We start from the raw sequence: 56,607 nt of genomic DNA, 5'->3' as shown, positions 1-56,607 counted from the left end.
CGGTCATCACGTAGACGCTCTCCATCACTCCGAGCAGGATCGAAAGTCCGAGCGTCAGGGGAACGAAAAGGAAATGATACAGCGCGGTCAGGCCGAATTGCAGCCGTGAAAGCGACACGACGTCCAGCGATGTCATTGCGTGCGTCCTTGATTGGCGGAGTTCGTGGGGTCGAGAAACTGGCGGTCGAGTGCGCTGGCGTCGACCCGAGGGCGCTTGCTCGGCGCGAACACGAAAATCGCGGCTCCAAGGATGACTGCGATCTTGATCGTGAGTACGATCGTAAGGCTACGTCTCAGACCGGATGCGGCCATGAGTCATTCGTCCAGCTTGAAGTACGCATGGCTTTGGTCCATGCGGCCGACCACGGTGGAAGATCCAAGCGGGGTCCATTTCAAAGAGACCGATAGATCTCCTGAGGTGGGCGTCGCTTGATCGAGCGCAAAACGCTTCTTCACGTCGGTGTGAGACACTCGTGCGAGGAGATGCGCGGCTCAACAGGACAAATTGTCCAACTAAAGCGCGATGCGATTAGGATGAATCGTCATCGCGCTTCAGGTTGTTGTTTAAGCATGATCTTTTCGGAAAACCGCTGTGCACTTTTCCGGATCATGCTTTAGCGCTTGCGATTCGATTTGCGGCCGGCCTTCTTGGCTGGCGGAGGCCGAGAGCCGGCCGCGCGCGCCTTGGTCTTGGCACTGGGCTGCATCCGCAGACCGTCGACGAACACGTCGAGCATCCGCAGCACCGAGGATTGCCAGCCGGGCTGGTCGTGCATGTAGCACATGCCGACGAGCGCCCGCAGCAGGTCCTCGGGGCTGATATCTCCGCGCATCTGGCCCGCCGCGACCGCGCGGTCGAGCAACGAGCCGATCGCCTTGGTCAGCCGGTCCATGGAGAAAGCCGCGAGCTCGGACGAGCTCTGGAACGTCAGCGCCAGCGCGGCCGACATGCCTTTCTTGGTGGCGACGAATTCGACATTGGAGCGCAGCCAGCGACGCAGCGCGTCCACCGGGTCCTTGGCGTACTTCAACTGCTCGGCAAGCTCGCTGAGCTGCTCGACTTCGCGCCGATAGACTGCCTCGAACAGATCCTCGCGCGTCGGAAAATGCCGGTAGAGCGTACCGATGCCGACGCCGGCGCGTTTGGCCACGGCCTCCAGGCTTGCCTCGGGACCGCCCGCGCTGAACACCACCTTGGCCGCTTCGAGCACGCGCTCGCGATTGCGCACGGCATCGGCGCGGGGCTTGCGGGTGTGGTCGGTGTGGTCGTCCATGCCGGCAATGTAGATCACGAATTGGTTAGATTGAACCCTTGTTGAACCTTAACGGGCTGCATCGCGTTGGTGGCGCAGGGGCTTTTGACAGATTCCAAATATTTGCGGCGACCCTTGTTAAACGGAGGGTGCCTCCGTATCTTCGCTCAAGCGTCGGCCTGCATCCGTGTTCGGGCGACGCGGTATCGACGGCGGCCACGGAGGTGGCGCGCTGCACGATGATTCATGTCCATATCTGATCGGAGCCTTGTATGAACCACTCCATCAGCCTCACCGTGAACGGTGCGCGGCGCGAATTCGTCCTCGACGATCCGCGCGTCACGCTGCTCGATCTCCTGCGTGAGCGCCTCCATCTGACCGGAACCAAGAAGGGATGCGACCGCGGCCAGTGCGGCGCCTGCACCATCCTCGTTGACGGCAAGCGCATCAATTCCTGCCTCGCGCTCGCCATCAGCCACGACGGCGCCGACATCCTCACCATCGAAGGCGTCGCGCGCGGCGACCAGCTTCATCCCGTGCAGGCCGCCTTCATCGCCCATGACGGTTTTCAATGCGGCTTCTGCACGCCCGGCCAGATCATGAGCGCCATCGGCATGATGAGCGAGGCGCAGGCCGGCAACGATCCCGAACGCATCCGCGAATGCATGAGCGGCAATCTCTGCCGCTGTGGCGCCTATGCCGGCATCGTCGATGCGGTGCTGGAGGCGCAAGGACATATGGACGAATCCAATCAGAGGCGCTCCGCATGAAGCCGTTCGATTATGTCAGGCCCGCCACGGTCGCAGAGGCCGTTGCCGCCGCCGCTCTGCCGGGCGCTGTTTTTCTTGCCGCCGGCACCAACCTGCTCGACCTCATGAAAGGCGGCGTCAGCCGTCCGGACCGGTTGGTCGACGTCACGCATCTCGACGGGCTCGATCAAATCGAGACCCTCGCCGACGGGTCATTGCGCATCGGTGCGCTGGTGAGCAACGCCGATCTCGCGCACTATGCGGACTTTGCAAGATCCTATCCCGCCGTCGCCGAGGCCCTGCTCTCCGGCGCGTCGGCTCAGTTGCGCAATGCCGCAACCGTCGGCGGCAATCTGCTGCAGCGGACACGCTGCGCGTATTTCTACGACACCGCCAGCCGCTGCAACAAGCGCGAGGCCGGTAGCGGCTGCGACGCCCGCGGCGGCGAGAACCGCAGCCATGCCGTGCTCGGCTGGAGCGAGAACTGCATCGCCACGCATCCGTCCGACTTCGGCGTGCCGCTGGTCGCGCTCGACGCCGTCCTCGAGATCGAGGGCAGGGGCGGCCGGCGTGAGATCGCGCTGGATCAACTGCATCGCCTGCCCGACGATACGCCCGAGCGTGACTCCGTGCTTGAACCCGGAGACCTCATCGTCGCCGTGCGTCTGCCGCCCGCCGCGCGCGGCTTTGCCGCGCACGCGCGCTATCTCAAGGTCCGCGAGCGCACGTCCTATGCTTTCGCCGTGGTATCGGCCGCAGCTGCGCTGCGGATCGAGAACGGCAAGATCGCGGAGGCGCGGCTTGCGCTCGGCGGCGTCGCCGCAAAACCCTGGCGTGCTCGTGCCGCGGAGGACGTGCTCAGGAACGTTGCGCCCACGGCAGACGCGTTCCAGGAGGCGGCCTGGCGGGCGCTCGCCGACGCAAAACCGTCCGGCGACAATGCCTTCAAGATCGAGCTCGCGCGCCGCATCGTCGTGCGCGCGCTGCTGCTCGCCGCCGCCGGTACGCCTGCGCGTATCCCCGCGCTGCCGGCCTCTCCCTTTGCCGCGACTTCCGGAGCCATCCATGCCTGAGCTCAACCTGACCAGCGCGCCCGCCCATCTGCGGCACGGCTCGAATATCGGCCAGCCGCTGACCCGTCGTGACGGCGTCCTCAAGGTCACGGGGCGGGCGACCTATGCCGCCGACAACCATCCGCCCGGGATGCTGTTCGCGGTGGTGGCCGTCTCGAGTGTTGCGCGGGGCCGCGTGGCCTCGCTCGACGTCGCCGCCGCAAAGCGCCATCCCGGCGTCGTCGACGTCATGACGCCGGACCACAAGCCGGAGCTCGCGATCGATCCGGAGATCAAGACCAATCCGTTCGTGTTCCGGATGGAAGCGTTGCAGAGCAACGAAGTCCGTTACGCCAACCAGCCCATCGCGGTCGTGATCGCGGAAACGCTGGAGGCCGCAACGGAAGGCGCGGCGCTGCTGGCGCCTCGCTACGAGACCCTGCCTCCGCTGGTCGGCCTCGATGCCGGCGAGAGCTTCGTGCCGCCGGTCGTTGGTGTCGGTAACCCCGCGGAGCATCACCACGGCGATATCGAGGCGGGGCTCGCCTCAGCCGCGAAGCTGATCGACGCGACTTACGAGACGCCGCCGCAATATCACAACGCGATGGAGCCGCATGCGATCGTGGTTCAATGGGATGGCGACAGGCTGTCCGTGGACATGCCGACTCAAGGTCTGATGCTGTCGCTGGCGCGCATTGCCGAACTGTTCGGCATCGCGCACGACAAGATCCACATTCGCAGTCCCTTCCTCGGGGGCGGCTTCGGCTCCAAGGGGCTGATGGGCGGTCCGCCGGTTCTCGGTATCATGGCGGCGAAGCTGGTGGGCAAGCCGGTCAAGCTCGTGCTGCGCCGCGAGCAGATGTACGGCCCGGTCGGCCATCGCGCGCCGACGCGCCAGCGCCTGCGCATCGGCGCCGATGGCGAGGGGCGTCTGACCGCGCTCGATCACCATGCGCGGACCGTGTCGAGCACCTTCGACGATTTCTACGAGCCCGCCGCCGATGCGTCGCACACGCTCTATGCGGCGCCCGCGATTCGCACCTCGCATGACGCCGTGCGCGTCAACACCGGCACGCCGCTGTTCATGCGCGCGCCGGGCGAAGCGACGGGTTCGATCGCGCTCGAGAGCGCGATCGACGAGATGGCCTGGGCCTGCGGCATGGATCCGCTGGCCTTCCGCCTGAAGAACTACGCCGAGGTCGAGCCGATCACCGGCAAGCCGTTCTCTTCAAAAGCGCTGCGGGCCTGTTACGAGCAGGGCGCGGCGCGCTTCGGATGGGCGAAGCGGTCGCTCCAGCCGCGGCAGATGCGCGACGATGCCGGCCTGCTGGTCGGCTGGGGCATGGGCACGGCGACTTTCCCGGCGCTGATGTTCCAGGCCGAAGCGCGGGCGGCGATCCGCCGCGACGGTTCCGGCGTGATGGAGATCGGCGCGCACGACATGGGGCAGGGCGCCTGGACGGCGCTCGCCCAGATCGCGGCCGACGGTCTCGGCCTCGATGTCGACCGCGTCGAGTTCAAGGCGGGGACATCCGACCTGCCGGATGCCGGCATCGCCGGTGGCTCAGCGCACACGGCCACCGCCGGTGCCGCGATCCACAGTGCCGGAGCGGCCGTGATTGCCAGGCTTGCCGATCTCGCCACCAATGACGAACGCTCGCCGCTGTTCGGCGCCGGCAATGCCGGCGTGATCGCGCGCGATGGCAGGCTGATCCGGCGCGACGACGAGAGCCGCGGCGAGAGCTATTCCGAGATCCTCGCGCGCGCCGGCGTCGCCGAGGTCGAGGCGCGCGGCACCGGCGCGCCGAACCCTGCCGCGATGGAGGAATATGCGATGCACGCCCACGGCGCGGTGTTCGCGGAAGTGAAGGTCGATCCCGATCTCGGCCAGGTCCGCATCACCCGCATGGTCGGCGCGTTCGCGGCCGGGCGCATCGTCAATCCTCGCATGGTTCAGAGCCAGCTGTTCGGCGGCATGATCTGGGGCATGTCGTTCGCGCTGCACGAGGAGGCCATCACCGACCGGCGCAGCGGACGGATCATGAACGCCAATCTCGGCGAGTACCACATCCCGGTGAATGCCGACGTGCCGCCACTCGACGTGATCACGGTCGAGGAGCACGATCCGCATGTGAATGCGCTCGGCATCAAGGGCGTCGGCGAGATCGGTATCACCGGCAGCGCCGGCGCGGTCGCCAACGCGGTCTGGCACGCGACCGGCGTGCGCGTTCGCCGCTTTCCGATCCGGATCGAGGAGTTGCTGACGCAGCGTTGAGACAAAAGGCGGGGCGAGATCCTCTCGCTCCGCCGCGTCTCGTTAATGCAGCTTTTTCCGGAGCGCCTTGAGCGCCTCTCGCTGCTCCTCGATGTATTCGGCGATGGCCTTGCGCAGCTCGCGCGAATGGAGCTTGTCGGCGTCGCGCTGGACTTCGTCGAGCGCGGCTTCTGCATTGGCGAGCGTGATCTTCATCTGCGAGCCTTGTTACGAAGCGGCCCCGGTGTGCCTGGGACTCCGGGCGATAACCTCAGCACCTCTTGCGCCAGGCTGCTCGGCTATGGTTCGCAATATATAGCGGTGCGGCTCCGGGAAATTGAGATGGCTCAAGCTCCGTAAGAAACCGGTGACCCCGTAGGAGTCCGGATATTTTACCGCGCTTCAAAACGTCGGCGGCGTGCAGGCCGAGATCACTTCGCAGGGCTTGCCGCCGACGCAGCGGAAGCGATGCGGCCGGCGGCTCTCGAAATAATAGGCATCGCCCGGGTTGAGGATGCGGCGCTCGTCCTCGACGGTGACCTCGAGCTTGCCCGAGATCACGATGCCGCCTTCCTCGCCCTCATGGACGAGGTGGACGCGGCCGGTGTCGCTGCCCGGTTCGTAGCGTTCCTTCAGGATCTGCAGGCTGCGGCCGAACAGATTGTCGCCGACCTGCCGATAGGAGATCGGCTTCTTGCCGACCTCAGTCAGTTCTTCGGCACGGTAGAAGATCTTGCGCCTCGATTCCGGCTCCAGCGCGAAGAACTCGGCGAGCCCCATCGGGATGCCGTCGAGGATGCGCTTGAGCGCCCCGACCGAGGGGTTCATCTGGTTGGATTCGATCAGCGAGATCGTCGAATTGGTGACGCCGGCGCGCTTGGCGAGTTCGCGCTGCGACAGCTTGTGGCGCGCCCGGATGAATCGCAGTCGTCCACCGATGTCGACGCTCATGCCCCTGGCCCCTGTTGCAGGTGTTGCGGATCGCGTAAATATGGACCGGAGGGACCAGTCAAATCAATGGCTTGCAGGTTGCCAGAAAAGGACTTGTTGCGGTTCCGAAACCGTGGCTCAGCTATGGGGTCAGCAAAGGAGCGCGGCCGTGACCCTTCATCAGATTCCGAACACCATCAAGACCGATTCGTACTGGATGCCGTTCACGGCCAACCGGCAGTTCAAGAAATCGCCGCGTCTGTTCTCCTCGGCCGAGGGCATGTACTACACCAGCGTCGACGGCCGCCAGGTGATCGACGGCTCCGCCGGCCTCTGGTGCGTCAATGCCGGCCACGGCCGCAAGCAGATCGCCGCCGCCGTCGAGCGCCAGCTGATGACGCTGGACTTCGCGCCGTCGTTCCAGATGGGCCATCCGCTGGCGTTCGACTTCGCCGAGCGGCTCGCCGAGATCGCGCCGAAGGGCCTCGACCGCGTCTTCTTCACCAACTCCGGTTCCGAGTCGGTCGACACCGCGCTCAAGATCGCGCTCGCCTATCACCGCGCCAACGGCCAGGCGAGCCGCACCCGCCTGATCGGCCGCGAGCGCGGCTATCACGGCGTCGGCTTCGGCGGCACCTCGGTCGGGGGCATGGTCGCCAACCGCCGTGCCTTTACCACCCTCCTGCCGGGCGTCGATCACATCCGCCACACCCATGATCTCACCCGCAACGCCTTCGCCAAGGACCTGCCCGAGCATGGCGCCGAGCTCGCCGACGATCTCGAGCGTCTGGTCGCCCTGCACGGCGCGGAGACGATCGCCGCCGTCATCGTCGAGCCGGTGCCGGGTTCGACCGCGGTGCTGCCGCCGCCGAAGAACTATCTGCAGCGCCTGCGCGCGATCTGCGACAAGCACGGCATCCTGCTGATCTTCGATGAGGTCATCACCGGCTTCGGCCGCCTCGGCACGCCGTTCGCCGCCAACTTCTTCGGCGTCACGCCGGACCTGATGACGACCGCCAAGGGTATCACCAACGGGACCGTGCCCTGCGGCGCGGTGTTCGCCAGCCGCAAGATCTACGACGGCATGATGAACGGCCCGGAGAACCAGATCGAGCTGTTCCACGGCTATACCTATTCGGCGCATCCGGTGGCGTGCGCCGCGGGCATCGCGACCCTCGACATCTACAAGAACGAAGGCCTGCTCACGCGCGGTGCTTCGCTCGCCGAATACTGGCGCGATGCGCTGCATTCGCTGAAGGGCCTGCCGAACGTCGTCGACATCCGCAACTGCGGCCTGATGGGTGCGGTCGAGCTCGCACCGCGTGACGGCGTGGTCGGCGCACGCGGTTACGACATGCTGGTCGACTGCTTCAACAACGGCCTCTACCTTCGCACCGGCGGCGACTCCGTTGCGATGTCGCCCCCGCTCATCGTCGAGAAGAGCCACATCGACCAGATGGTCTCGATCCTCGGCGACGCCATCAAGAAGGTGGCCTGATAATTGCTCTCGCCGTTGCGAGTTGTTTCCTTGCAGCGGCGAGCGTGATGCCGCGGGAGTTTGACGAAGCGTGAAAGTTCTGATCCTCGGCAGTGGTGTCATCGGTGTCACCTCTGCCTACTACCTCGCACGTGCCGGCCATGACGTGACGGTCGTCGACCGTCAGCCGGAGCCGGCACTGGAGACCTCTTTCGCCAACGCCGGCGAGGTGTCGCCCGGCTATTCCTCGCCCTGGGCCGGTCCCGGCGTGCCGGTGAAGGCGGTCAAGTGGCTCTTGATGAAGCACGGCCCGCTGGTGATCCGGCCGAAGCTCGATCCCGTGATGTGGGTCTGGCTGCTCAAGATGCTGCGCAACTGCACCAGCGCGCGCTACGCGGTCAACAAGAGCCGGATGATTCCGATCGCGGAATACAGCCGCGATTGCCTGCGCGACCTGCGCCGCGACATCGGCATCCAATATGACGATCGCGCGCAGGGCACGCTGCAGCTGTTCCGCTACCAGGCGCAGCTCGACGGCACGGCTGAGGACATTGCTGTGCTCAAGCAATATGGCGTTCCCTTCGAGGTGCTGAGCCGCGAGGGCTGCATTGCGGTCGAGCCGGCGCTCGGCGGTGTGAAGGAGAAGTTCGTCGGCGGCCTTCGCCTGCCGCAGGACGAGACCGGCGACTGCCACATGTTCACGCAGTCGCTCGCCAAGCACGCCCAGGCGCTCGGCGTGCGCTTCATGTTCAACACCGGCATCGATCGCATCGTCACCGAGGGCGCCCGCGTCAGCGGCGTCGCGACCAGCGCCGGCCTGTTGCAGGCGGACGCTTACGTGCTCGCGCTCGGCAGCTGGTCGTCGCGGCTCGTCGCGCCGCTCGGCATCTCGCTGCCGGTCTATCCCGTGAAGGGCTATTCGATCACGGTGCCGATCAAGGACGCCTCCCGCGCGCCGGAATCGACCGTGATGGACGAGAGCTACAAGGTCGCGATCACGCGCCTCGGCGATCGCATCCGCGTCGGCGGCACCGCCGAAATCTCGGGCTTCTCGGACAAGCTCTACGATGCGCGCCGCGCCACGCTCGATCATTCGCTGACAGACCTGTTCCCGCGCGGCGGCGATCTCGCCAAGGCGACGTTCTGGAGCGGCCTGCGCCCGATGACGCCGGACGGCCCGCCGGTGATCGGCCCGACCCAATACGCCAATCTCCACCTCAACACCGGCCACGGCACGCTGGGCTGGACCATGTCCTGCGGTTCGGGCCGCGTGCTCGCCGACATGCTGTCGGGCAAGAAGCCCGACATCGACGTCAGCGCGCTGACGGTGGATCGGTACAATCATCGGTTCGGGTGATTGACGCTGTCATTCCGGGGCGATGCGAAGCATCGAACCCGGAATCTCGAGATTCTCAGGTGCGCAATTGCGCACCATAGTTCGCCTTCGGCGCCCCGGAATGACGGAAAATCAGGCGCTATCCCGCTCCCGTCACGCAATTCACCCACAGCACCACGGACTTCGCGTCGTTCGCCGGATTTGAAAACCGGTGCGGCCTTCGGCTCGCGAAGCGAAAACTGTCACCCGTCTTCAGCGACCACGTCTCGCTGTCGACCGTCAGCATCATCTCGCCTTCGAGCACGAGGCCGGCTTCCTCGCCGTCATGGGTGTAGAGCTCGTCCCCGGTGGAGCCGCCGGGCTCCAGATGCACCAGGAACAGGTTGAGCTTGTTGTCGGCGCTGGCCGGGCTCAGCAGCTGTTTTGATACGCCGGTGCGCCAGAGCTTCAACTCCGGCCGTTGCAGGCCGCGCGTCACCACCTGGTCGGATGCGCCGTCGGCGCGCGGGCTCGCGCCGAACAGAGCGGCGATGCCGACGCCGAGCACGTCGGCGAGCGTTGCCAGCACGCGCAGCGACGGCGACGACAGCCCGCGTTCGATCTGGCTGAGAAAGCCGATCGACAGGTCCGTGCGCGCAGCAACCGTTTCCAGCGAGAATTGCCTGACCCGCCGCAGATCCCTGATGCGGCGGCCGACGGCGACGTCCATCGCCGGCTCGGCCGGCTTGGCGACGGCTTTCACCTTCCTGGCCGGCTTTGCGGCGGTCGGTTTGCGCATTCTTTTGCCACCGCTCACGTCAAACCGCTTCCTTCATGTGCATGAAAACCGCTTGCATCGTCCGTGAAAGTATGACCAAATTTTCATATTGGTGAAAATAGGCCGAAATGGCTTGGCTCGCAACGTCTGATCACGACATGCGCGAGCGCCGCCACCGGCCGGACCCAAAGGGGGATGCGATGAAGCGTTTTGGTCTGGCCGCGATAGCGGCACTCGCAATTGCAACCGTAGTGCCGACTTCGGCGCAACAGGTGCTGAAGGTCGGCTCGACGCCGACGGGCATTCCCTTCACCTTCCTCGACACCAAGACCAACACCATCCAGGGCATCATGGTCGATCTCATCACCGAGGTCGGCAAGGATGCCGGCTTCAACGTGCAGATCGAACCGATGCAGTTCTCGGCCCTGATCCCGTCGCTGACCTCGAGCAAGATCGACATCATCGCGGCTGCGATGTTCATCACGCCGCCGCGCAAGGAGGTTGTCGACTTCTCCGACCCGATCTACAGCTACGGCGAGGGCCTCGTGGTGCCGAAGACCGACACCAAGGCCTATGCCACGCAGGACGATCTGAAAGGCGCGACGGTCGGCGCCCAGGTCGGCACCGCCTTCGTCGACGCGCTGAAGAAATCCGGCCTGTTCGCCGACGTAAAGGCCTACGACACCATTCCCGACATCCTGCGTGACGTGAACACCGGCCGCCTCAAGGCCGGCTACGCCGACTATCCGATCCTCGCCTACAATCTGAAGCAGGGCGGCTTCCCCGAGGTGCGCCTGGTCGACGGCTACAAGCCGGTCACGGTCGGCTCGGTCGGCATCGGCGTGCGCAAGGGCGAGACCGCGCTGCTCGGCAAGATCAATGCCTCGCTCGCGAAGCTGAAGGCCAACGGCACCATCGACAAGATCCTGGATAAATGGGGCCTGAAGGCCCAGGGCTGATAACGGCTCACCGAAGGCTGCCCGATGAAAGGCTTCTGGCACGACGCCGTCGAGTTCTTCCCGATCCTGATGAACGGCGTGGCGCTGACGATCGTCGTCACGATCGGCTCGCTGCTGCTCTCGACGGTGCTCGGCCTCGTCTGGGCGATGATGCGGGTCTCCGGCATCAAGGCGCTGTCGATGCTCAGCGCCAGCCTGATCAACGTGATCCGCGGCATCCCGATCATCGTGCTGTTGTTCTACCTTTATTTCGTGATGCCCGATCTCGGCGTCACGCTATCTGCCTTGCAGGCCGCGATCCTCGGGCTCGGCATCGCCTATTCGGCCTACCAGGCCGAGAATTTCCGCGCCGGCATCGAGGCGATCGACAAGGGCCAGATCGAGGCGGCGCAGTCGATCGGCATGGGCTGGTGGCTCACCATGCGCCGCGTGGTGCTGCCGCAGGCCGTGCGCATCGTGCTGCCGCCCTACGGCAACGTCATGATCATGATGCTGAAGGACTCTTCGCAGGCCTCGACCATCACGGTCGCCGAGCTCGCGCTGCAAGGCAAGCTGATCGCGTCCTCGACCTTCAAGAACACCAGCGTATTCACGCTCGTGGCGCTGATGTATCTCACCATGAGCATCCCGCTGATCCTGCTGGTCCGTCACTTCGAGAAGCGGGCCGGCAAGCGATGATCGAGCTGAGCGACGTCCACAAGAGCTTTGGCAAGGTCGAGGTGCTCAAGGGCATCACGGCCTCCGTCCAGAAGGGCGAGGTGGTCTGCATCATCGGCCCCTCCGGCTCCGGCAAGTCCACCATCCTGCGCTGCATCAACGGACTGGAGAGCTATGACCGCGGCGAGATCAGCGTCGAAGGGCTGAAGGTCGACCGCGACGCGCCGTCGATCGTGGACATCCGCACCCAGGTCTCGATGGTGTTTCAGCGCTTCAATCTGTTCCCACACCGCACGGCGCTGGAGAACGTGGTCGAGGGACCGCTCTATGTGAAGAAAGAGCAGCGCGCGCAGGCGCTCGAGCGCGGCCGAACGCTGCTCGCCCAGGTCGGGCTCGCGGAAAAGGCCGATGCGCATCCGCCGCAGCTCTCCGGCGGCCAGCAGCAGCGCGTTGCGATCGCGCGGGCGCTCGCGATGCAGCCCAAGGCCATCCTGTTCGACGAGCCGACCTCGGCGCTCGATCCCGAGCTCGTCGGCGACGTGCTCGGCGTCATGCGCAAGCTCGCCGACGACGGCATGACCATGGTCGTCGTCACCCACGAGATGGGCTTTGCCCGCGACGTCGCCGACCGCGTGCTGTTCATCGACGGCGGCGTCATCGTCGAGCAGGGGCCGGCCAAGGCGCTGCTCAACCAACCCCAGCACCCGCGCACGCAGGATTTCCTGCGCCGCGTGCTGCATCCGCTCTGATCGGTCTTCGCCATGACGCGTCTGCCTTTGCCGCCCTCGCTCTATGCCGACACCGCCGTCGCACCGGTGGCCACGCCGCCGCTCGACGTCGACAAGAGCGTCTCGGTCGCGATCATCGGCGGCGGCTACACCGGCCTCTCCACCGCGTTGCATCTCGCCGAGCAGGGCGTCGAGGCGCTGGTGCTGGAGGCGCAGGAGCCGGGCTGGGGCGCGTCCGGCAACAATGGCGGCCACACCAATCCCGGGCTGAAGCACGACCCCGATCAGATCGAAGCCGATTTCGGCGCGGACCTCGGTCGCCGCATGATCGAGTTCGCCTACGGCACCACGAACTTCACGCATGAGCTGATCCGCCGTTATCAAATTCCTTGCGAGGCGCGGCAGAACGGGACGCTGCGCGCGGCCTATCACGAGGCGAGCGCTGCGGCGATCGAGAGGACCGCGCAGCAATGCATCCGCCGTGGCATGCCGGTTCAATATCTGAACCGCGAGCAGCTCCGCGAGATGACCGGCACCGACCGCTACATTGGCGCCATGCTGGACGCGCGCGGCGGCGATCTGCATCCCCTCAGTTACGCGCGCGGCCTCGCGCGCGCGGCCATCTCCGCCGGCGCAAAGGTCTTTGGCGAGACACCGGCATTGTCGCTGCGCCGCGACGGCACGCGCTGGCGCATCGAGACGCCGCGCGCGGTGGTGCACGCGGAAAAGGTGCTGCTCGCCACCAACGGCTTCACCGACGATCTCTGGCCGGCGCTCCGCCGCACCATCGTGCCGGTGTTCTCCTCGATCGCCGCCACCGCGCCGCTCTCCGACGAGGTCGCCCGTTCGATCATGCCGACGCGTCCCGTCCTCTACGAGAGCGGCCACATCACCGTCTACTACCGCATCGACCAGCAGAACCGTCTCTTGATGGGCGGCCGCGGCCCGATGCGCTGGATCAAGTCGCCGTATGACGTCGCCTATCTCATCCGTTATGCCGAGCGGCTTTGGCCGCAGCTCAAGGGCGCTTCCTGGACCCATGGCTGGAACAGCCGGCTCGCCATCACCAAGGATCATTATCCGCACGTGCACGAGCCCGCGGAGAGCGTGCTGATCTCGCTCGGCTGCAACGGTCGTGGCGTCGCGCTCTCGACCGCGATGGGCGCGCAGCTCGCGCGCCGGCTGATCGGCGGGCCGAAGGTGGAAATCGACATGCCGATCACCGGCATCAAGCCGATCCCGATGTACGCATTCTGGCCGGTCGGCGTGACGACCGCAGTGATTGCGGGCCGCGTGCGGGACCGGCTCGGCATTTGAAGAAAGGCGCCGCCCGGTTTCGGGCGACGCCTTGCAGGAGTTGCAGAGCGGGCGTCAGCAGCGGCCCTGTTTCCATAGGCCGGGCGGACACCCCATGCCGCGCCAGCCAACCTTGCGCCCGTGGTGCCATCCAGGCGGCGTGCTATGATAATGATGGCCCATTGCTCGGCCGTGGCCGTGACCATGTCCATGGCCGTGTCCACCCTTTGCAGCCGCGGGGCCGGCAAACGTAAGGCCGGCCGCAACGATCAGCGACGCGGCGAGCGCAAGTTTCTTCATTGTGTCCTCCAGTGGGGCGAGCGCATTTGTCCGTTCAGCGAACGAACCGCGCGCAGCTAGGTTGCCTGCAAATGCGGAGGAGTCGTGACGCTCGCGGAGATACGCAATCGTGCGAGCGCACAACGCGCGCTGGCACAATCTTGCATCGATCCGCGCGTTCAGCCCTCCGTCACCGCGTCGGCCCAGGGCTGAAAGATATCGACCGCGCCAAAATTCGTGTCGCCCTCGCGCATCACAACGCTCGGGCAGGCGAATTTCTGCGGCAACGTCTGCACGCGACTCTCTTCATAGTCGAAGCGCGCGGCGAGCGTCTTGCGTACGTCCGCCGACAGACGGGCGTCGCCGATCACGATCGCACCCTCGCTGGCGTCAATGCGCGGCTGATGGATGGCAGCGTCGAGGTCCATGCCGTAATCCATCGCAAAGGACACGAGCTGCATCACCGACGGCAGGATGCGGCGGCCGCCGGAGGCACCGACGGCGAGGCGCTTGCCATCCTTCGTCTCGGCGATGACGGGCGTGTAGTTGCAAAGGCAGCGCTTGCCGGGTGCCAGCGAGTTGGTGGTGCCCGGCGTCGGATCGAACCACATGATGCCGTTGTTCATGGTGATGCCGGTATGCGGTGTCACATATCGCGAGCCGAACGACGAGAGCAGCGTCTGCGTCACTGCGGCGATGTTGCCGTGTCGGTCGACCACCGAGAAATGCGTGGTGCAGGCCGGCGCCAGATATTCGGCGCCGAGCGAGCGCTTGCCGTCGGCATCGCCCATGTCCTTGAGCCGCTCGCGGAAGGCTGCTTGCAAGGCGAGTACATATTCGACATAGGCGGCCGCATCCGGCGCGCTTGCCGGCTTCAGGCTCTGCTGCAACAGGCGCAGCGCGTGCGCCATGGTGGGCCCGGCCGTGAGCTCAGGCGTCGCGTACACCTTGCCGTCGCGATAGGGGATCGCCAGCGGCGCGCGCGGGTGGGCACGGAAGGCGGCGAGATCCTCCACGGACAGCGAACCGCCGTCGGCCTTGATGTCGGAAGCGATGCTCCTGGCGAGATCGCCCTGGTAGAAGTCGCGCGGTCCGGCTTCGGCGAGATGCGACAGCGTCGCCTTCAGCGAGTCCTGCGGCAGCCGCGTCTCGGACTTGATGCCCCATGGCGCGCTCGGCGGCAGGCCGTTCTTCAGGTACGCCGCTGCGCTGGCCGGATAGCGCCTGAGATCGGCGGCCGAGCCCGCGATCGTCACCGTGGTCCACCAATCGACCAGCAGGCCTTCGCCGGCGAGAGCGGCAGCCGGCGCGACCAGATCCTTCCACGGCATTTTTGCGTAGCGCCGATGCGCCTCTTCCATTCCGGCAACGACGCCGGGGACGGCAATCGAGCCGGGACCATGGATGTTGCGATCATCCTTCACCCGCGACCAGGGAAACAGGTCGGACGCCGCGCCTTCGCCACTGAGTGGATAGTCGGCGGCGTGCAGGCTCTGTGGCGCGCACATGCCGTAGTCGATCACCTCGGTGCGATTTTCCTTGGCCCGGTAGAGCACCATCGCACCACCGCCGCCGATACCGCTATTCCAGGGCTCCAGCACATTCAGGGCAAAAGTGGTCGCGACGATCGCGTCGACGCAGTCGCCACCCGCGGCCAGCACCTGCGCCCCGACTTCAGCTGCCCGTCGCGATTGCGAGGCGACGATGCCGCCCTTGGATGTGACGGCAGGTTTGCGGACGGTTTGGTTGAGGCTGAACTGATGAGGCATGATGTCGTCTTGATCTCTGGATTCGGTGGTCTTGCGTCAGCCGTCTTGTGTGGCTGCGTTGAATGCGAGGCTCCGCAATTGGCGGAGCGCGCGGACCATGGCACATTGCGGCCAACGAGAACATCAAAAGGGAGGAGCGACATGGCTGGTGTGAAACAGGCGCGGGATGGCGCGGTCGGGATCGTGACCCTCGACGAGCCGGCGAGCCTGAACGCAATGACGCCGGACCTGCTCGGCGCGCTCGCCGCCGCCCTCGCCGAGATGACGAAGGACGAGGACGTCCGCGCCCTCATCCTGACCGGGGCCGGGCGCGGCTTCTGCTCGGGCCAGAACCTGAAGGCTTCAGAGGCGCTCGGCGAGGATATCGCCGCCGGCGTCATGCGCTTCTACTGGCCGGCCTTCAAGGCCTTGCGCGAGTGCCGCGTGCCCGTCGTGGTCGCCGTCAATGGCGTGGCGGCCGGCGGCGGCTTCAGTCTGGCGATGGCCGGCGACATGATCGTCGCCGCGCGGTCGGCGAGCTTTATCCAGGTGTTCAGCCGCATCGCGCTGGTGCCCGATCTCGGCTCGACCTGGCTGCTGCCGCGGCTGGTCGGCCGGCAGCGCGCGCTCGAGCTGATGCTGCTGAACGAGCCGCTGACGGCGGAACGTGCGCAGGAGATCGGCCTGGTGCGGCAGGTCGTCGACGATGCCAAGCTGATGGAGGAGGCGCTGACGCTGGCACGCCGTCTGGCTGATGGTCCGACGCGCGCCTTGGTGGCAACGCGCGCGCTCGTCGAGGAGAGCGAGCATGCGACCTACGAGGCGCAGTTCCGCCGCGAGATCGAGCTTCAGGCCACGATCCGCAAAAGCGCGGACGCCATCGAAGGCCGCAATGCCTTCATCGAGAAGCGCAAGGCGAAGTTTACGGGGCGGTGAGGTAGGGAAGCGCTTCCCCGGGGCTCATCATGGCCGGGCTTGTCCCGGCCATCCACGTTCCTTCGTGGTGGCCAAGACGTGGATACCCGGGACAAGCCCGGGCATGACGAGTGGAGAGAACGATCTGTTCTAGGAAAGCAGTGGACGGTGCTCACAGCGAGCGGTCCAGCCGGCTCGCCTGATGCTTGGCGTGCCATTTCGGGCCGGGCCCGCGCATGTAGTGCAGCTCGGGGCGGTAGGGGTTGCCCGCGACGCGGATCAGCGTCTGCCATTTGGTGGTGACGAAGGTCAGAGGCTGGCGGAGCAGGTTCAGTGACGACAGCAACATGGCATCACCTCAATGCGGCTTGCCGAGAATGGCGGTGAACGGGAGATCGAAAATCTCCTCGCCGTCATCGTCGCTGATATGGATGACCCAGTCGCGCCAGTCTTCGGCACCGGGCGTCTGGATCATCGAGTTCATGATCTGGGCGGCGCGGTCGCGCGCCTCGGTCAGATTGGCGACGACGGCCCCGTAGCGGTCGATCAGCGTGCCCTCGGTGTTGGAGCAGTGAAAATAGACCTGGACCATGAACGCCTCCTGTAGAAAGCGATTGGGATGGCATATCGATACCACCCCAGGCATTCGCGAAACATTCGGGCCGAGCCCGGTAAGGGAATCTACGGAGGTTGGTCGCCGCGGAAGCCGCTACAGGTTTCATCACAGGCGGGTGATGATCAACTGGACGGCGTTCCGGCGACATGGAACAAGTTTTCCGGGAAAGTCGGGGCACCGTGAACCAGTTCACATTCCTGAGCGAACGCCGAAGCTTGCGCGTGTTTGCGGCGGCCGTCGCCGGAGCGCTGCTCGCCTTCGCCCCGGCTTCTTCCGAACCGATCAGGAAGAGCGGCTATGCGATCGGCACGGACATTTGTGGCAGCGGCGATCTCGCTTTTTCCAGAATCCAGATCGACATGAAGGCGGGATTCTGCGCCGGGCTCGTCGCCAGCGAAGAGGATCATCTCAAATTTCCGCGTTCGATCGTCCAGGTGCCCGGACGCGACCTGTTCGTCGTGGCCGACATGGGCGGCTGGGGTCATGCCGATGGACGGCTGCTGCTGCTCGACCCGCACGCGCGACAGGACCAGCGTTTCAAGGAGCTGCTGACCGGAATCGAGTATCCGTTCGGCCTCGTCATCGGCCCGCAGAAGAAGCTCTACGCCTCGACCGCGGAGGCGATTTTCCGGTTCGATCCGCTTGCGGATAATCCACGGAGCACGGTGGAGACCATCATCCGTCACATGCCCGGCCGGCGAATCACGCTGCCGGATGGCACCAGGCTCGACGAGAGCGCGCACCCGCTCAAGCAGTTCGTGTTCGACAGGACCGGCCGGCTGTTCGTCAATGTCGGCTCGCACAGCGACGACTGCGTCACACCCTCGCCGATCATAAAGCCCTGTGCGCCCGCCGAAGGCGCCTCCGCGCTGGCATCGATCTGGCTGTTTACGCCGCCGGCAGGCGGCGTCTTTCCGGCATTGAAGCCGAACGATCCCGACCCGCCGCACACCGTCTATGCGCGCGGCCTGCGCAATTCGATGGCGCTGGTGCTGCACCCGATGTTTCCGGACGCCGGCTACGCCTTCCTGCAGGGCGAGAATGGTCGCGATCTGCCTGACATCTTCAAGCCGAACGAGGAGATCAACGCGATCGAGCAGGGCCGGCACTATGGCTGGCCCTATTGCTACGACCTGGCGACGCCGAGTCCCGAATTCAGGCTCGTGCTGCAATCGGGGATTTATAAATCGCTCTGCACGGCCAATGCGCTCTACAAGGCGCCGTTCTCACTCCTGCCGCCGCACGGCGCGCCGCTCGCGATGCTGTACTATCACGGCGGCAAATTCCCGGAACTCGAAGGCAAGCTGCTGGTCGGCCTGCACGGCTATCGCCCGACCGGCAGCCGCCTGCTCGTCTATGACGTCGACGATCACGGCTTCCCCAAACCTGCCCCGGCGCCGGTGCGCTATCAGGTGAGTTGCGCAGCCGACCCGACCCGCAGCTTCCAGACCGATGCCGGCGAGGTCGCCGCTGCGCCGTTCCAGGAGCTGATTGCAGGTTGGCACCGCGTCAATGGCGCGCGGCCGCAAGGTGCGCCGGTCGGCATGACGGTTGCCGAGGACGGCGCGATCTGGCTGGTCGAAGACAAGAACAAGACCGTGATCCGCATTGATCGCGCCACGGGCGATGCGCCTCAGCCGCTGCCCTGCGACATGCGCAGCCAGGCCATGATCGACCGGCTCGCGGCCTTCGTCGCCAGGGACACGCAGAACAGCGCCCGGCTCACCACGCTGCGCAAGGGCCTCGTCGAGAAGCATTGTGTCGGCTGTCACTCCGATTTCGGTCTGGCGCCGGGTCAAGCGGAGACGGAGAGGGACGGGGCCGTGCTGCGCTTCATGCTGTCGCAAGACGGCTGGATCTATCCGGGCGATCCCGACGCCGGCAAGCTGCGCACGCGCCTGCGCGGCCTGGGCGCGGAGAAGCTGATGCCGCCGGGCGGCGAGAGCCTGCCGAAGACCGAGCCCGGCTACAAACGTCTGCTGGATGCGGCGGATTTTCTCGTCGCGAACATGGTTCCGGGCGCGCGGATGCGGATCAAGTCGGGTCCGCCGCAGCGCAAGTTCTACGGCAGGACGAACAAGGAATGCGGCGAAATACCGGCCGCCAAGGTCGTCGTCGTGACACAAAGGAGCGCTGTAGACAAACCCGGCTTCAGCCGATTCTTCCGGCCGGCCGATCCCTATCCGAACGGCGAGTGCACCGACGGCGATGGCTATTACATCCGGCAGGAATTTCTGGTGCCTGTGCGGTAGCGTTCTTCTCGTCATTGCGACCGCGTCCGCCCGGGCCGAGACCAGGCTGTTCGAAAGCGTGCAGGCGACGCCTGCGGGAGAATACACGTTCGGCATCGAAGGGCCCGCCGCCGACATCGACGGCAACCTCTTCGTGGTCAATCTCGGCAAGCCCGGCACCATCGGCAGGCTGCCGGCCGGCGGCGCGGCGTCGGAGCTGTTCAGCGTGCTTCCCGAAGGCAGTGTCGGCAACGCCATCCGTTTCGATCGGAACGGCACCATGTTCATTGCCGACTACAAGAAACACAATATCTTCGCGATCCCGAAGGGCGCGACCAAGCCGGCCGTCTGGTTTCACTCCGAGGAGATGAACCAGCCCAACGACATCACCATCGCCCGCGACGGCACGATTTATGCGAGCGATCCGAACTGGAAGGGCCGCCAAGGATACGTCTGGCGCATCGCGAAGGGAGCCGACGGTACGGTGCAGGGCCAGGTCATGGTTGCGCCGCGCGCGATGGGCACCACCAACGGCATCGATCTCAGCCCGGACGGCAAGACGCTTTATGTCGGCGAATCCAGCAGCGGCCAGATCTGGTCCTATGCGATCAGCGGCAACGAGCTCACCGGCGCAAAACTCGTCAAGTCGTTTCAGCCTGACACCGTCGACGGTCTGCGCACCGACGTTGCCGGCCGTCTCTACGTCGCGCGCATTCTCAAGGGCACGATCGCGCTGATGAAACCCAGTGGCGCCGTCGAGCGGGAGATCGCGCTGAAGGGCAAGGAGCCGACCAACCTCGCCTTCGGCGGCAGCGACGGCAAGACCGTCTTCGTCACCCAGCGCCAGGGTGGCTATATCGAGTCCTTTCGCACCGACCAGCAGGGGCGCGAGCACTGCCTCCAGCGCGGGCGTTGCTGAGCGTCACGGGCGATCTGCTTCCGGCGCAGAGCCGTGCGATGGGTGCGGCATTCTTCTTGCTTGCATCGGGCGGTCGCAGGCATCAAGACATCTGTGGCACCCCTTAAGAGCATGCGACCACGGAGTTTTCGAGTGAAAGCCGTCCATACCGAGCTGCACCGCAGCCACGATCCGCAATTCTTCCTGGTTCGCGGTGTCGTCAAGCGCACCACCGAGCAGCCCGAGCGCGCCGACCGCCTGCTCAAGGGATTGAAGGACGGCAAGCATCAGCTGGTTGAGCCGACCAGGTTCGGGCAGGGGCCGCGCGCGCGCATTCACAGCCCGGAATATCTGTCGTTCCTGAGCGAAGCCTGGGACGCCTGGACGGCGCTCGGCGATTCCGGCCCGGAGATGATCGGCAACATCCATCCGGTGCGCCATGCCGCGACCTATCCCACACACATCGTCGGCAAGCTCGGCTGGCACACCGCCGACACCGCGGCGCCGATCGGGCCGGGCACATGGGCGGCCGCCTGTGCCGCGACCGATGTCGCAGTCACGGCGGCGCAGATGGTGATGGACGGCGAGGACACGACCTACGCGCTGTGCCGTCCGCCCGGCCATCACGCCTATCGCGACATGGCCGGCGGCTTCTGCTTCCTCAACAACAGCGCGATCGCTGCCGCGCATCTGCGGCAGAAGCACGAGCGTGTCGTGATCCTCGACGTCGATGTCCATCACGGCAACGGCACGCAAGGCATTTTTTACGCCCGGCCCGACGTCTACACGATCTCGATCCATGCCGACCCCGTCGCGTATTATCCCTACGTGTGGGGCTACGCGCATGAGCGTGGGGAAGGCCCCGGTCTCGGCACCAATCTCAACATTCCCCTCGCCATCGGCACCGGCGATGACGGCTACATCCAGGCGCTGGACCTCGCGCGCAAGGCGATCGAGTCGTTTGCGCCGGGCGCCCTCGTCATCGCGCTCGGTCTCGATGCCTCCGAGCACGATCCACTGAAGGGACTGGCCGTCACCACGCCCGGCTTCCGCCGCATCGGCCAGGCCATCGCGAGGATGGGCCTGCCGACCGTGTTCGTGCAGGAGGGCGGTTATCTCTCGGATATCCTCGGCGCGAATCTGACTTCGGTGCTGGCAGGATTCGAAGAGGCGCGGTAAGGCGTCCGCCTCTCCCCGTGCATGCGGTCGGGAAATCACGCCGCCGCCCTCAATGAAGGTCGTCATGCCCGGGCTCGTCCCGGGCATCCACGTTCTCTGGTCAATGCGGCGATGCGTGGATGGCCGGGACGAGCCCGGCCATGACGATGCGCAGGATTCGGGAGGTGGAGCGAGAGCTCAGAACATCCCGCTCGCCGCGAGCGCCTTGCAGACGTGCTGCATCTCGGACTCGTCGGCGACCATGTCCAGCATGATCGTGGTCAGGCCCTTCGCCGAAAACTGCTTCAGCTTCGCGCCGATCTCTTCGTAGCTGCCGACGAGATACGGGCAGTCGGCCTGGAAGGTCAGGAACGGCAGCAGCCAGTAGCCGTTGTCCTGAAGCTCGCCGCTTTGCCGCTCATAGAGCTGCCGCTTCCACACGGAGTCGCTGTTCTCCACCGTGAGCGCGAGCAGCTCGCGATCATCTTGATTGTCGCGGAAGCGCGCCTTTGCGGCCTGCCGAGCCTCGTCGCGCCGCTCGCGCGCGAAAATTCCAAAGTTCGCGCCTGCCGCGTCGAGCCCGCGGTCGAGGTCGGGCGGCAGCATCTGCATCTTGATGCAGCCGGTCTCCTTCGCGACGCGCTGGGCCGCCTCGGATTGGCCCGCGATCAAGAACTCCGGCATCAACTCCGCGGGCAGGCGCGGACGAAGTTGCAGATTGCTGGCGCGGTAGAACCGGCCCGCGAAATTGACAGGTCGCGGGCTTGCCAGCAACTGGCGCATCAGCGCGACGAATTCGCCGAGCCGAACGTAACGGTCGGCATGCGACTGGTCGTCGCCCAGTCCCTGCAAGTCGCTGATCGCCGTCCCCGTGATCATGTTGAGGTAGACCTTGCGGCCGTAGAGCTGCGCGAAGGACGAGACGAATTTCGCGACCGTGAACGGGTGCATGTAGACCGGATTGACGGCGATCAGGGGCGAGCTTCGCGTCGTCCCTGCCATGATATGCTGGGCCATCGCCCAGGGCTCGACGAACACGTCATTGCCTTCGAACAGCAGGATGCCTTCGAAGCCGTTGCGGTCGGCGAACCGGGCCACGCGCATCAACTCGCCGACATAGGCCTTGGGATCGCGGTTGCGTGAAATCGCTGGAAAGACGCGCAGCCGCGGCGGCATCATTCAGCCGCTTGCTGGAGCGGCCAGGCATGGCGGCTGATGGGAAGGCCGCCGTCCGCACGGGAGCCGTCGGCGATCGCGAGGCGATGCGAGGGCGATGGGGAGCACAGCGAGAAGCGCCAGCCGTCCGGATCGTCGGCGATGTCGGGCTTGAAGCTGATCTCGATGGCCTCGCCCGACACCTGCATCGCGAAGGCGTCGAGCGGCAAATTGAGCCCAAAGCCCTTGGCCTTCAGATAGGCCTCCTTGAGCGTCCAATAGTCGAAGAAGCGCTCGATGGCCGCGGGCTCGGGCAGGCCGCGCAGCGTTTCGACTTCCTCCGGCGCAAAGAAGCGGAGCGCGGTGGACAGCGGGGCGACGCGCCGCGACACGGCTTCGACGTCGACGCCGACGGCCTCATGCCGCGAGACCACGCAGGCAACGCATCCGTCGGCATGCGACAGGCTGAAATGCAGCGCGGCCGAGCTGACCGGCGCTGCGACAAACGGCCGCCCATAGCGGCCCGCGGCAAAGGACCAGTCGGAGGGCGCGACGTTGCGCGCGACCTGCGATAGCGCGAGGCGCAACATGGCGTGTGCGAAGATGTATTGCCGCCGGTGCCGCTCGAACATGAATCGATCGGCCCGGGCCCGCTCGTCGACCGAGAGCAGACGCCGGCACGCCTCGACCGCGCCCGGCGTGTCAATGGACTCGATCAGCCCGACAAAGAGTTCAATTCTGTCGTCCGCCATCAATTGGGCCCATGACGTCAGGCGAGGCCAAATCCCCGGTCCTGACGGAAGATTCAACTGAGCAAGAATCACCAAGAGGACCGTTCCTAACGGTCCACCCAGGCGAATTCTTGTCGATTTGCAGGCCGGTCTACAGGCGCAAGCTTGTGCGAGACCCCAACTCGACCAGCGAGCGGCCCATGGACCGAAAACTAAAGACCGAAAACTAAAGGCCGAAAGTCAAAGACTGAAATCCAAAGTCCGAAAACTGAAGCTCGAACGTTGAAGTCTGAAGATTGCTGCGGCGTCCCGGCCGGCGAACTTTACTTCTTTTTCTTCTTGGCCTTCTTCGACCCACCGAGCATCGAAAGGCTGGCGTCGACGTCCTTCAGCGCGGATTGCAGCTTCTTTTTCTCGTTGGTCAGCAGCTTCTGGAGGGCCTTGCGGTCCTTGTCGCTCAACGAGGTGCCCTTGGTAAATTTGATGAAACCCATAACACTCCCCCGGTTGAAAATAATCGTCCAAATCAAACCGCGGGAATAATCTTGCGCGGCGACGCCAAATAATCAAGACGCAACTTGATCATTCACAGCCTTGGCCGTGAATCCGTACTCGTTCGCGATGCAGCCCGCTCAGGCTGCCCTGCGGGCGGGCAACCGGCCGAGCGGTGTGTTGGGCTGGGCGACGGCCGCCGTCAGCAGCGCGACGAGATCCTCCATCCACTCGCCGACCATTCGGCCCTCGATCAACTCGCGCTTGTAGTTGCATGAGCCGGTGATGCCGGTCGGCCGCTCCTTGAGCATCAGCGACAGCCAGGTCTGGTCGATCGGCAGCACCGGCTGGCCTTCGCGCGCGATGTTGCCGATCGATCCTGTCGCGAGATCCGGGAGATCGAGCGGCTGGCGCAGTGGATTCTGCAGCGTGAAATAGACCTGGAGCAGCGAGGCCGGATCGATCCCCTCCTGCTCCAGATGGTCGGCCAGCATGCTGAACGGCAGCTCCTGCCGTCCATGCGCGTCGAGCACGCTCTGGCGCACCCGCACCAGGGCCTGCGCGAACGACAGCTCCGGCGTGATTGTCGTGCGGACGATCACCGTGTTCTCGAACGGGCCGATGATGCGGTCGGTGTCCGGCTGGGCACGATTGGCCATGGCGGTCGCGATCACGATGTCGGTGCGGCCCGTCCGCGCCAGCAGCATGCCCTTCAGGCCGGTGAGCAGGCACATGAACAGCGTGCAATTGTGCCGGCCGGCGAACGCCGTGAGTCGGCCGACCAGTTCATGCTCGAGGCTGACCGGATGGTGCCCGGTGGGTGCGCCCGGGCTCGATCCGCCGTCGAAGACGGGGCCCGCTCCGCGCAAACTCTCCGTCCAGTCTGACGCCTGGCGGCGGGCGGCGTCGGTATCGCACCACCAGCGCTGCCAGCGTGCGACAGCCGAAAAAGCCGGTGGCGGCTTCGGTAACGGCACCGACGGATATCCGGCCAGCGCCGCATACCGGCTCGACAATTCCTCGAACAGCACGCCGATTGACCAGCCATCGACAATGGCGTGATGCAGCGTCAGCAAGAGCACGTGGTCGTCGTCGTGGAGCCGCAACAGCCGGGCGCGCAGCAGCGGCGCACGCGTGGCGTCGATCGGGGTATAGGTCTCCTGCTCGATCAGGAGATTGATCTTCCTGAGTTCGAGCGCCTTGCGCCGCTTGTTGTTGTGGGGCTGACCGTCGCCGATCGTCTCGACGGTCATGACAGGGCCAAGGGCGCGAGGCGCGACGATGCGGCTTTCGGGCTCCTCGCCATTCCAGGCAAACGCGGTCCGCAGCGATTCGTGCCGGCGCACGACATCATCGATCGCCTTTGCCAGAGCGGCCGAATCGAGTGGGCCCTGCAGACGGAAGGCGAAGGGCAGGTTGAACAACGGCAGCTCCGGCAGATTCCGCTCGATCCGCAGCATCTGGTCCTGCGCGATGGAAAGCGCAGGAGGCCCGCTCGCAGCCAATCGCGGCACGCTTGCGGCTGGCTTGTGCGGCTTTGCCGCCACGGCCTCGTCGACTCGCCGAGCGAGCTCTTCGATCGTCGGTGCCTCGAAGATGGTCTTGATCGGCAGCGACACGCCGAGCGCGCGGGCAACGCGCGCCATCGCCTGGCCGGCCAGCAGCGAATGGCCACCGAGATCGAAGAAATTGTCGGTCACACCGATGCTCTCGACCTTCAGCAGGTCGATCCAGATGTCGGAGAGCACCTTTTCGGTGAAGCGCCGCGCCGGCACGGCCGCGTCCGGCCCGGACGTTTCCGGCTGGGTGGGCGCCAGCAGCGCGGAGCGGTCGATCTTGCCATGGGCGTTGAGCGGCACCTGATCCAGGAACAGGAAGGCGGACGGGATGGCGTGGGCCGACAGCCTGGCTTTCAGGAATTCGCGCAGCTCGCTGGCGCTGCTCCGGCTGCCGGGCTTCGCGACGATATGGGCGATCAGCCTGATATCGCCGCTCGCCTCGCGGCGCGGCTCGACGATGCCGGCGCGCACGCCCGGATGATCGGCAAGCGCGTTCTCGATCTCCTTGAGCTCGATACGATGGCCACGGATCTTGACCTGATGGTCGGCACGGCCGAGGCATTCGATCGTCCCGTCGGCGCGGCGCCGGGCAAGATCGCCAGTCCGGTAGAGCCGGCTGCCGTGCTGGCGCGAGAACGGATCGGGGATGAAGCGCTGCCGGCTTTGCGCGGGATCGTTGACATAGCCGCGGCCTACGCCGGCACCGCCGATGCAGAGCTCGCCGGTCACGCCGATCGGCTGCGGCTGGAGGTTTGCGTCGAGCACGTAGAGCTGGGTGTTCGGCAGCGGCACGCCGACCGGAACGTTGCCCGTCGCGATCGCCGGGGCCTTGGTCAGGCGATGCAGGGAGGCGTCATCGGAGCATTCCGACGCGCCATAGGCGTTGATCAACGGCACTCCTGGACAGCGGGCGAACCAGGCGCGGCAGAGCTCGACGGGCAATGGCTCTCCGGTCGAGATCAGGAGACGCAACCTGGAGAAGGCGCGCAGCACCGGCACTTCGTCCAAGCGATCGAGAATGACGCGCAGCAGCGAAGGCACGATCTCGAGCACCGTGATGCCCTCACGCTCGATCTCCCGCGCCAGCAGGATCGGGTCCCGCACGATCGCATTGCCGCAGACATGCACGCGCGCGCCGACCATCGGCCCGGCGAGGAACTGCCAGACCGAGATGACGAAGCTCTGCGGCGCGGTCTGCGCGATCACGTCCCTGGCGGAGAGGTCGAGCTCGGAGATGAGCGAAGCGAGGTGGTTCGACAGGCCGCGCTGCTCGATCATCACGCCCTTCGGCGCGCCGGAGGAGCCGGACGTATAGACGAGATAGGCGAGGCTGGAGGCGGCCCGCGGTGCGGCGCGTGCGGGCTTGGTCACTCCCGAGGCGATCGCGTCTTCGAGCGCGGCCACCTGCATGCGTTCGACCAGCGGCTCGAGCAGTGCCTCGACCATGGCGGACTGAGCCCGTCCGGTCAGCAACACGCGGGCACAGCTCGATCCGAGGATGGTCGTGAGCTGGGCCGTCGGCTGGTCGGGATCGAGATTGAGAAAGGCCGCGCCGACGCGCTGCACTGCGATCATCGCGGCGAGCAGGTCGGGCCCGCGCTCCGCGAGCAAGGCGACGACGCTCTCGGCGCCGACGCCCTCACGGGCCAGCCAGCGCGCGGCCGCCAGGCTGCGGTGCACCAGCTCGCGATAGCTCAGAGACGTACGGCCGTCCGACACCGCAACAGCGTTCGGCGTCTTCCTCGCCTGGCGCTCGAAGCGTTCGCTCAAATTGCCGCGCGTCGTGAAATTGGCCGGCACGCCACGGCCTTTCGCCAGCAACAGCCGGCGTTCGGCCTCGGTCAGGAGCGGCAGGCGCGAGATGCGCTGTTCCGGATTGGCGATGACGGCCTTGAGCAGCGTCCTGAACTGGGCGGCCATGCCTGCGATCGTCGCGGCGTCGAACAGATCGGTGGCGTATTCGAAGAACCCGCTGAAGCGGCCATCGGCCTCGACCAGTTCGAGCGTGATGTCGAAGCGCGCCACTTTCGGATCGATTTCCAGCCGCCGTGTCGACAGGCCGGGAATACGTGCCGCCTCGATCGAGGCGTTCTGGAGGATGAACATGATCCGGAACAGCGGGTTGCCGTCGCTGCGGCGCGCGATCTGGAGCGTGCGCAACACCTCCTCGATCGGGAGGTCCTGGTTGCGATAGGCGTCCAACGTGACCTGCCGCACCCGCCGCAACATCTCGCCGAAGCTCGGATCGCCGCTGAAATCGTTGCGCAGGATGAGGGTGTTGGCGAACAGCCCGATCAGGCGCTCGCTCTCGATCTGGTTGCGGTTGGCGATCAGCGAGCCGGTCGCGACATCCTCATGCGAGGTGTGGCGGAACAACAGGCACTGGAAGGCCGCCAGCAGCGTCATGAACGGTGTGACGCCCTGGCTCTGGCTCAGCGCGCGCAACTCGCCCGACAGCGTCCTGGAGAATTCGAGATAGTGGCGCGCGCCGTGACCGCTCCAGACCTCCGGCCTGGGCCTGTCGGTTCGCAGCGGCAGCGTGGTGACGCCGTTGAGCTGGGCTCTCCAATAATCGAGCTGCTCCTTCGCCGCCGGCGTCTGCGCCCAGCTCTGCTGCCAGAGCGCGAAGTCGCGATATTGGAACGCAGGCGGAGGCAGCGCGGCCGGGTGCGTCTTGCGCGCCGCGGCGTAGTGGACGGCGAGTTCCTCCCAGAACAGCCGCTGCGACCAACCGTCGGTGACGAGATGATGGACGTTGACCAATAGCGCATGGCTGTTCCCGTCGAACGACAGCAACGTGACCTTCAGCGGGGGCTCGTCAGCCAGGTCGAACGGATGTTGCGCGAGCTTAAGCGCCTCGCGCCGGACCACCGCGAGCCGCTTGCCCGCAGGGCAGGGCTTGAGCTTGATGCGCTCGAGTTGCGGCGGCGATGACAGCACAAGCTGCACCGGCTCGCCCTGACGTTCGATGAAGATTGTGCGCAGCGCCTCATGGCGTGTGCAGATCGTGGTGAGGCTCGCAGAAAGCGCGGCGACGTCGACCGGGCCGTCGAGGAGCGCAACTTCGACGACATTGTAATTGTAGCGGGTCGGATCGAGCCGCGAGAGGACGTACATGCGCTGCTGCTGGAACGACAGCGGTGCGTCTGCGTCCGCAGCGTGGTGCCAGGCCGGCAGCGCCGCCTCGCACCGGCTTGCCGCGGCTTCGATCCGCGCCGCGAGTGCCGCAACCGTGGTGCAATCGAAGATGTCCTCGAACGAGAACTCGACATTGAAGCGTTCGCGCAGGCGCGAGCGCATCTGCGTCACCGCGAGCGAGTCCGCGCCGAGCGCGAAGACGTCCTGGTCGGCGCCGACCTGCGGCAGCTCCAACAGACCAGCCCAGATTTCGGCGAGCTGGGTCTCCATCGCATTGCGCGGCAGCCGGGTCTCGTCGCTGCCGTCCACTGCTGCAACCAGTCCGGCCAGCGCACCGCGTTTGACCTTGCCGCTGGCGCCTTTCGGCAGTGCCGCGACGCTGCGGATCAGGCTCGGTACCTTGTAGGCTGCTAGCCGCTTTCGTGCGAACTGGCGCAACTGGTCGGAAGTGGCCTCGGCGTTCGGCCGCAGCACCACGACGGCGGCGACGTTCTCGCCGAGCTTCGGGTGCGGCACGGAAAACACGCCGGCCTCCAGCACCGCCGGGTGGCTGAGCAGAATTTCTTCCACCTCCAGCGGCGAAATTTTCTGACCACCGCGGTTGATGACGTCCTTGATGCGGCCGACTATGAAAAGATAGCCGTCGGCATCGAGATAGCCGAGGTCGCCGGTCCGGAACCAGCCATTGCGGAACGCAGCCTGCGTCGCCGCCTCGTCATTATAATAGCCGCGGCTCATGTTGGGACCGCGCAGCATGATCTCGCCGCGCGCGCCGCTCGCAAGCGTGCGGCCCGTCTCGTCCATGATCGCGATCTCGGGGCCGGCGGCTCGGCCGACCGATCCGACCTTGCGCAGCTCGAACGGATTGGCCGCGATCTGCGAGGCCGCTTCCGTCATCCCGTAGGTCTCTAGCACGGGAACGCCGAACGTCGCCTCCAGCCCTCGAAGAATCGCAGGCGCGAGCGAGGCCGAGGCCGAGCGGATCACGCGCAGCGACGACGACCGGGCGCGGTCCGGGTTCGCCTCCGCCGCCGTCAGCAATGCGCGATGAATGGTCGGCACCGCCGTGTACCAGGTCGGTTGCAGCTCCCGCATCCAGCCGAAGAAGGATGATGCGTCGAAGCCGTCGGTGCAGATCACGCTGGAGCCCGCGGCCAGCGCCGTGAGAAGGCCGGAGATCAGGCCATGGGCATGAAACAGCGGGAGGACGTTGAGCAGGCGATCGCGCGACGTGAGCGATAGCACATGGCCGGCATTGTAAGCGGACAGGCAGACATTGCGATGCGTCAGCGGCACCATCTTCGGCCGCGCCGCCGTGCCTGACGTCAACAGGATGAACGCGTCGTCGTCCCCGCGCGAGGGGCCGCTCGTGCTCGCCGGCCCGACCGACGGGCCGATGAACGCGCAACCGCCGAGATCGTCTTTCGGCCCCGGCACGAAATCGATCACCGCGATATCGAGCGCCCTGGCGACGTCGCGGCTCGCCGAGTTCATGTCGGCCCGGGTCACGAGCGCCGCCAACTTCAATTCGCTGAAATAGCGTTGCAGCTCGTCGGCCGTCAGATCCGGACTGACGGGGATGCATACGGCTGCCGACGCGACCGCGATCAATGCCAACGCGCTGTCGGCGCCGCGCGGCAGTGCAACTGCAATGCGGTCCGCAGGCGCGATGCCGAGCCCGCGCAGCGTGCGGATCAGATCCTGCGTCCGGTCGCCCAAGGCGCGGTAGTTGAGAACCGGCCGGTCAGGAGCGAGGAGTGCGGGCGCCGCCGGTGTCCTGCGCGCGTAGAATTCGAGAAGGCCGCTGATATGCGCGAATATCTTCGTTTCGGCCGTGGCACCGGCTGATCCTTCGTCTGCTCCGGGTGCAATGTCCGACAACGCCATTCCCTTTTGATCCGATTGAGCTATTCTTCCAAGAAGTTGGGGAACGCGTCCAGTCTGAGGTGAAGTTTGAGCCCCAAAATCTGTGGTTGAGGGGCCCCAGAGCCCTTCGACGGAGTGATGGTCGGGCAGAATCACCATGCTGGAGAATGAGCCGGGCACGGGGACGGAAGGCGAGCTGAAGCGCTGGCTCGAAGGTATCGGCCTCGGTCACTACACCGATCTCTTCGCGCAGCACCGTCTCGATCTCGATGTGATCGGGGACCTGACCGAATCCGATCTGGTCGGGCTCGGATTGCCGCTCGGCGATCGCAAGCGGCTCCAGCGGGCGATGGCGGCGCTGTTTCAAGCGGAAACGGCGGAGGCGCCAACCGAGGCGGTGCGTCCGCAAGCACGGGCGGAGGTCGGAGCCGAACGGCGCCAGCTCACCACGATGTTCTGCGACATGGTGGATTCCACCTCGCTTTCCGCGCAGTTCGATCCCGAAGACGTCCGCGACATGATTGCGGGCTTCCGCGAAACCTGCGTCCGCGTGGTCAAGCATTACGAGGGCTTTGCCGCCCGTTTCGTCGGCGACGGTATCCTGGTCTATTTCGGCTATCCGACCGCACATGAGGACGATGCTGAGCGCGCGGTGCGCGCTGGGCTCGAGATCGTGCGGGTGCTGTCGACGGCGCGCGCGGTCGAGCAGCGCGGTGCGCTCAGCCATTCACCCGCCGTCCGCATCGGGATCGCGACCGGCCTCGTCGTGGTCGGCGACCTCGTCGGGCAGGGCACCGAAGAACGCGACTCCGCGGTCGGCGAAACCGTCAATCTCGCTGCGCGCCTGCAGGCCCTGGCGCCGCCCAATGGCGTGGTGATCTCGGCTTCGACGCAGTCGCTGCTGAAGGGGAAGTTCGACTACCGCAATCTCGGCGTCCATGTCCTGAAGGGGATCTCCGAGAAGGCACAGGCCTGGCACGTGGTGCGCGCCTCGCGGGTGGAGACCCGCTTCGCCGCCGCCAGGGGCTCGCGGTTGACGCCGCTCGTCAACCGCGAGGAGGAGATCGCGCTGTTGATGGGGCGCTGGCAGCAGGCCAAGGACGGCGACGGTCAGGTCGTGGTCAAGTTCGGCGAGCCCGGCATCGGCAAGTCGCGCATCATCCAGGAAATCTTCGAGCGGATATCGGGCGACCGCCATGGACAAGTCTCGCTCCAATGCTCGCCTTACTACACCTCCACGGCGTTCCATCCGTTCGTCGACCAGCTCAAATTCTCCCTCGGCCTCGATCGCGAGGAGTCGTCCGCGCTGTCGCTAGCGAGCCTCGAGACCGCGATCGCCGCCGCTCATGGCGACATCGAGCAGGTCACGCCGCTGTTTGCTGCGCTGCTGTCGATACCGACCGGAGACCGCTATCCGCCGCTCGAACTGTCGCCGCGGCAGCAGAAGGATGCGACCGTCGTGGCGCTGGTCAACCATTTCCTCGGCCTTGCGCGCGAGATGCCGCTGGTGATCGCGTTCGAGGACTTGCACTGGATCGACCCGACGTCCCGCGAGGTGATCGACCTTCTGGTCGACCGGCTGCAGAACCGGCCGATCCTGGTCATCATCACCGCGCGCACCGAATTCCAGCCGAGCTGGAACGCGCATTCGCACATCACCACCGTGGTCCTGAACCGCCTGAGCCGGCAATTGCGCACGACGCTGGTCGAGCGCGTGGCGGGACGCGAGCTGCCCAAGGAGGTCGTCGAGGAGATCATCGTCAAGACCGACGGCGTGCCGCTGTTTTTGGAAGAGCTGACCAAGACGGTTCTCGAATCCGACCTCTTGACCGAGCGGCACGGGCGCTATGTGCTGTCCGGGCCGTGGCGGCAGCTCGCAATCCCGGCAACCCTGACCGACTCGCTGATGGCGCGGCTCGACCGGATGGGACCGTTCAAGCGGATCGCGCAGATCGGCGCCACGATAGGTCGCGAGTTCTCCTACGAGACGCTGCATGCCGTCGCCAACACGCCGGCCGAGCAGATCGTGGCGGCACTCAATCATCTGGAGGAGGCAGGGCTGATCATGCGCCGCGGCCATCCACCGGACGCGCTCTACTCCTTCAAGCACGTGATGATCCAGAACGCCGCGCATGCGAGCCTGTTGCACAGCGAGCGGCGCAAGCTGCATTCCCGGATCGTCCAGGTGCTTTCCGAAATGTATCCGGAGAAGTCCGAGCGCGAGCCGGAGCTGCTCGCCCATCACCTGACCGAATCCGGCCAGAGCGAGGGCGCCGCCAGCTTTTGGCTCAAGGCCGGCAAGCAGGCGGCGAGGAGCGGCGCCAATCTGGAGGCGATCGGCCATCTGCGCCGCGGCCTCAGCGTCGTGCACGCCAGCGCGGGCATACCGGGGGCCGACGAGATGGAGCTCGAGCTGCGCATCGCACTGGGCAATTCGCTGATTGCCGCCAAGGGCTATGCGGTGCAGGAAGTCGAGGAAAACTACATCCGCGCCCTGGAGCTCGGCCATCAGCTTGATGACGACGAAAAGGTCTTCGCGGCCACTCGCGGACTCTGGGTGTGCCATTTCATCCGCGCCGATCTCACCCGCGCGCACGATCTCAGCGTCGAGCTGTTGAGATTCGCCAAGCGGCAGCGGCTGAGCGAGCGTTCGCAGCCGGCGCAGCAGACCGGGTATCTGATCGAGGCGCACCGTTCGATCGCGATGACCATGCTCTATCGCGGCCGCTTTGCCGCCTCGCAGCATCATCTGCACCGCTGCATCAATCTCTACAGCCCCGATTTGCACTCCGACCTGATGGAACGGCACGGCACCGATCCCGGCGTCGTCTCGCTGTCCTATCTCGGCTATCTCCTCTGGTTCCTCGGCCGGCCCGACGCGGCGCGCCAGCACAGCGAGCAGGCGATCGCCAATGCCGAGAAGATCCGTCATCCCTTCACGCTCGCCTTTGCGCTCGTGTTCGGCGCCTATCTCTGCCAGCATCTGCGCGACGTCGAGGGTACGCGCGACCACGCCAACCGCGCCATGATCATCGCCAGCGAGCACAATTTCCTGCACTGGAAGCAGCAGGCGACGATCCTGCGCGGTTGGGCGCTGACGCAGCTCGGCGAGACCGACGAAGGCCTCAGCCAGATGCGCTTCGGCCTCGACGAGTACGAGGCGATGGATTCCTGGCTCGCCGGCTGCTGGTTCCGCTGCCTGCTCGCGGAAGCCTACGCCAAGGTCGGGATGCGGGATGCCGCCTTGCGCGCGCTGGACGGCGCGCTCGCAACCGCGCGGCGGACCGGTGATCATTCCTACCTCGCCGAGGTCTATCGCCTTCAAGGCGAGATCATCCTGTCGGATGGCGATCCCGCCTCGGTGCAGGAGGCCGAGGACCTGTTCGCCCAGTCGCTGGCGACCGCGCGCAAGCAGGGTGCGCTGTCCTGGGAGCTTCGCACCGCCGTCAGCCTCGCGCGCCTGTCGCTCGAAGCCGGCAGGCGCGAGGACGCAAGTCTCCTGCTCGCGCCGGTCGTGGGCAAGTTCAGCGAAGGTTTTAACACGCCGGACCTGAAGCAGGCGATGCAGCTCGTGACCGAGCTCGTGACCGACACGCCCGCGCGCGAACAGGCCGATCTGTGACATGCGCGAACTTGCCGCCGCGCGTGCGCGCTACGTGGAGCGGATTGCCAGGCGCGAGCGGATTTCCTCGCCCCGCCTGCTCGAGGCGCTCGCCACCGTTCCGCGCGAGGATTTTCTGTCGAAGGGGCCCTGGCGCATCAAGAGCGAGGCGGCGCGCAGCTACCGGCTGACGCCCGATGCGGATCCCGTTCATCTCTACGACAATGTGCTGGTCGCGATCGACGCCCGCCGCAAGCTCGACACCGGCTTGCCGAGCCTGTGGGCGCATCTCATCGACATTCTCGACGTCAGGGAGAGGGACCGCGTCGTGCAGATCGGCTGCGGACTTGGCTATTTCTCCGCGGTGCTGTCGAAGATGGTCGGTCCAAAGGGCAGCGTACGCGCGGTCGAATGCGACGAGCGGCTCGCGGCCCGGGCGGCGAACCACCTGCACGGATATCGCAACGTCAAGGTCGTCAACGGCGACGGATGCAAGGACGTCGGCGAACCCGCCGACGTGATCATCGTGCATGCCGGCTTCCCGCAGCCGCACCCGCTCTGGCTCCAGTCGCTCCGTCCGCGCGGCCGTCTTCTGGTGCCGCTGACGCAGCAGGATCGCGAAGGCGCCGCCCTCAGGATCACGCGCAAGGGCAGGGGGTTTGAAGCTGAGGCGATCCAGCAGATCCGGATCTTCCCCGGCCAGGGCCGCGGCACGACCGCCCTCGACGACCGCGTCGCCGACTGGTGGCAGCGAGCATCAGCCTTGGCACCGCTGCGCTTTCGCGGCCTCGCGCAGGGGCTGCCGGCGGATGGCTAATACTTCGTTTCATTTTACCTTGATTGCGATCGCAAGTTTCCAACGCCTCCCATTGCCGCTATGAGTGCGGCCTGACTGCCATTCGAGCGCGCGCCATGCATTCCGTTGCCCTGCTGACTGCCAGCTACGCCAAGGATATCGAGCGCTTTTCGCTGCTCAGCGAGAGCATCGACACCTGGCTCTCGGGATATACGCGGCATTATGTTCTCGTTAACGATGAGGACGTTCCGCTGTTCGCGCGGTTCGCCTCCGACAAGAGGGTCATCGTTCCGGCCTCGCGCTACCTGCCGAAATGGCTGTTCGCGGTGCCGCCGGCCCTCCAGTTCCTCAGCAGCCGGCGTGTCTGGCTCTCGCTGCTGTCGTCACCCGTGCATGGCTGGCACATCCAGCAGATCCTGAAGATCGCCGGGGTCCTCAATGCGCCCGAGCAGCGCGTCTGCATCCTGGATTCGGACAATCTGTTCTTCCGCGAATTCGACGTCGGCCTATATGCCGGCGGCGAGATGACGCCGCTCTTCGTCACCCGCAGGGCGATCGGCGCGGACCACCCGGTGCATGGCGTGTGGCTCCGCACCATCGATCAGCTTCTGGGTATCAAGGAGCGCTCGTTCCCGGCGGACGATTATGTCGGCAATGCGCTGGTCTGGGACAAGGACTCCGCGCGCGCGATGACGGACGCCATCAAGTCGGCGACGGGCCTCAGCTGGGCGCTGGCATTGTGCCGGAAGAAGAAGTTCTCCGAATACCTGCTGTATGGCAATTTCGTCGCCAATTCGCCTGAGCATCTGGCGGCCCATCGGGTCACGGAAGACAGTATCGCGGTCTCCCACTGGGACGACACGCCGCTCGACCGCCCGGCGATCGAGGCGATGATGCGTACGGCCTCGCCCGAGCAGGTCGCGCTCTGCATTCAGTCCTATTCGTCGACCTCGATCGACGACATCCGCGACGTGTTCCGCCTCTCTTCGCGCGACCGTCGCAGTCCGAGCCTTGCTCCCGATCACATCGGAGATGCGCCCGCGTTCGAAACGCCGAAGACACGCTGAGGACCAGCGCCTCAGGCGTCCTTCGTAAACTTGCTGATGACGTCCATGAACGGCTTCGGCTTGAAGTCGCCGTCGAGCGGCAGCGGGCGGTTCGGCTGCTTGTCCTTGCGGGCGAAGGTGCCGTTGATCCAGCTGTAGCGGTCCGAGATGCCCCAGGTCAGGATCGAGCGCACCGGGCCGCTGGCCGAGATCGCGGTGAGAAGATCGTCGACGCGCTTGGCGACGATGGCGTCGCGTTCGGCCGGATTGCCGCTCAGCTTCTGGTCGTCGACGTCGAGCTCGGTGACCAGCACCTCGAGTCCCCAGGAACGCAGCTCGGCCACGAACTCGGCGAGCCCGTGCGTGTCGATCTCGAGCTCGGCGTGCAGATGCGATTGTAGCCCCACGGCATGCAGCGGAACGCCCTGGTCGAGCAGCTCCATGATGAGGTTTCGATAGGCTGCCCGCTTGGCGATGAACGAGTCTTTTGCCGACTCGATGTCGTATTCGTTGATCGCGAGCTTGACGAAGGGATCCGCCGCAGCTGCCGTGCGGAACGCCAATGGAATCCAGCTTTGACCCAGATGCTGCGTCCAGAACGTGTCACGCCGATCCTTCGGACTGCGGGGATTGTCCGGGATCGGCTCATTGACGACATCCCACGACGTCAGCTTGTCCTTGTAGTAGGAGACGACGGTGCCGATGTGGTCGCGATACGCGCGCTCGACGCCCTTGGCGTTCTTGATCTGCTTGGTCCAGTCCGGAATGTCGTGATACCAGGCGAGTGCGTGGCCGCGCATCGTCAGGTCGTTCGCCTGCGCGAAATCCAGGATCGCGTCGGCGCGTTCGAAGGCGAACGTATGCGCGTCCGGCCGCAGCATCGGCCATTTCAGCTCGAGCACCGGCACCACCTGGGTGCAATAGGTGCTGATGGCCTCGCCGAGCCTGGGATCGGCTTGCAGGTCCCAGAGTGTCGCCGCAGCGCCAAAGCCAGGACGGCGCTGGGCGCGTTTCGATGCCGGCGCTGCGGACGCAGATGCGGTCGCCGCGAGGGCCGCGGCGCTGCCGAGGAGAAATTCGCGTCTGTCGAGCCCGGTCACGCGTGACGCTGCATCGCGGCTTCCGCGATCTCGTAGTAGTGAAGCGCGCCCTTCTCGAGCGTCAGGTGGTCCAGCACATAGGCGCGCGGCGCGAAATCCCCCGCGCCGACGTGCGACCAGAAGTCGTCCCAGCCTGCGGTGAATCCGCTCGCATCGGTGAAGGTCATGCCACAGCGCCCGTCGAAATAGGGCACCGAGGACACGTCGCCTTCGAACCTCACCTTGTCCGGGAAATATTTCGGATCCTGCCACGGTCCGCCGCGGTCCCAGGCAAAGACTGGAACGCCGCTCGACAGCGCCTGCTGGCAGGCGATGCCCTGGCTCTCGTGCTCGCAGAGGAAGACCATGCTGCGGCAACGCGCCAGCGCGGCCTTGTAATCGTCTTCCTTGTAGTGCCCGTAGCGGATCACTTCGACGGTACGGCCGCTTGCCTCGAGATGCCTGCGGATCGGCTCGATCAGCTCTCGCTCGTACCGTCCTTGGTCCCAGCGGACCTTGTCGTAGAGCAACACGTCGACATTCTTCTGATCCGCCGGCGCGGGTGTCCAAAGATCGGTCTCGATGCCGACGGGCCAGGCGCCGACGTGGGGCCAGTGCGGACGGAACATGTCGGCATACCAGGCGCACGGCACCAGCACGCGCCTCACATCGAGGTCCTTCAGGCTCTCCGGCGCATCGATCGGGTGGTCATACATGGCGACGCCGAGCAGGAGCGGGTTCTTCCACTTGAACCAGTCGAGCACGAACGGCCGGCCGATGATGCAGGCCAGTTCCTCGGGGTGCTTCCGGATGTAGCGATAGTCGTTGACGCGGTAGCGGATGCCGAGCCGATCGAGGCCTGCGCAGAGATTGAGCAGGACGCGCCGCTGGCCGCTGATGAAGGACTTGCCCAGCAGCAAACGTCGCAGCAGTGGCCGGAGATGGCGGTCGCCGGGAAACCAGCGGTCGTCCCGTTCTTCGAAAAAGAGGTTGAGGACCATCCTGTCGCGGCCTCCTGCGCCGAAATCCGAAGGAACCGCAGGCACGTTGGTGCCGCGACGCGGCAGCGAGGCCGGTTTCACCCGGGTTGGTTCGGCAACGTCCATGTCGGTCACATCAGCGCATCGGAGGAGTCGAGCGACGTTTCGCCATCATTGCTTCTTTTCTGTGATCGCGCCGGCCGCTTCAAGGACAGGGCAAATTTAACGCTAACGCGCGATAACCGCTTGCTCGCCCCATTCGCGGTCCGATTTGCAGGCTTGTGCGGCTATCCTTGCCGATGCCAGCGGCGCAATCCGATTGTCACACCAAAGTCCAACTGCCTTAACGTCTCGTTAATCCTGATGGCCGCCAACGGTCCCTTGCTCGCATGCTGAACCGCCATTTCTCGATCTATCTGGTCGCCTACATCTTGCCCGCGGCGGTGGGCTTCTTCGCCGTCACCGCCTATACGCGGCTCCTGAGCCCGGCGGAGTACGGCGTCTATGTCGTCGGCATCAGCCTTGCGGGCATTCTGGGCGCGATCTTCTTCGCCTGGATCAAGCTGTCGGTGTCCCGCTATCAGGCGATGTCGGCGGAGGTCGATTTTCGCGCCACGGCGATGGTCGCCTTCGCTCTCACGGCCGCCGTGCTCTGCGCCACCACTCCGCTGGTCTTCCTGTTCCGCAGCGACGTCAGTGTCGAGCTGCTGCTCGCCAGCATGTTCGTCGCGATCATGGCCAACGCGGTCGATGTCGGCCAGGAGTTCGAGCGCGCCAAATTGCGCCCCTACCGGTTCGCGGCGATCTCGATCGTGCGCAGCGTCTCCAGCGTCGGCTTCGGTCTGCTCGGCATCTGGCTCGGCTGGGGTGGATTGGGGCTGCTCGCCGCATTTGGTCTGGGGTCGCTCACGGGCATCATTCTGAACCTCGTCGGCGACCGCACCAGGATCGCGCGCTTCCAGCGCAGCCAGTTCATGCAGCTGGCGCGCTACGGCCTGCCGCTGACGCTGGCAGGATTGTCCGTCGCCGTCTATTCGGCCTGCGACCGGCTCATTGTCGCCTATTTGCTCGGCAGGGACGCTGCCGGCATCTTCGGCGTTGCCGCCGATCTGCCGCGCCAGTTCATGGTCATGATCGCATCCAGCGTTGCTGCGGCGACCGTGCCGCTGGTGTTCCGGTCATTGTCCGAGAACAACGGCGAGACGACGCGGGAGCGGCTGACCGAAAGCCTCGAGCTCCTGCTGGTCGTCGTTGCACCCGTTGCCGTCTGGCTCGCGCTCGCCGCGGACCAGGTCGGCGGCACGCTCGTCGGCATCGACTTCCGCGCCGGCGTCTCGGCGCTGCTGCCGACGCTGGTGCTCGCCCGCTTCTTCGGTATCGCCAATCAGTTCTACGTGCAGATCAGCTTCCAGCTCGCCGAGCGGCCCTTCATGCTGGCGGCGCAGTCCTTCCTCACGCTGGTGGTCAGCGTGGTCCTGATGTTCGCGCTGATCCCCGGCTACGGCCTCTACGGCGCGGCGCTGGCGACGCTGGCGACCGAGGCGATCGGCTTCCTCGTCGCCGTCGTCCTGATGCATCGGGCCCACCCGGTCCCGTTCGAGTTCAACCGCCTCGCCGGCGTTGCCGTCTCCGCGGCCGTGATGGCGGCCGCGATCCTGCTCGCGCGATCGCAAGCGGGCGGCACCGGCCTCGTGTCGCTCGCCATCGTCAGCCTCGCCGGCGGCCTCGCTTATGCGGCTGCGGCCTGGTTGCTGAATGTTGCGAACGTGCGAACGTTGTCGCTGCGTTTCCTGCGAACGTTGAACCGCAAGGCTCTCGGCGTCTAGCGAGCGTGCCGCCCGGCGTCGGCCCGCAAGGCTGCCCCAAAGGCTTGCCCGGACATTCTGCCGCAGTGATCGACGCCAGCTTCGGGCCAGTCCCGGCCGAAGGCCGCCTTCCGCCTGCGCAAACCGTCGTATATGAGTGATTTATCGCCGGAACGTGCCGAATCTCGCCACAGACGGAACGTAAGGCGGCTGCGATTTCTTAATCCAATGATTCCAATCTGACGCGTGATCGACACAGGCGGACTGGCAATTCGACCGAGGATGGCATGAAGAACCGACTGACGATGGCGCGTTCCACCGTGGCGATGCGGCGTTGGGGGCCTCCCGGAATCGTGGTGTTGGCGGCAGTGGTCGCATTGACGGCGACCCCGGCAACGGCGGCCAAGCAGCCGCGCCAGGCGGCCGAGGCCGTGGCGCCGCGTGTGGCCGGCGAGCCGATCATGGCGATCGTGTCGATCAAGAGCCAGCAGGTCACTTTCTACGATGCCGACGGCTGGATCATGCGCGCGCCGGTGTCGACCGGCACCACGGGGCGCGAGACGCCGGCCGGCGTGTTCGCCATCGTCGAGAAGGACAAGGACCACCGCTCGACCATGTATGACGATGCGTGGATGCCGAACATGCTGCGCATCACCTGGAACGGTATCGCGCTGCATGGCGGTCCGCTGCCCGGCTATGCCGCCTCGCATGGCTGCGTGCGCATGCCGTTCGGCTTTGCCGAGAATCTGTTCGACAAGACGAATATCGGGATGCGCGTGATCATCTCACCGCACGACGCGGTCCCGACTGACTTCTCTCACCCCTCGCTGTTCGTGCCGAGGCCGGACGCCATCGCGGCAGCGCCTGGCCGGGCCGACAAGCTCTCCGCCGAGGCCGAGGAGGCCACGAGAGCCGCCGATGCGGCCAAGAAGGCTGCTTCCGCCGCCGCGAAGGAAGCTGCCTCGCTTCCTGCCGCGCTGCGCAAGCTGGAACAGCAGAAGGCCCGCGCAGATGCCGAGCTCGCCTTCGCCGACAAGACGCTCGCGAACGCCAGGAACGATCAGGCCCGCGCCAAGGCCGAGGAGCTGAACCAAAAGGCGGCGGCCAAGGCTGCCGACGCGGCGACGCAGCTCGACGCCGCCAGGGCCGCCGCGCAGCAGAAGCGCGATGCGGTGGCCGCCACGAAGGAAGCCGCGAAGGCGGCCGCGACCCGGAAAGCCGACGCCGTGAAGGCGGCGACCGACGCGAAGCTCGCAGGCGAGCCGGTCTCGGTCTACATCAGCCGCGCGACGCAGAAGCTCTACGTGCGGCGGAACACGCACAAGCCGGCGCCCGACGGCGGCGGCGAGGTGTTCGACACCAGCATCGAGGTTCCCATCACGATCCGCAATCCCGACCAGCCGCTCGGCACGCATATCTTCACGGCGATGGCGAAGACCGATACCGGCCTGCGCTGGAGCGTGGTCACGATCGAGAACGGCGACGAGGCGAGAAACGCGCTCGACCGCATCACCATTCCGCAGGACGTGTGGGATCGCATCGGACCGACCGCGTTGCCGCGCTCGTCGATCATCATCTCGGATGAGCCGCTGAGCAGCGAGACCAATTACCGCACCGAGTTCGTCGCGGTGCTGGGCAATGAGCCGCAGGGCGGTTTCATCACGCGCAAGCCGACCGCACCTGCCATGATCGCGAGCGACGACGGCTGGGACAACGGCGGTAACGGCTTCGGCTTCTTCTTCCAGCAGCGCGATCCCTACGTGCAGCCGGCCAATCCGCGCCGGCGCAGCCAGTATCAGTATTATCAGCCGGCGCAGCCGATGCAGCGCGGCTTCTGGTAGGGAAGCGCCGCGCGCATTGTCGCTGCGGACATCATCCGAGGTCGGCCACAGCCTGGCCCAGCCGCAGCTCAATGTCGGAACGGAGCTGGAGGCCGCGTTCGACCAGAGCCGCCGCGCGCGCGCGGGTGGCTGGGTGGGAGGCCGAGCTGAAGAAAGCCGACAGCGCCGCCGGAAAGACGCCGTCTGCCGGCAGCGTGACGTCGTTCATCAGGGCCTTGGCACCGACCAGCGCATGCTTTTCGAACGAGGCGAGACGACGGGCAAGCGCATCGACGAATGCCTCGATCTCGCTGTCCGGCAGGGCTCTATTGACGTAGCCGTAGCGCTCAGCCAGGTCGGCTGAAAAGTCGTCGGCGCCCAAGATCACCTCCAGCCCGCGCCCGCGCCCCATCAAGCCGGCCAGCCGCGCCATCGGATTTCCACCGGGTACCGAGCCGAGCCCGACCTCGAACTGCCCCAGGATTGCGCGCTCGCGACTGGCGAAGCGCATATCGCAGGCGAGGACGAATTCGCTTCCCGCGCCGCGTGCGCGGCCACGGATCTCGGCAATGGAGGCGACCGGTGCCCGCGACAGCCGCACGAGCACGTCGATCCACGGGTGCATTCCGGTCGGACCGGGCGGCATCGCCGCGACCTTGGTCTTGTCGGCAAGCACGTCCCAATGCGCGAGAAAGAAATCAGGGTCGGCACTCCGGAATACCACAACCTTCACATGCGCGTCGGTTTCGAGCGCTGCAAGCAGATCCTGCAGTTCGCCAATCGTGTCCGGATCGATCAGGTTGATGGGCGGATTGTTGAACGTGGCGGTCCAGAATGCTGGCAGCGGCTTCTCGATGGTGATCTGTCGGGTCATTGTGGTCTCCATAGATGTTGCGAGGATGTTCGGGCCTACTCGGGCTTGTTGCCCTCGCCGGCGCGCGAGCATCCCTGCCGGGATACCGGCCGATCCGGTCCGATCAGCCGTCCCGATCTTTCGTTGCTCCAGCTCATTCGGCAGCGATGATTGCCACCCGGCTTGATGACAGCGCCGCGACGATCTCGTCCGTGGTCACGATGGCATTGGCGTAGTTCGGCATGTTGATCTCGAGCGCTGCGTGCATCATCTCTTCGGAGTAGTCGGCAACCGCATCCTTGACGACGGTGACGTCGTAGCCGAGCTCGGCGGCAAAGCGGACGGTCGCTTCGATGCAGGTGTGCGCGATCAATCCGATGACGATCAGTCGCTGGACGCCATGCCGCTTCAGCTGGAGATCCAGATCGGTATTGGCGAAACCGCTGGAGCACCAATGCTCGCTGGCGACGATCTCGCCGGGCGCCGGCACGAACTCGGCGCGGAATTCGCCGCCCCAGGTGCCGAATTCGAAGCTCCTGTTCTTCCACGCTCTCCGCTGGATCGGCGCAATGTACTTCCAGGATGCATAATCGCCTTCGCGGTAGCGGTGATGCATGGCGTAGAAGACGCGAAGCTTCGCGTCGCGCGCGGCCTGCAGAACCTGCTGCATGTGCGGAACGCAATTGTTCGATTCGGCGACGGCCTTGATCCGCGGCCAGATCTTGCCGCCTTCCGAAATGAAGTCGTTATAGGGATCGACCACCAGGAGCGCCGTGTCGGTCTTGTCGTAGGACAGGTCTGTCATGAGACTCTCCGTCGTCAGGCGTTCGCCAGGGCCGCGCGCTCGATGCTGGCGGCGAACAGAGGCGTCTCGCCCTGATTGTGCGCGATCGAGGCGGGCTGGCGTTGGGCGCGGAACAGGTCGAAGGGGATGCCCTGCTTGCCGATGAACGCCATGAACTCGTCCGTCGCGTACGACCTGACGCGGTTGGTGAACTCGCACTTGCCGGGTTCGATCTCCTTCACGCTCAGCTCCCAGGTCACGTGAATGGTGGTGCGTCCATTGGGCGTGAACACGTCGGAGGTGGAATCGAGGATCAGATGGTCCTTCTCGCCGAGCGTCTCGACATAGTGCTGCACCATGAGGCTGCCGCCGATGATCTCGACATTGATGGACATCCGCTTGCCGTCCGGGGCCGTCGTGAAGCCCGCGGCGATGTGCGCAGGCGAGCAGCCCTGATACTCGCGTTCCGGCAGGTTGAAGCACCATTCGGGTATGTCGATCCGGTCGATCGGTGCGTTGATGATGGCGGTGAAACTTGAATCGACGATCTGGTTATTGGTCATCTCCGGAACTCCTCATCGGGTTGCAGGCTCGAGGCTTCACGGCCCTGTGTCTCGACGCTGCGCTGTGTGCTCGCAGGGTCGGCTGGCCGCTCGTCCTGCAACCAAATTGGCGCGGGCCGCCGGAAATTGCTCGTTATGGGTTGTTATAGGTCGTTAGCTTCTGCGGAGCCGTGGAAATCGCGCGGAAAACGCGCAGGCAGTCGCCCGCCGGCGATAGGACGGCCCGGTGTTAGGCACTGCGAGATTTTGTTATGGCGGCGATCGCCGGGAGGTCGCAGGTTTGCGCCCCCGGGCCGGGTGGATGCTCACGCCGTTGGTCTCGAAGGCGAGCCGAGCGCGCAGTGGATTGCGGCTTCGGCAATTACGCGCGCGCCTCGATCACGATAGCCTGGATCTTGCCCTCAACCGGGCCGGAGCCATGGCGCGTCCGGATCGCCTCGGCAACGACATCAGTCGCAGCCTGAAGCTTGCTGGCATCCTTTGCCTCGATCTCGCTGCGCAGCGGCGTGCCCTGACAGAGCGCGGTGGCGACATATTCGGCCGACGGCGCGCGGCTGATCTCAGACCGGGTTTCGATCGATATGTCACGGAAGCCAGCTCGTTCGAGGTCGCCTCTGATGACGGTCTTGTCGTAATAGCCGTGCGGCGTCCGGATCATGAAACGGGGCGGATCGTCGGGAAACAGCTTTTCGAGCGCGACCATCGCTTCCTGCGTGAGCACATTGTCCTCGATGCGATCCCATACGTTGAAGACGAACGTGCCGTCCGCCTTCAGGACTCGCTTCACCTCTCCGTAAGCCTTGATCCGGTCCGGAAAGAACATCGCGCCGAACTGGCAGCAGACCACGTCGAACTCGGCATCGTCGAAGGGCAGGGCCATTCCGTCCGCCTGGCGCCAGGTGATGCGATCATCACCCGCCTGGCGCTGCGCGGCAACAGCCAGCATCGGCTCGTTCAGATCGGTCGCAACGTAGCGGATGCCGCCCGGCAGCGCCGCCGCCACGGCGCGTGTCACCGCGCCCGTGCCTGCCGCGATCTCCAGCAGCACGGAGGGCGAGAGCGCAGCGACGCGTCTTGCGATGTCCTCGGCGTAAACGGCGAAGATCATCGGGACGAGATATTCGTCGTAGAGTCTTGGGATCGAGCCGGCGAAAACCTTGTCAGTGTCGGACATGATTGCCTCCCTGAAGGTTCGGACACGAGCCTCAGATTAGCATGGTTTGGCCTCTGCCGCGCCAGCAGCGCCTTTGATCAGCCGGTTCTTGCGTCGTCTTGCGCGCTTCGAACGACATCGGCCAAGCCGGTGATCGGTCCTACGATCGGCCGCCGCCGACCTCGCGGATCGGTCGCGTGCCGTCCCAACTCATCGCGGCCTGCCGGACCTTCTCGAAGAACGGTCCCTTGGTGCCGCTGATGTCGGAGATCTCGATCACGGTGCCCGGATGGGCCTGCGTGTCGAAATAGGCAAAGCGCCCCTTGTCGCCGCCGATCTGGCCCTCATGGCCGACCCTGTAGCCGAGTCCGAGCGCCCTGTCGTAGAGCGCCTGATAGTCGTGGCTCCAGTACGACATGTGCTGCAGCCCTTCGTGCCCGGCGTCCAAAAATTCCTTGTACAGCGAAGGCGCGTCGTTGCGCTGCTGGATCAACTCGATCTGGAGATCGCCGGAATTGGCGAGGGCAATGCTCATCTCGACCGCGGAATCCTGGCCGCGATGGCGGAACCAGTCGGTCTTCACGCGATCCATGTAGTACCAGGGGCCGACGCCCATCACCTCGATCCAGTGCGTCATCGCGGCGCGGATGTCCCGCACCACATACCCGTTCTGGCGCACCGCGCCGAAGATGCGGCTCATGCCCGCGCTCCCATTCTTTCCTTGTTCACGACAGCCCTGCTATTCACTTGACCTCGATCCCGGCGTCCTTGGCAACCTGCTTCCAGGCTGCGATGTCGCGAGCATTGATATCACGCTGTTCCTCGCCGGAGACGAATTGCGGGGTGATGCCGAGCCCGAGCAGCTTTTCCTTCACGACGGCATCGCCGAGCGCCTCCTTGAGCGCCGCCGACAATTTCTGCGCGGTCGGCGGAGCGAGTCCCGCCGGCGCATACATCGCCCAGGACAGGCTGCGGTCGAATGGCACGCCCTGTTCCTTGTAGCTGGCGATATCCGGCAGGCTCGGCGAACGTTCGCCGCAGGCGGCGAGCGCCTTGATCGAGCCGTCCTTCACCAGCGGCGTCGCCGTCGCGACGTCGAGCGTCGCAAGGGAGATGTGGCCGCCGAGCAGATCGCCGGCAAGCTTCGCTATGCCGTTGAACGGCACGTGATCCATCTTGATGCCGGTCTGCTGCATCAGGATCTCCGCGCAGAATTGCCCGGTCGAGCCGACGCCCCAACTGCCGTACTGGATCGGCTCGCCTTTCTTGGCCAGCGCGACCAGGCCCTTGATGTCATTGGCGGCAAAATTCTTGGTCGCGACCAGCATGATCGAGGAGGTGCCGACGCGGCCGATGGTCGTGAAATCCTTGATCGGATCGTAGGGCAGATTTGGATAGATCGCGGGGGCAAGCACATGCGTGGTCATGCCGCCGACGGTGATGGTGTAGCCGTCATTCGGAGATGTCGCGACCATCTGCGTGCCAAGCGTGCCGGCCGCGCCGGTGTGGTTCTCGATATAAATGGTCTGCCCGAGCGTCTTGCTCATCCTGTCCGCAAGCAGCCGGCCGACCACGTCGCCGCCGCCGCCGGCCGCATAGGGCAGCAGCATCTTGATCTTCCGGGTGGGGTAGGCGGCAGGGTCCTCGGCGCATGCCGGCAATCCCGCCGACAGCAATGCGAGCAATGAGAGCGTGACCGTGCGCAGCATCATGTGGCATCTCCTGAAGAAGAATAGGTTTTGGTTGAATCGATGCGGGCCACGAGCTCGGATCACCTCTCCCATAGGGAGAGGTCGGGTCGCATCGAAAGATGCGATCCGGGTGAGGGGTTACGGTCTCGCTTCGCATTGCGGCCCCTCACCCGGATTGCTCAGGCGCGCAATCGCGCGCCCAAGCAATCCGACCTCTCCCCGCGGGGAGAGGTGACCTCCGGGGCCGCCGATCGAACTCAGCTTCATAGTCTAGTCCTCGAAACGAAATCGATAGGTCTCGCCGTGCCGGATCACGCGCCCCGCGGTCGGGGCGGGGAAATGGCCGGTGAGCAGGTAGCTCGGCGTATCAGCTAGCTCCTCCAGCAACGCCATTCGCGTTGCGAGTGCCGCAGCTGGATCGACGTCGGCGGCATTCGACAGCCAAGGCGCGGCGCACTGGATCGGATGATGGATGACGTCGCCGGACATCACCGCGTGATCGTGGCCGCCATTGAGGTGGATCTGCATGTTGCCGGCGGTGTGGCCGGGCGCCGGCGCGAAGCGCAGGGCCGCGTCGCGATCGCTAAACAGGCGGTGGTCGGTCTCGACCAATTCGGCAAGGCCGGCCGCGACTACCGGCAGCACGGAATCTTCGAACGAACCATGGTTCACCGGGGTGTTCGGCGCAGCATTGTGCGCGGCCTCGAAATGGCGGTACTCGGCCCGCCCCATCAGATAGCGCGCGTTGGGGAAGGTCGGCACCCAGCGCCCGTCCACGAGGCGCGTGTTCCAGCCAACGTGATCGACGTGCAGGTGCGTGCACATCACAAAATCGACCTGCTCGGGGGCAACGCCCAGCGCCTGCAAGTTTCTGAGATAGGGCTGATTCAGGTTGTTCCACGCCGGCACGCGCGGTCGATGCTTGTGATTGCCGCAGCAGGTGTCGACGATCGCGGTCCGGCGCGGCGTGCGCACCAGGTAGGAATGGTGGCTGAGAATGAAGCGGCCGGTCTCCGGCTCGATATAGCGGTGGTCGAGCCAGCCCCGGTTCTCCGCGATCACCGCGTCGGTGACGTTGGCGAACAGCCAGCTTTTGTCGAAGGCAAGCGCGGGGATCTCGCTGACGAGATCGACCCGCATGCTGCCGATCCTGACCTGTCGCATGATCAGTTCTTCAGGAGATCACCGAACGGCACCCAACGCGTGCCGTCAAAACGGATCAATTGAAGGCTCGTCATAGGCGTAAAGCGCTCGGGCGAATTGCTCACGGCGGTGCCGTTGATCAGCATCGGCAGGCGCACGTCCTTCATGGAGGTCGCCTGCTTCATGACGTTGGTGCGGGTGAGGTCGTTGCCTGATGCCTTCAGCACGGTCACCAGCGTCTGCGCGATGGTATAGCCATAGACGTTGAGCCAGTCGCTCTTGTTGGCCTCCGGCATGTACTTGTCCATGAACGCCAACCACTCCTTGTAGCCGGCATCGTCCTTCAGCGCGGGGTCGGTCGCGTCCTTCAGGTACTGGCTGGAGATGACGCCGGTGGAATTGTCCTTGCCGGCCGGCTCCAGCACGCCGCTGATCGAGGCGGAGACGTTGGAGATGATGGTGACCGGTTTCCAGCCGATCTCGCCGATCTTGCGGATCGCCTGCGCCGCGAATTTCGGCGTCGCCGCGACGAGCACGACATCCGCGCCCGCGGTCTTCAATTGCAGGATCTGGGTGTCGACGGTCGGGGCCGAGGTCTCGTAAGCCGCCCGCGCGACAATCGCTTCGCCGCTGCCGAGTCCTTCCTCCAGCGCCTTCAGATAGTCCTTGCCGAGATCGTCGTTCTGGTAGAGCACGCCGACCTTTGCGTTGGCGTGGCTCGCCTTGATGTACTTGGCGTAGGCGATCGCCTCGTCGCGATAGGTCGGCTGCCAGCCGACGGTCCACGGGAAATTCTTCGGGTCGTCCCACTTGGCGGCGCCGGAGCCGAGGAAGAGCTGCGGCACCTTGCGGTCGTTGAGATATTTGTGCACGGCGCTGTTGGTCGGCGTACCGACGCCGCCGAAGATCAAAAGCACTTCCTCGCTCTCGACCAGTCGCCGGGTCTGCTCCACCGTCTTGGGCGGGCTGTAGGCGTCGTCGGCGATGATCATCTGGACACGCCGTCCGTTGACGCCGCCCTCGTCATTGACTTTCCGGAAATAGGCTTCCGCCGATTTCGCGATCTGCGCGAAGGCCGACACCGGGCCGCTCAGCGGCGCGGTGGTGCCGATCTTGATAGTCTTGTCGTCGGCGCCGGGATCGTATTTCGCGCTTTGGGCCTGGGCAGTGCTTGCTGCGAGCAGCGGCAACAGGATGCAAGCCGCGGCTAGGCGAGGGCGGGCAAAGCGCGCCATGACGTCGTCTCCCAAAATTGCTCTCCGCCTCTCGATGGAGCGGAGTTGAACGCGAGAACAGTGCCCGAAAGCGATCTTGCGGGCCGCGACCGTTGCCGCCAGACTGGCGAAACGAACGATCGTTCGTACGGTTGACTAGCGAACGATCGTTCGTTAGTCAAGCCACATGGCTGTCCACACCTCCAGCGCGGCGGAAGCGGCTGCGCCCACCACTCGCGAGCGCATCCTCACCGAGGCGCTCAATCTGTTCGCGCAGAGCGGCTATGGCGGCGCCTCGATGCGCGAGCTCGCGCGTCGCGTCGGCATCCGCGAGAGCAGCCTCTACAATCATTTCCCGGGCAAGGCCGCGATCCTGGAGGCGATCGTCGCCGAGCACGGTCCCGCCAGCTCGGCGAGCCGGCTGGAGGAGCCGCGCTATAGGCAGCTCGCGCGACAGCCCGCCGCGTTCTGCCGTCAGTTCGCGCTCGACCTCGTCGAGCAATGGTCCGATCCGCGCGAGCACCAGTTCCAGAAGGTGATCACCGCCGAGCGCAACCGCGTCCCCGGCATCCGTGCCAAATTCGCCGATCATTTCTATGCGCGCGAACAGAGCCTGATGACGGATTATTTCCGCGGCTTCTCGCTCGCCGGCCTGATCTCGACGCCCGATCCGCGCGAGACCGCGCGGCTGTTCGCCGCCGGGCTGATCTACATCCGTCTCGAACACTACGTGATGGGCGCGGCGCCCTCGCCGCGGGCGAAGGTGATCGAGGCGCTCGACCGCTACCTCGCGTTCTTCCTGTCGCTGATCGCGGCAGGGAATGACGACGACAACAAGAAACGAAAGCCCAAGGGAGAAACGCGTGGCAAGGCTGCCCCTGATTGATCCGGAGACGACGAGCGGCGACATCCGCGCCTCGTTCGACCGCATGCCGGTCAAGCTCAACATCTTCCGCATGATGGCCCACGCCGAGGCCAACATGATCCCGGCGATGCGGCTCGGCAATTCGATCCTGCACAAGCAGAAGCTCTCGGCCGTCAACCGCGAGCTGCTGATTCTCCAGGCCGCGCAGCTCGAAGGCGGCGCCTATGAATGGCGCCAGCATGTGCCGATCGCGCTCGGCGTCGGCTGCACGCAAGCCCAGATCGATGCGGTCGAGCGCAGCGACTACGATGCCGCCGCGCTGAGTGAAGCCGAACGCGCGCTGCTGAAGTTCGGCCGCGAAGTGGTCGAGAACGTCCGCGTTGCGGAGGCGACCTTCGCTGCCGCGAGAAAGCACCTCAGCGACCAGGAGATCGTCGAATCCATCGTCACGCTCGGCTTCTACATGATGATGGCCCGCCTCACCGAGGCGACCGAGACCGATCTGGATCCAGCCGCCGGCATGAAGGTCTATGACGGCGGCAAGAGGCCGGGCGGCTGAGATGTCGGAGCCCGAGAGCAAGCCGGACCGCTACGTCCGCCCGCCGAGCGCGGAATCGCTGGGCGAGGCCCCAGGCAGGGGACGCCTGAAAGGGCGCCGCATCCTGATCGTCGGCGGCGGCCAGCGCGTCTTCGACGCCGCCACAGATCCGATCGGCAACGGCCGGGCCATGAGCATCCTGTGCGCACGCGAAGGTGCGAAGGTCGCGGTCGCCGATCTCAACCGCAGCGCTGCCGAGCAGACCGTCAAGCGCATCACCGATGAAGGCGGCGAGGGCTTTGCCATCGCCGCCGACGTGACGTCCGAGGCCGACGTCGTTCGCATGATCGCGGAAGCGCACGGCGCCATGGGCGGGCTCGACGGCATGGTGCTGAACATCGGCACCTTCGGCAAGGTCGGGCTCGATGCCGTCAGCCCCGAGGAGTGGAATAGAATCTACGACGTCAACGTCCGCGGCCCCATGCTGTGCTGCCGCGCCGCCCTGCCGAAATTCGACGATGGCGGCGCCATCGTCTTCATCTCCTCGATCGCCGCGCTGAAAGCCGGCTCGCAGATGGCGGTGTACGATTCCTCCAAGGCCGCGCTCGGCGGCCTCATGCGCAACATCGCCCACCTCGGGTCGCGCCGCGGCATCCGCGCCAACCTCGTCTATCCCGGCCTCGTCGACACACCCAACGGCCGCGAAGCCGGCGCCGGCCGCCCCAACCGCGGCAAGGGCCACGTTCCCTTCGGCCGCCAGGCCACCGCCTGGGAGATCGCCTACGCCGTGCTGTTCTTCCTCTCGGACGAAAGCGTCTACGTCACCGCGCAGACCCTCGCGGTCGATAGCGGCTTAAGCGGGATGTAGGCGCGGCCGCGCTCGTACCGAGCTGATGTGTGACCGCTGCCGACAGTTCATATCGGCTGCGACAGCGGCATTGACGTCGAAGTAGCGTCGCCGATTCCGCAACACTCGGCGCTCCGACCGCGATACCGCGCATCGCGGATGGCGGGCCCTTGAGCTCGCCGGGCGTCTATAGTAAGGGTTTGCCCGGGTCTGCAGTTCACCCAGGCGTCACCGTCCCGCGAGGGAAGCTAAACCTGCAAGGCTCAATCGAATCGACACCAAACCTCGTGCCGCGTCGTAAGCCGGTGACCTCCGACAATCCACCTGTGGATCGGCACATCGAGGATTGGTCATGTCCAGAACACCCATTGCGTTCGTGGCGGGCGACATCTCTGCGCTCGCGAAATCCCTGCGCGCCCAGCTTCTGGAGCGCACGTCGCCACCGGGTCACGTCGAGTTGCTCAACATTCTGGCGCGTGCGACGGGACACCGGAACTATCAGCATTTCCGCGCAGGTGCGGTCGGCACTGCCGTGGATGACCGCGGGACGCCGGCGACCCGGGACGAGGCGGTCGATCTGAAGCGCGTGCAGCGCGCGGCGCGCCATTTCGATGAACGCGGCAGGCTGCTTCGCTGGCCGGCCCGCCACAATTTGCAGCAGCTGAGCCTCTGGGTGTTGTGGGCCGGCTTTCCGCCGCGATGCAGTCTGGCCGAGGCGGAAGTGAAGACGCTGTTGAATCGTCAGCATGCCTTCGCCGATGATGCCTTGCTGCGCCGCGCGCTGTGCGATCACGGCCTGGTCGTCCGCACGTCCGACGGGCGCGCGTATCGCCGGATCGAGCGTCGGCCGCCGGCGGAGGCTGCGGCGCTTCTGCGTTGCCTCAAGGCCGGCACAGCCGGGCGACCGGAAGCCGCGACATGACTGCAAATCCAGACGCATTTCCGCTCGCCGGGCCTGCTCCAGTCTCGGTGCGGACCTCTCGCGGCGCGATCCAGTGCGCAATCGCGGGCGAGGGGCCGGCCATTCTGGCCGTCCATGGGGGCATGGGCGGTCACGACCAGTCGTGGCTGCTGGCCCGCGCCCTCGCGAAGACGTTCAGGGGCAAGCGGGTGGTGGCCGTGTCCCGCCCCGGCTATCTCGGCTCGGCCCTCGAGCTTGGCGCGTCACCCGACGAACAGGCCGATCTCTACGGCGCGCTGCTCGACGCGATCGGGATTTCGACCGTGGCGGTCGTCGCGGTCTCCGCCGGCGGCCCTTCGGCGCTGCAATTTGCCGCGCGGCATCCCTCGCGCTGCCGCTCGCTCGTGCTGGTCTCGGCCTGCACGGGCACGCTGCAAACGCCGCCGGAGATTGCCACGCGCCTGCGCATGATGCGCCACCTTGCGCGTCTTCCCGGACTGCCGCGCGTGCTGAGGTGGCAGGCTGAACGAAATCCGCAAGCCGGTGCGCGCCGCTCGATCCCCGATGATGCCATGCGCGAACGGACCTTGAGACATCCGGCGGCAGGTCCGCTGTTCGGCGCCTTGCAGTCGAGTGTGTTCCAGCGTCTGCATGCGCGGCTTCCTGGGACCGTCAACGACATCGCGCAGTTTGCCGCGCTGGGACAGTTGCCCGCGGGATCGATCTCGGCGCCCACCCTCGTCGTGCACGGCCGCGCCGACAACGTCGTGCCGTTCTCGCATGCCGAGAATGTCTGCCGGGCAATCCCGCAGGCGAAGCTGCTGGCGCTCCCCGATGGCGGCCACGTGTCGCTGTTCACGCATTTGGACGTGGTGCGGCAGGAAGCCGAACCGCTCCTGGACGCGCGCGCCGGCGCTCCATCGCACCCTCTTCGTGTCGAGGATCTCCATGAAAGCAACACTGCTCAAACCTGACGACTATACCCGCTCGCCCTGGAAGAACGGCGGCGGCATCTTCACCGACATTGCGGACGCTCATCGGGACGATGCGCCGCAGAAGAACTGGGACAGCCTGCTCTGGCGATTTGCTTCGACGCCGATCGTGGCGCCCGGCCCCTTCTCCTACATGCCAGGCATCGACCGTTTGCAGATGGTCGTGGGCGGGCGCGGGCTGGTGCTGAAGTCGCCCACGCGGGAATTCGACGAACGTGAACCTTTTACGACCGTGCGCTTCACCGGCGAGCTCGAGATCGTCACCGAGCTCGAAGCCGGCCCGGTGGAGGTCGTGAACCTGATGGCGCGGCGCGGTGCGGCGGAGATTGATCTCCTCGCGCTCAGGGAGCCCGGCGAGCGGCCGCTCGCGGTGGGCACGCATCTCGTCTACGCCGCGCGCGGCGAATGCCGCATCCGTCTCGATGACGAGAATTTTACGATTCTCGACGAGGGCACGCTGAAAGTCGAGCTGACGGAGCCAGCGACGCTTGCGCTCGTCTCGGGCCTCGCAGTGCTGGGATCGATCCGGCTGCTCGCTTAGGCCGCCGCTGCGCCGGTCGCCCGCTGCGCACAATCCATGCAACTGGCCAGGTTGACGCCGCCGGGCCGGAGCATGATATCTGCCTTGCAACAGACCGCAGCTCGAGGGGCAGAATATGACCGCGCCAGACAAACATGCCCCCACGCCTGCCGATGGCGTCATCGACTGGCTGACCAACGGCACGCGCGATGAGCGCTTCATCGACGATATCTTCGCGCAGATGTGCATCCGCCTCCAGCAGGACGGCATTCCCGTGAAGCGGGCGACGCTCCACGTGTTGATCAATCACCCGCAATGGCTGGGGGCCCGCATGATGTGGTCCGACGGGAGCCGCGAGGCCGAGATTGCGCTGGTCGACTATGAAGTCCGCGAGCGGCCCGAATATATCGGCAGCGCCGCCCACGAGATCCATGACGGCGCCACCGAGCTGCGCGAGAGGCTCGAGCAGGATCCCTCGCTCGGCCGCAAGCACGCCCTCTATGACGAGATGCGCGCTAAGGGCCTCACCGATTATGTCGCTTGGCCGCTCTACCATACGCTCGGCAAGCGCCACATCGTCACCTTCGCGACCGACCGGCCCGGCGGGTTCGACGATGCGCATATCGCCGGCCTCAAGAAGCTGCTGCCGGTGCTGGCGCTGGTCAGCGAGATCCGCATCAAGAACCGCCTGGCCCGGACGCTGCTGGAGACCTATGTCGGCTCCCATGCCGGCGAGCTGATCCTGGCCGGCGCCACCAGACGCGGCACCGGCACGACGGTGCGCGCCGCGATCATGATCTGCGATTTGCGCGATTTCACCAAGATCTCCGACAACTGGCCGCGCGACGACGTCATCGACCTGCTCAACGACTATTTCGACGCGATGTCGGAGCCGATTGCGCGGCACGGCGGCGAGATCCTGAAATTCATCGGCGACGGGCTGCTCGCGATCTTCCCGCTCAGCGCGCCCGATGCCTGCGCGAACCTGCTGCATGCCGTGGCCGAGGCCCGGCAGGCCATGGCCGCGCTGAACGAACGGAACCAAGGCACCGGCCGCGCGCCGCTGAACTACGGCATCGGCGTCCATGTCGGCGACGTCATGTACGGCAATATCGGATCGACCAGCCGGCTCGACTTCACCGTGATCGGCCCGGCCGTCAACATGGCCTCCCGCCTCGAGGCGCTGACCAAGACGATCGGCAAGAAGGTGCTGCTGTCGCGCGCCTTCGCCGAGCTGGTGGAGAGAGAGTTCGCGCTGGAGCATGTCGGCCAGCACGAGGTGCGCGGCTTCAACGAGCCGATCGAGCTGTTTGCGTATCCGGAGTGAGGGCGCGAACGGCTGCCGAAAGCGAGGCGTCTATTTGCGGTTCGTGCCGGTTGAGTTCGGCAGGGCCTGCTGACCGCCCTGGGTTTGCCTGGAGGGGTCGTTGTCTCCCGACCGCATGGTCGACGACTTCGCCGGCGCGCTGCCGCCGCCGCTATTGTTGTCCGAGGGCGTATTGAGGCTGGAGGCTCCCGCTCCGGTCGTCCCGCCGGTCCCGGTCGAATTGATGCTCGATCCAGTCCTGGACGCTCCGGTGCCGTCCTGCGCGAATGCGGCGAGGGGAGAGGTGAGAGCCGCAACGAGCGCTGCGAGCACGAGTGCTTTCATGTCCGCTCCTGTGCGTTGAGGTCAGGCAGCCCCGGCCCGGTGGTCCGGGGGCGGGGTCGGGCCGAGGCCGCCATGTGCCGGAATTGTGGAACCCCGGCGCGAGCCAATGCGCGGGAACGCGGGGCGTTCCTATTCCTGTTGGTGGCGCGGCGTGTCGCCAAAGCATGATCCGGAAGAGTGCGCAGCGGTTTTCCGAAAAGATCATGCTCAAACAACAACCTATAGCGCGAGGGCGAACCATCCTAATCGCATCGCGCTTTAGGCCGACCAGCGATCCTGCTCTTCCCGGTGTGCGTGCTCGTTGAGCCGGTCGGCGATCTCATTCGCAATCTGCTCCGATTCGGCCTCGGCGACGGGCTCGCCCTTGTGCGTCTTCAGCTTGTCCTTGTCGGCTTCGATCGGGAAATCGTCGGGCTTCAGTTCGTTTTCCCTGGTCATGACACGCCTCACGCGGTTCTCGGCAGAGGGAAAACGCGCGTGAAGGCGGATCGTTGCGTCAAGGATGAAGCTTCGATCGACCGAGCAAGTCAGGCGCCGCCGATCGCCCGGGTGACGGTCCCGCTCCCCGCTCCTGGCGCAGGAAGCACCAATCGGGGCGCGGCACCAAGGTCCGCGCCCCCAGATCGATCGTTCATGGCCGTGATGTGCAAGCGCCAGGAAACGGGAACTGCCTGTTCCGCCTATTTCTCGACTGCCCCGGACCAGTCCTTGAAGCCGCCGACGTTGTAGACCTTGTCGTAGCCCATATCCTTCAGCACCTTCCCGGCCAGCGCCGATCTGCCGCCGGACGCGCAATAGAGGATGACGGTCTTGGTCTTGTCGAACGCCTTGTCGTGATAGGGCGACTCCGGGTCGGCGCGAAATTCCAGCATCCCGCGCGAGACGTTCACGGCGCCCGCGATCTTGCCGCTGGCGGCGACTTCCGGCGCATCGCGAACGTCGACGACCAGCGTGTCGCCGTTCTTGATCATCTCGGCCGCCTGGTCGGAGGTGATCTTCGGGACCGCCGCGTTCGCAGCTTCCAGCATTTGCTTGACACTCGTTGCCATGGTTTCTCTCTCCTGCCGCCCCCGCGGGAGGATAGCACAACGCTTTTCGCTGCGCCTCCTCCAGTCGATCGACGCCGCGCCGCGCAAGCCGGCGTTAGCCCGTCATGTGACGGGCCGGGCGTCGTGCGGATGCGCAATTGAGGGCGCCTTGGTGAAAGAGATCGCCGCGCAGGACTCGTAAGCTGGTTTCGTTGGCGGCTCAGACGACGAATGCCGCCCGCGTCATCGGGAGGCGAGGCAAGCCCCGGTGCAACAGAAGAGGTGATCGGCGACATCAGGCGCGACAACGAGAGGAGACGTCAATGCCAACCTGCTCCGCAAATCTTCATGGTCGAACCGGGCGCTGCGCCGTTTGCGACGGCCAGTTCGGCTTGGTCAGGTATTACGCGTGGCGCAAGCCTCTCTGCTCGAAGAAGTGCGTCGAACGTTTCGCGACCCGCCGCCGGGATGACCGCGACTGGTTCGGCCGTGTCCCGATCGCC

General features: G+C 65.6%; 51 protein-coding genes (1 of these 51 only partly in view). 25 read left to right on the top strand and 26 right to left on the bottom strand.

From position 1 onward, the window contains the following. From ACM42_RS05090 to ACM42_RS05080, 3 genes are all read right to left on the bottom strand, one after another. Positions 1-136, bottom strand: the 5' end (the start) of a protein-coding gene (locus ACM42_RS05090) for a cytochrome ubiquinol oxidase subunit I (RefSeq protein WP_271526889.1). It extends 1,421 nt beyond the left edge of the window; the window shows 136 of its 1,557 coding nt (coding positions 1-136); its start codon is at positions 134-136; the stop codon falls past the left edge of the window. Positions 137-315: 179 nt separating this feature from the next. Continuing rightward, positions 316-456 (bottom strand): hypothetical protein, encoded by a 141-nt coding sequence (locus tag ACM42_RS05085; RefSeq protein WP_271526888.1) that lies wholly within the window; start codon positions 454-456, stop codon positions 316-318. Between the two features lie 158 nt (positions 457-614). Further along, positions 615-1,274, bottom strand: coding sequence for a TetR/AcrR family transcriptional regulator (locus tag ACM42_RS05080; protein ID WP_271526969.1), 660 nt, complete (start codon positions 1,272-1,274; stop codon positions 615-617). A 251-nt stretch (positions 1,275-1,525) separates the two neighbouring features. Here ACM42_RS05080 and ACM42_RS05075 point away from each other — a divergent pair, with 251 nt between their 5' ends. The 3 genes from ACM42_RS05075 to ACM42_RS05065 are packed head-to-tail and all read left to right on the top strand — an operon-like array spanning position 1,526 to position 5,329. After that, positions 1,526-2,023, top strand: a complete 498-nt coding sequence (locus tag ACM42_RS05075) for a (2Fe-2S)-binding protein (protein ID WP_271526887.1) — start codon at positions 1,526-1,528, stop codon at positions 2,021-2,023. Then, positions 2,020-3,075: an FAD binding domain-containing protein gene (locus ACM42_RS05070; protein WP_271526886.1), complete on the top strand. Its 1,056-nt coding sequence runs from the start codon at positions 2,020-2,022 to the stop codon at positions 3,073-3,075. Before ACM42_RS05075 ends, ACM42_RS05070 begins: the two co-directional genes overlap by 4 nt. Further along, positions 3,068-5,329 carry a xanthine dehydrogenase family protein molybdopterin-binding subunit gene (locus ACM42_RS05065; RefSeq protein WP_271526885.1) on the top strand — a complete coding sequence of 754 codons (2,262 nt, stop codon included), beginning with the start codon at positions 3,068-3,070 and terminating at the stop codon, positions 5,327-5,329. Before ACM42_RS05070 ends, ACM42_RS05065 begins: the two co-directional genes overlap by 8 nt. 42 nt (positions 5,330-5,371) lie before the next feature. Here ACM42_RS05065 and ACM42_RS05060 read toward each other — a convergent pair whose 3' ends face one another. Together ACM42_RS05060 and ACM42_RS05055 are read right to left on the bottom strand one after the other, a co-directional pair. Further along, a complete protein-coding gene (locus ACM42_RS05060; RefSeq protein WP_271526884.1) occupies positions 5,372-5,524 on the bottom strand; it encodes a hypothetical protein in 153 nt (50 codons plus the stop codon). Positions 5,525-5,710: 186 nt separating this feature from the next. Continuing rightward, complete coding sequence (locus tag ACM42_RS05055) at positions 5,711-6,259, bottom strand: cupin domain-containing protein (RefSeq protein WP_028180135.1); 549 nt, start codon at positions 6,257-6,259, stop codon at positions 5,711-5,713. 148 nt (positions 6,260-6,407) lie between these two features. Between ACM42_RS05055 and ACM42_RS05050 the strand changes: the two genes are divergently transcribed. Together ACM42_RS05050 and ACM42_RS05045 are read left to right on the top strand one after the other, a co-directional pair. Then, positions 6,408-7,736 (top strand): aspartate aminotransferase family protein, encoded by a 1,329-nt coding sequence (locus ACM42_RS05050; protein WP_271526883.1) that lies wholly within the window; start codon positions 6,408-6,410, stop codon positions 7,734-7,736. A gap of 70 nt (positions 7,737-7,806) precedes the next feature. After that, positions 7,807-9,072, top strand: coding sequence for a D-amino acid dehydrogenase (locus tag ACM42_RS05045; protein WP_271526882.1), 1,266 nt, complete (start codon positions 7,807-7,809; stop codon positions 9,070-9,072). Positions 9,073-9,190: 118 nt separating this feature from the next. Here ACM42_RS05045 and ACM42_RS05040 read toward each other — a convergent pair whose 3' ends face one another. Next, positions 9,191-9,829: a helix-turn-helix domain-containing protein gene (locus tag ACM42_RS05040; protein WP_271526881.1), complete on the bottom strand. Its 639-nt coding sequence runs from the start codon at positions 9,827-9,829 to the stop codon at positions 9,191-9,193. 179 nt (positions 9,830-10,008) lie between these two features. Here ACM42_RS05040 and ACM42_RS05035 point away from each other — a divergent pair, with 179 nt between their 5' ends. From ACM42_RS05035 to ACM42_RS05020, 4 genes are read left to right on the top strand one after another with little or no spacing between them, the layout of a single operon-like run. Continuing rightward, positions 10,009-10,767, top strand: a complete 759-nt coding sequence (locus ACM42_RS05035; RefSeq protein ID WP_271526880.1) for an ABC transporter substrate-binding protein — start codon at positions 10,009-10,011, stop codon at positions 10,765-10,767. Positions 10,768-10,791: 24 nt separating this feature from the next. Beyond that, entirely contained in the window at positions 10,792-11,445 is a 654-nt protein-coding gene (locus tag ACM42_RS05030; RefSeq protein WP_061879382.1) for an amino acid ABC transporter permease, read from the top strand. Continuing rightward, on the top strand, positions 11,442-12,173 hold the full coding sequence (locus ACM42_RS05025; RefSeq protein ID WP_271526879.1) for an amino acid ABC transporter ATP-binding protein: 732 nt from the start codon (positions 11,442-11,444) through the stop codon (positions 12,171-12,173). Before ACM42_RS05030 ends, ACM42_RS05025 begins: the two co-directional genes overlap by 4 nt. 12 nt (positions 12,174-12,185) lie before the next feature. Beyond that, positions 12,186-13,469: an NAD(P)/FAD-dependent oxidoreductase gene (locus ACM42_RS05020; RefSeq protein WP_271526878.1), complete on the top strand. Its 1,284-nt coding sequence runs from the start codon at positions 12,186-12,188 to the stop codon at positions 13,467-13,469. Positions 13,470-13,906: 437 nt separating this feature from the next. Here ACM42_RS05020 and ACM42_RS05015 read toward each other — a convergent pair whose 3' ends face one another. Next, positions 13,907-15,496 carry a gamma-glutamyltransferase family protein gene (locus tag ACM42_RS05015; protein ID WP_271526877.1) on the bottom strand — a complete coding sequence of 530 codons (1,590 nt, stop codon included), beginning with the start codon at positions 15,494-15,496 and terminating at the stop codon, positions 13,907-13,909. 141 nt (positions 15,497-15,637) lie between these two features. On the opposite strand from ACM42_RS05015, the gene ACM42_RS05010 reads away from it, so the two are divergent. Next, positions 15,638-16,411, top strand: coding sequence for an enoyl-CoA hydratase-related protein (locus ACM42_RS05010; RefSeq protein ID WP_271526876.1), 774 nt, complete (start codon positions 15,638-15,640; stop codon positions 16,409-16,411). Positions 16,412-16,562: 151 nt separating this feature from the next. Here ACM42_RS05010 and ACM42_RS05005 read toward each other — a convergent pair whose 3' ends face one another. Together ACM42_RS05005 and ACM42_RS05000 are read right to left on the bottom strand one after the other, a co-directional pair. Further along, on the bottom strand, positions 16,563-16,739 hold the full coding sequence (locus ACM42_RS05005) for a hypothetical protein (RefSeq protein ID WP_271526875.1): 177 nt from the start codon (positions 16,737-16,739) through the stop codon (positions 16,563-16,565). A gap of 9 nt (positions 16,740-16,748) precedes the next feature. Continuing rightward, positions 16,749-16,982, bottom strand: coding sequence for a DUF6894 family protein (locus tag ACM42_RS05000; RefSeq protein WP_028180145.1), 234 nt, complete (start codon positions 16,980-16,982; stop codon positions 16,749-16,751). Positions 16,983-17,185: 203 nt separating this feature from the next. Here ACM42_RS05000 and ACM42_RS04995 point away from each other — a divergent pair, with 203 nt between their 5' ends. The 3 genes from ACM42_RS04995 to ACM42_RS04985 all read left to right on the top strand — a co-directional run bounded on the left by ACM42_RS04995 (position 17,186) and on the right by ACM42_RS04985 (position 21,314). After that, the gene (locus tag ACM42_RS04995; protein ID WP_271526874.1) at positions 17,186-19,258 is read left to right on the top strand and encodes a PQQ-dependent sugar dehydrogenase; all 2,073 of its coding nucleotides are present in this window, start codon (positions 17,186-17,188) and stop codon (positions 19,256-19,258) included. After that, positions 19,215-20,156 (top strand): SMP-30/gluconolactonase/LRE family protein, encoded by a 942-nt coding sequence (locus ACM42_RS04990; RefSeq protein WP_271526873.1) that lies wholly within the window; start codon positions 19,215-19,217, stop codon positions 20,154-20,156. Before ACM42_RS04995 ends, ACM42_RS04990 begins: the two co-directional genes overlap by 44 nt. Positions 20,157-20,288: 132 nt before the next feature. Further along, on the top strand, positions 20,289-21,314 hold the full coding sequence (locus tag ACM42_RS04985) for a histone deacetylase family protein (RefSeq protein ID WP_271526872.1): 1,026 nt from the start codon (positions 20,289-20,291) through the stop codon (positions 21,312-21,314). A gap of 177 nt (positions 21,315-21,491) precedes the next feature. Here ACM42_RS04985 and ACM42_RS04980 read toward each other — a convergent pair whose 3' ends face one another. The 4 genes from ACM42_RS04980 to ACM42_RS04965 all read right to left on the bottom strand — a co-directional run bounded on the left by ACM42_RS04980 (position 21,492) and on the right by ACM42_RS04965 (position 30,255). After that, complete coding sequence (locus tag ACM42_RS04980; RefSeq protein ID WP_271526871.1) at positions 21,492-22,472, bottom strand: LLM class flavin-dependent oxidoreductase; 981 nt, start codon at positions 22,470-22,472, stop codon at positions 21,492-21,494. Then, positions 22,469-23,200: a 4'-phosphopantetheinyl transferase family protein gene (locus tag ACM42_RS04975; protein ID WP_271526870.1), complete on the bottom strand. Its 732-nt coding sequence runs from the start codon at positions 23,198-23,200 to the stop codon at positions 22,469-22,471. The genes ACM42_RS04980 and ACM42_RS04975 overlap by 4 nt, the downstream gene beginning before the upstream one ends. Positions 23,201-23,502: 302 nt before the next feature. Next, positions 23,503-23,673 (bottom strand): hypothetical protein, encoded by a 171-nt coding sequence (locus tag ACM42_RS04970; RefSeq protein WP_271526869.1) that lies wholly within the window; start codon positions 23,671-23,673, stop codon positions 23,503-23,505. Positions 23,674-23,811: 138 nt separating this feature from the next. Beyond that, a complete protein-coding gene (locus ACM42_RS04965) occupies positions 23,812-30,255 on the bottom strand; it encodes a non-ribosomal peptide synthetase (RefSeq protein ID WP_271526868.1) in 6,444 nt (2,147 codons plus the stop codon). Positions 30,256-30,391: 136 nt separating this feature from the next. Between ACM42_RS04965 and ACM42_RS04960 the strand changes: the two genes are divergently transcribed. The 3 genes from ACM42_RS04960 to ACM42_RS04950 all read left to right on the top strand — a co-directional run bounded on the left by ACM42_RS04960 (position 30,392) and on the right by ACM42_RS04950 (position 35,698). Further along, positions 30,392-33,856: an ATP-binding protein gene (locus tag ACM42_RS04960; RefSeq protein WP_271526867.1), complete on the top strand. Its 3,465-nt coding sequence runs from the start codon at positions 30,392-30,394 to the stop codon at positions 33,854-33,856. Between the two features lies 1 nt (position 33,857). Beyond that, the gene (locus tag ACM42_RS04955) at positions 33,858-34,652 is read left to right on the top strand and encodes a protein-L-isoaspartate O-methyltransferase family protein (RefSeq protein WP_271526866.1); all 795 of its coding nucleotides are present in this window, start codon (positions 33,858-33,860) and stop codon (positions 34,650-34,652) included. A gap of 95 nt (positions 34,653-34,747) precedes the next feature. Next, the gene (locus ACM42_RS04950) at positions 34,748-35,698 is read left to right on the top strand and encodes a DUF6492 family protein (protein WP_271526865.1); all 951 of its coding nucleotides are present in this window, start codon (positions 34,748-34,750) and stop codon (positions 35,696-35,698) included. Between the two features lie 11 nt (positions 35,699-35,709). Here ACM42_RS04950 and ACM42_RS04945 read toward each other — a convergent pair whose 3' ends face one another. Further along, positions 35,710-36,777: an endo-1,4-beta-xylanase gene (locus tag ACM42_RS04945; RefSeq protein ID WP_271526864.1), complete on the bottom strand. Its 1,068-nt coding sequence runs from the start codon at positions 36,775-36,777 to the stop codon at positions 35,710-35,712. Continuing rightward, complete coding sequence (locus ACM42_RS04940; protein WP_271526863.1) at positions 36,774-37,862, bottom strand: glycosyltransferase family 1 protein; 1,089 nt, start codon at positions 37,860-37,862, stop codon at positions 36,774-36,776. The genes ACM42_RS04945 and ACM42_RS04940 overlap by 4 nt, the downstream gene beginning before the upstream one ends. A 263-nt stretch (positions 37,863-38,125) precedes the next feature. Between ACM42_RS04940 and ACM42_RS04935 the strand changes: the two genes are divergently transcribed. Together ACM42_RS04935 and ACM42_RS04930 are read left to right on the top strand one after the other, a co-directional pair. Next, positions 38,126-39,562 (top strand): lipopolysaccharide biosynthesis protein, encoded by a 1,437-nt coding sequence (locus ACM42_RS04935; RefSeq protein WP_271526862.1) that lies wholly within the window; start codon positions 38,126-38,128, stop codon positions 39,560-39,562. Between the two features lie 266 nt (positions 39,563-39,828). Then, positions 39,829-41,382, top strand: coding sequence for a L,D-transpeptidase (locus ACM42_RS04930; protein WP_271526861.1), 1,554 nt, complete (start codon positions 39,829-39,831; stop codon positions 41,380-41,382). 31 nt (positions 41,383-41,413) lie between these two features. On the opposite strand, the gene ACM42_RS04925 is transcribed toward ACM42_RS04930, so the two are convergent. From ACM42_RS04925 to ACM42_RS04890, 8 genes are all read right to left on the bottom strand, one after another. Beyond that, on the bottom strand, positions 41,414-42,235 hold the full coding sequence (locus ACM42_RS04925; RefSeq protein ID WP_271526860.1) for an enoyl-CoA hydratase/isomerase family protein: 822 nt from the start codon (positions 42,233-42,235) through the stop codon (positions 41,414-41,416). A gap of 133 nt (positions 42,236-42,368) precedes the next feature. Further along, entirely contained in the window at positions 42,369-43,019 is a 651-nt protein-coding gene (locus ACM42_RS04920) for an isochorismatase family cysteine hydrolase (protein ID WP_271526859.1), read from the bottom strand. 14 nt (positions 43,020-43,033) lie between these two features. Further along, the gene (locus tag ACM42_RS04915; RefSeq protein WP_271526858.1) at positions 43,034-43,561 is read right to left on the bottom strand and encodes a hypothetical protein; all 528 of its coding nucleotides are present in this window, start codon (positions 43,559-43,561) and stop codon (positions 43,034-43,036) included. Between the two features lie 361 nt (positions 43,562-43,922). Beyond that, complete coding sequence (locus ACM42_RS04910) at positions 43,923-44,735, bottom strand: class I SAM-dependent methyltransferase (protein WP_271526857.1); 813 nt, start codon at positions 44,733-44,735, stop codon at positions 43,923-43,925. Between the two features lie 139 nt (positions 44,736-44,874). Continuing rightward, positions 44,875-45,414 carry a VOC family protein gene (locus ACM42_RS04905; protein ID WP_271526856.1) on the bottom strand — a complete coding sequence of 180 codons (540 nt, stop codon included), beginning with the start codon at positions 45,412-45,414 and terminating at the stop codon, positions 44,875-44,877. 43 nt (positions 45,415-45,457) lie between these two features. Then, positions 45,458-46,426 carry a Bug family tripartite tricarboxylate transporter substrate binding protein gene (locus ACM42_RS04900; RefSeq protein WP_271526855.1) on the bottom strand — a complete coding sequence of 323 codons (969 nt, stop codon included), beginning with the start codon at positions 46,424-46,426 and terminating at the stop codon, positions 45,458-45,460. Between the two features lie 249 nt (positions 46,427-46,675). Continuing rightward, the gene (locus tag ACM42_RS04895; RefSeq protein WP_271526854.1) at positions 46,676-47,569 is read right to left on the bottom strand and encodes an MBL fold metallo-hydrolase; all 894 of its coding nucleotides are present in this window, start codon (positions 47,567-47,569) and stop codon (positions 46,676-46,678) included. Between the two features lie 2 nt (positions 47,570-47,571). Then, positions 47,572-48,783, bottom strand: a complete 1,212-nt coding sequence (locus tag ACM42_RS04890; RefSeq protein ID WP_271526853.1) for an ABC transporter substrate-binding protein — start codon at positions 48,781-48,783, stop codon at positions 47,572-47,574. Between the two features lie 166 nt (positions 48,784-48,949). Between ACM42_RS04890 and ACM42_RS04885 the strand changes: the two genes are divergently transcribed. The 7 genes from ACM42_RS04885 (at position 48,950) to ACM42_RS04855 (ending at position 54,752) form a co-directional block, all read left to right on the top strand. Beyond that, positions 48,950-49,648 (top strand): TetR/AcrR family transcriptional regulator, encoded by a 699-nt coding sequence (locus tag ACM42_RS04885; RefSeq protein WP_271526852.1) that lies wholly within the window; start codon positions 48,950-48,952, stop codon positions 49,646-49,648. After that, on the top strand, positions 49,626-50,186 hold the full coding sequence (locus ACM42_RS04880; RefSeq protein ID WP_271526851.1) for a carboxymuconolactone decarboxylase family protein: 561 nt from the start codon (positions 49,626-49,628) through the stop codon (positions 50,184-50,186). Before ACM42_RS04885 ends, ACM42_RS04880 begins: the two co-directional genes overlap by 23 nt. 1 nt (position 50,187) lies before the next feature. Next, positions 50,188-51,033, top strand: coding sequence for an SDR family NAD(P)-dependent oxidoreductase (locus ACM42_RS04875; protein ID WP_271526850.1), 846 nt, complete (start codon positions 50,188-50,190; stop codon positions 51,031-51,033). 355 nt (positions 51,034-51,388) lie between these two features. After that, a complete protein-coding gene (locus ACM42_RS04870) occupies positions 51,389-51,934 on the top strand; it encodes a DUF2087 domain-containing protein (protein ID WP_333921149.1) in 546 nt (181 codons plus the stop codon). After that, a complete protein-coding gene (locus tag ACM42_RS04865; RefSeq protein WP_271526849.1) occupies positions 51,931-52,887 on the top strand; it encodes an alpha/beta fold hydrolase in 957 nt (318 codons plus the stop codon). Before ACM42_RS04870 ends, ACM42_RS04865 begins: the two co-directional genes overlap by 4 nt. Beyond that, positions 52,862-53,446, top strand: coding sequence for a HutD/Ves family protein (locus ACM42_RS04860; protein WP_271526848.1), 585 nt, complete (start codon positions 52,862-52,864; stop codon positions 53,444-53,446). Before ACM42_RS04865 ends, ACM42_RS04860 begins: the two co-directional genes overlap by 26 nt. Positions 53,447-53,561: 115 nt before the next feature. Further along, entirely contained in the window at positions 53,562-54,752 is a 1,191-nt protein-coding gene (locus tag ACM42_RS04855) for an adenylate/guanylate cyclase domain-containing protein (RefSeq protein WP_271526847.1), read from the top strand. Positions 54,753-54,782: 30 nt separating this feature from the next. On the opposite strand, the gene ACM42_RS04850 is transcribed toward ACM42_RS04855, so the two are convergent. The 3 genes from ACM42_RS04850 to ACM42_RS04840 all read right to left on the bottom strand — a co-directional run bounded on the left by ACM42_RS04850 (position 54,783) and on the right by ACM42_RS04840 (position 56,125). Continuing rightward, entirely contained in the window at positions 54,783-55,076 is a 294-nt protein-coding gene (locus tag ACM42_RS04850) for a hypothetical protein (protein WP_271526846.1), read from the bottom strand. Positions 55,077-55,334: 258 nt separating this feature from the next. Then, complete coding sequence (locus ACM42_RS04845) at positions 55,335-55,514, bottom strand: hypothetical protein (protein WP_271526845.1); 180 nt, start codon at positions 55,512-55,514, stop codon at positions 55,335-55,337. A 242-nt stretch (positions 55,515-55,756) separates the two neighbouring features. Beyond that, positions 55,757-56,125, bottom strand: coding sequence for a rhodanese-like domain-containing protein (locus ACM42_RS04840; RefSeq protein ID WP_028180978.1), 369 nt, complete (start codon positions 56,123-56,125; stop codon positions 55,757-55,759). Positions 56,126-56,607: the final 482 nt, after the last annotated feature.

The organism is Bradyrhizobium sp. CCBAU 25338, from assembly GCF_028128965.1.
GTDB classification, from domain to species: domain Bacteria; phylum Pseudomonadota; class Alphaproteobacteria; order Rhizobiales; family Xanthobacteraceae; genus Bradyrhizobium; species Bradyrhizobium liaoningense.
The sequence above is the reverse complement of the archived record's forward strand: the minus strand, read 5'-3'. Positions and strand labels throughout refer to the sequence as shown.

What these genes read in the sequence shown, in the direction of transcription:
- ACM42_RS05080 (WP_271526969.1), bottom strand. Translation starts at nt 1,274, where the DNA reads ATGGACGACCACACCGACCACACCCGCAAGCCCCGCGCCGATGCCGTG.
- ACM42_RS05075 (WP_271526887.1), top strand. Translation starts at nt 1,526, where the DNA reads ATGAACCACTCCATCAGCCTCACCGTGAACGGTGCGCGGCGCGAATTC.
- ACM42_RS05070 (WP_271526886.1), top strand. Translation starts at nt 2,020, where the DNA reads ATGAAGCCGTTCGATTATGTCAGGCCCGCCACGGTCGCAGAGGCCGTT.
- ACM42_RS05065 (WP_271526885.1), top strand. Translation starts at nt 3,068, where the DNA reads ATGCCTGAGCTCAACCTGACCAGCGCGCCCGCCCATCTGCGGCACGGC.
- ACM42_RS05060 (WP_271526884.1), bottom strand. Translation starts at nt 5,524, where the DNA reads ATGAAGATCACGCTCGCCAATGCAGAAGCCGCGCTCGACGAAGTCCAG.
- ACM42_RS05055 (WP_028180135.1), bottom strand. Translation starts at nt 6,259, where the DNA reads ATGAGCGTCGACATCGGTGGACGACTGCGATTCATCCGGGCGCGCCAC.
- ACM42_RS05040 (WP_271526881.1), bottom strand. Translation starts at nt 9,829, where the DNA reads ATGCGCAAACCGACCGCCGCAAAGCCGGCCAGGAAGGTGAAAGCCGTC.
- ACM42_RS05035 (WP_271526880.1), top strand. Translation starts at nt 10,009, where the DNA reads ATGAAGCGTTTTGGTCTGGCCGCGATAGCGGCACTCGCAATTGCAACC.
- ACM42_RS05030 (WP_061879382.1), top strand. Translation starts at nt 10,792, where the DNA reads ATGAAAGGCTTCTGGCACGACGCCGTCGAGTTCTTCCCGATCCTGATG.
- ACM42_RS05025 (WP_271526879.1), top strand. Translation starts at nt 11,442, where the DNA reads ATGATCGAGCTGAGCGACGTCCACAAGAGCTTTGGCAAGGTCGAGGTG.
- ACM42_RS05020 (WP_271526878.1), top strand. Translation starts at nt 12,186, where the DNA reads ATGACGCGTCTGCCTTTGCCGCCCTCGCTCTATGCCGACACCGCCGTC.
- ACM42_RS05015 (WP_271526877.1), bottom strand. Translation starts at nt 15,496, where the DNA reads ATGCCTCATCAGTTCAGCCTCAACCAAACCGTCCGCAAACCTGCCGTC.
- ACM42_RS05010 (WP_271526876.1), top strand. Translation starts at nt 15,638, where the DNA reads ATGGCTGGTGTGAAACAGGCGCGGGATGGCGCGGTCGGGATCGTGACC.
- ACM42_RS05005 (WP_271526875.1), bottom strand. Translation starts at nt 16,739, where the DNA reads ATGTTGCTGTCGTCACTGAACCTGCTCCGCCAGCCTCTGACCTTCGTC.
- ACM42_RS05000 (WP_028180145.1), bottom strand. Translation starts at nt 16,982, where the DNA reads ATGGTCCAGGTCTATTTTCACTGCTCCAACACCGAGGGCACGCTGATC.
- ACM42_RS04990 (WP_271526873.1), top strand. Translation starts at nt 19,215, where the DNA reads ATGGCTATTACATCCGGCAGGAATTTCTGGTGCCTGTGCGGTAGCGTT.
- ACM42_RS04980 (WP_271526871.1), bottom strand. Translation starts at nt 22,472, where the DNA reads ATGATGCCGCCGCGGCTGCGCGTCTTTCCAGCGATTTCACGCAACCGC.
- ACM42_RS04975 (WP_271526870.1), bottom strand. Translation starts at nt 23,200, where the DNA reads ATGGCGGACGACAGAATTGAACTCTTTGTCGGGCTGATCGAGTCCATT.
- ACM42_RS04970 (WP_271526869.1), bottom strand. Translation starts at nt 23,673, where the DNA reads ATGGGTTTCATCAAATTTACCAAGGGCACCTCGTTGAGCGACAAGGAC.
- ACM42_RS04965 (WP_271526868.1), bottom strand. Translation starts at nt 30,255, where the DNA reads ATGGCGTTGTCGGACATTGCACCCGGAGCAGACGAAGGATCAGCCGGT.
- ACM42_RS04960 (WP_271526867.1), top strand. Translation starts at nt 30,392, where the DNA reads ATGCTGGAGAATGAGCCGGGCACGGGGACGGAAGGCGAGCTGAAGCGC.
- ACM42_RS04955 (WP_271526866.1), top strand. Translation starts at nt 33,858, where the DNA reads ATGCGCGAACTTGCCGCCGCGCGTGCGCGCTACGTGGAGCGGATTGCC.
- ACM42_RS04950 (WP_271526865.1), top strand. Translation starts at nt 34,748, where the DNA reads ATGCATTCCGTTGCCCTGCTGACTGCCAGCTACGCCAAGGATATCGAG.
- ACM42_RS04940 (WP_271526863.1), bottom strand. Translation starts at nt 37,862, where the DNA reads ATGGACGTTGCCGAACCAACCCGGGTGAAACCGGCCTCGCTGCCGCGT.
- ACM42_RS04935 (WP_271526862.1), top strand. Translation starts at nt 38,126, where the DNA reads ATGCTGAACCGCCATTTCTCGATCTATCTGGTCGCCTACATCTTGCCC.
- ACM42_RS04930 (WP_271526861.1), top strand. Translation starts at nt 39,829, where the DNA reads ATGAAGAACCGACTGACGATGGCGCGTTCCACCGTGGCGATGCGGCGT.
- ACM42_RS04925 (WP_271526860.1), bottom strand. Translation starts at nt 42,235, where the DNA reads ATGACCCGACAGATCACCATCGAGAAGCCGCTGCCAGCATTCTGGACC.
- ACM42_RS04920 (WP_271526859.1), bottom strand. Translation starts at nt 43,019, where the DNA reads ATGACAGACCTGTCCTACGACAAGACCGACACGGCGCTCCTGGTGGTC.
- ACM42_RS04915 (WP_271526858.1), bottom strand. Translation starts at nt 43,561, where the DNA reads ATGACCAATAACCAGATCGTCGATTCAAGTTTCACCGCCATCATCAAC.
- ACM42_RS04910 (WP_271526857.1), bottom strand. Translation starts at nt 44,735, where the DNA reads ATGTCCGACACTGACAAGGTTTTCGCCGGCTCGATCCCAAGACTCTAC.
- ACM42_RS04905 (WP_271526856.1), bottom strand. Translation starts at nt 45,414, where the DNA reads ATGAGCCGCATCTTCGGCGCGGTGCGCCAGAACGGGTATGTGGTGCGG.
- ACM42_RS04900 (WP_271526855.1), bottom strand. Translation starts at nt 46,426, where the DNA reads ATGATGCTGCGCACGGTCACGCTCTCATTGCTCGCATTGCTGTCGGCG.
- ACM42_RS04895 (WP_271526854.1), bottom strand. Translation starts at nt 47,569, where the DNA reads ATGCGACAGGTCAGGATCGGCAGCATGCGGGTCGATCTCGTCAGCGAG.
- ACM42_RS04890 (WP_271526853.1), bottom strand. Translation starts at nt 48,783, where the DNA reads ATGGCGCGCTTTGCCCGCCCTCGCCTAGCCGCGGCTTGCATCCTGTTG.
- ACM42_RS04885 (WP_271526852.1), top strand. Translation starts at nt 48,950, where the DNA reads ATGGCTGTCCACACCTCCAGCGCGGCGGAAGCGGCTGCGCCCACCACT.
- ACM42_RS04875 (WP_271526850.1), top strand. Translation starts at nt 50,188, where the DNA reads ATGTCGGAGCCCGAGAGCAAGCCGGACCGCTACGTCCGCCCGCCGAGC.
- ACM42_RS04865 (WP_271526849.1), top strand. Translation starts at nt 51,931, where the DNA reads ATGACTGCAAATCCAGACGCATTTCCGCTCGCCGGGCCTGCTCCAGTC.
- ACM42_RS04860 (WP_271526848.1), top strand. Translation starts at nt 52,862, where the DNA reads ATGAAAGCAACACTGCTCAAACCTGACGACTATACCCGCTCGCCCTGG.
- ACM42_RS04855 (WP_271526847.1), top strand. Translation starts at nt 53,562, where the DNA reads ATGACCGCGCCAGACAAACATGCCCCCACGCCTGCCGATGGCGTCATC.
- ACM42_RS04850 (WP_271526846.1), bottom strand. Translation starts at nt 55,076, where the DNA reads ATGAAAGCACTCGTGCTCGCAGCGCTCGTTGCGGCTCTCACCTCTCCC.
- ACM42_RS04845 (WP_271526845.1), bottom strand. Translation starts at nt 55,514, where the DNA reads ATGACCAGGGAAAACGAACTGAAGCCCGACGATTTCCCGATCGAAGCC.
- ACM42_RS04840 (WP_028180978.1), bottom strand. Translation starts at nt 56,125, where the DNA reads ATGGCAACGAGTGTCAAGCAAATGCTGGAAGCTGCGAACGCGGCGGTC.